The following is a 57506-nucleotide window of genomic DNA, read 5'->3' on the forward strand; positions in this document are numbered from 1 at the left end:
GCTGGATCTACTCGGTCTCTAAACAACTGCTGGATCGCGTTATTTGGGCATACGGTGAAAAAGAAGGGCTACGTTTCACCTTATTCCGTCCATTTAACTGGATGGGACCGCGTCTGGATAGCCTGAACGCCGCACGTATCGGCAGCTCACGCGCCATTACCCAACTGATCCTGAATCTGGTGGAAGGCTCTCCCATCAAGCTGATTGAAGGCGGCAAGCAGAAGCGTTGCTTTACCGACATTCGTGACGGTATCGAAGCCCTGTTCCGTATCATTGAAAACGACGGCGGGCGCTGTGATGGCGAGATCATCAATATCGGTAACCCGGATAACGAAGCAAGTATTCAGGAACTGGCTGAAATGCTCCTTTCCTGCTTCGAAAAACATCCGTTGCGCCAACACTTTCCGCCGTTTGCTGGTTTCCGCGACGTTGAGAGTAGCAGCTACTATGGTAAAGGCTACCAGGACGTTGAGCACCGCAAACCCAGTATTCGTAACGCCAAACGTTGCCTGAACTGGGAACCAACAATCGATATGCAAGAAACGGTTGAAGAGACGCTGGACTTCTTCTTACGCAGTGTGGACATCACGGAACACACATCATGACCAAAGTGGGCTTGCGCATAGATGTCGATACATTCAGGGGGACACGCGAAGGCGTGCCCCGCCTGCTGGAGACATTGAATCGGCATAACGTTCGGGCTAGTTTCTTTTTTAGCGTCGGGCCCGACAACATGGGACGCCATCTCTGGCGTCTGGTGAAGCCGCAATTTTTGTGGAAGATGCTGCGCTCAAACGCAGCCTCACTCTACGGGTGGGACATTTTACTGGCCGGCACCGCCTGGCCTGGAAAAGAAATTGGCCTAGCTAATGCGGCCATCATTTCGCAAGCTGCCCGGTATCACGAAACAGGCTTACACGCCTGGGATCATCATGCCTGGCAATCACGAAGTGGCAACTGGAACGATAAACAGCTGATTGATGATATTTCGCGGGGTATTAATGCACTCGAAACAATCATCGGCCAACCCGTTACCTGCTCTGCCGTCGCTGGCTGGCGTGCCGACTCGCGGGTCGTAGAGGCGAAAGAAACATTCCATCTGCGCTATAACAGCGATTGCAGGGGGACATCGTTATTCCGTCCTGTACTTGAAACGGGAGAAATAGGGACACCACAAATTCCGGTCACGCTACCGACATGGGATGAAGTAGTTGGTCAGGAGGTGCAGGCAGCGGACTTCAACGACTATATTCTCTCCCGCATTCAGAGGGACAAAGGCACCCCGGTCTACACGATTCACGCAGAGGTGGAAGGCATTGCTTTTCAGCAGCAATTTGACGATCTGCTCATTCGTGCCGCCGACGCCGGGATTACGTTTTGTCCACTGGGCGAACTGTTACCAGACGATATCAGTACACTGCCAACGGGCCAGATCGTTCGTGGCAAAATACCCGGCAGAGAGGGATGGCTCGGCTGCCAGCAACCCGCGAGTGTGACATCATGAAATCCGCACGTTACGCCCTGGCATTTGTCGCATTTATTGCACTGTATTTTATTTTACCCATCAATAGCCGCCTGCTCTGGCAGCCCGACGAAACGCGCTATGCTGAAATCAGCCGGGAAATGCTGACGTCTGGCGACTGGATCGTCCCACATTTTTTAGGACTACGCTATTTTGAAAAACCTATCGCGGGATACTGGTTAAACAGTATCGGGCAATGGTTATTTGGCGCAAACAACTTTGGCGTCAGAGCGGGGGCTATTTTTGCAACCCTACTGACTGCACTCCTGGTCGCCTGGCTGGCAATGCGGCTATGGCGTGATAAACGTACGGCCCTACTCTCTGCCGTCATCTTTCTAACGTTTTTCTCTGTTTACAGTATCGGAACCTATGCGGTACTTGATCCCATTATCGCGCTGTGGCTGATGGCGGGTATGTGCTGTTTTTGGGAGGGAATGCAAGCCACCACCAGAACACGTAAAATTGTCGCCTTTTTGCTGTTAGGATTTACTTGCGGCATGGGCGTGATGACCAAAGGCTTTCTCGCGCTCGCTGTCCCCGTCCTCAGCGTGTTGCCATGGGTTTTCGTGCAAAAGCGCTGGAAAGAGATCTTTATTTACGGTCTGTTGTCGATTATCAGCTGTATTGCCATTGTCCTGCCGTGGGGGCTGGTGATTGCGCAACGCGAACCCGACTTCTGGCACTACTTTTTCTGGATTGAGCATATTCAGCGTTTTGCGCAGGATGATGCCCAGCATAAAGCGCCATTCTGGTACTACATACCGGTTTTCGTGGCAAGTGCCTTACCCTGGCTCGGGCTACTACCGGGCGCATTGCGTACCGGCTGGCGTGAACGGGATGTACCACGTAGCGCCTTATACCTGCTGAGCTGGATTATTATGCCGATCCTGTTTTTCAGTATCGCCAAAGGGAAGTTGCCAACCTATATTCTTTCCTGCTTCGCACCGCTGGCAATCCTTACCGCGCGGTTTGGCTTGCAGGCTGCTGAAAAAGGTTCTGCAGCCCTGCGCGTCAACGGTTGGATCAACATTCTGTTCGGTGTTATTGGTATTGTCGCCACATTTATCGTGTCCACGCTCGGACCGTTGAAGACACCGGTCTGGTCGCATATCGAAACGTATAAAGTGTTTTGCTCATGGGGTATCTTTATCACCTGGACGCTATTTGGCTGGTATACGCTTAACAACAGTGAAAAAAACTGGAAATTAGCAGCGCTCTGCCCGCTGGGACTGGCGCTGTTGTTCGGCTTCTCAGTACCTGACCGGGTAATGGAATCCAAACAGCCACAGTTTTTTGTCGAGATGACCAAAGAGTCGCTGGAGTCGAGCCGTTATATTTTCACCGACAGTGTTGGCGTTGCCGCTGGCCTGGCCTGGAGCCTGAAACGCGATGACATCAACATGTACGGGCAAACAGGTGAGTTAAAATACGGCCTTAATTATCCGGATGCCCAGGGACGCTTCGTCAGCCGGGATGACTTTGCCGGCTGGTTGGCGCAACATCGTCAGGAAGGGATCATTACGCTTGTGCTGTCAATTTCGAAGGATGAGGATATTAATCAGCTTGCCATTCCTCCCGCTGACTATATCGACAATCAGGGGCGCCTGGTCTTGATTCAGTACAGGCCTAAATGATCTGGCTAACCTTAGTCTTTGCCAGCCTGCTCAGCGTCTGTGGGCAATTGTGCCAGAAGCAGGCCACCCGCCCGGTACCCGCCCACGCGCGAACACGCTATATCGCGCAGTGGATTGGTCTGGCGCTGGCCTGTCTGGGACTGGCCATGCTGCTCTGGCTGGCAGTATTGCAGAATATTCCCGTCGGCATCGCCTACCCGATGCTAAGCCTGAACTTTGTATGGGTCACGCTGGCGGCATGGAAAATCTGGCGTGAACCTGTCACAACGCGTCACTGGTTGGGGGTTGGGCTACTCATCACCGGCATCTTTATTCTTGGGAGCGCGGTGTAATGGGCATTTTTTGGGGGCTGTGTAGCGTGATTATTACGTCGGTTGCTCAGCTAAGTCTGGGTTACGCGATGGATAATCTGCCGCCCATGCTGCAACCGCTGGCGTTTATCTCCGCCGTTTTTGCAACCAGCAGCAGCGCATTCGCCTTATATGGCGGGCTGGTAGGTTATTTACTGTCAGTGATGTGCTGGCATAAAGCCCTGCATCAACTCGCGCTGAGCAAAGCCTATGCCTTGCTCAGCCTCAGCTATGTACTGGTGTGGATCGCATCAATGATTTTACCGGGCTGGCAAGGAACCTTTTCAGTAAAAGCCCTGGTGGGTGTGCTGTGTATTATGGCGGGATTAATGACCATATTCTTACCTGCCCGCCAACACACGCCCTGAGATCATTTATCGTCAGACAGTTGTCGCAGACGCTCCCATTCTTCGGCGAGATACTGTCTGGCATCAATGATTTTAATCACTCGCGATGCGTCACGGTTAATACAATACTGGGCATCTTTTAACGGTGACAGGAGATCGCCTGCTTTTACACGCTCGCTGGCTTGCGCTTCAGCCAGCATTTTCAACGAACCACCGCTATCACAAAGTACAATATAGAGCCTCCCTGCTTTTTGGTTACAGCAAGACTTCTTCACATGCCATTCCATAGCGCACCTTTTGCTAATGATTTTCACACCAGGTTACACTTTAGCAGATAAACCAAAGGACAATGGCCAGGGAATGGCAATTATGCGAGATAAATTTAATGTTTTCTTAAGCTTTACCGCGGGTACGGACCCACTCCAGCAGCGCCCGGCGAGAAACCTTAATACCACCGCTTTTTAATTCTGCGGGTAAGGTTAGCCAACGAACGGGTTGCTGGAAACGTGCCAGCTTATCTTTCACCCATTCTGCCAGATCAATTCTTCCGGCTTCAGTATCGTACTCCACAACCGCAACGGGGCGGTGGCCAAACTCTTCATCTTCTATTGGAACAATAAAAGCTTGCAGAACATGGGGATGCGATACAATAACGCGCTCCACCTCTTCCGGTTGGATCCCTTCTCCACCGCTAAAGAACAGATTGTCCATACGCCCGACTATGGTTAGCTTGCCATCCTTTAACACGCCGCGATCGCGGGTGGCAAACCAGCCTTGCGCATTAACCAGTGGATAAAGCTGTCCGTTGCGCCAGTACCCTTGCGCCATGCTGGCGGCACGAAGCCAGACTTCATCATCAACAATCCTGACTTCTCTGCCTTGTAGTGCAGAGCCGACATCCGCCTTACCATCGGCCTCTTTCGCACACACCGTGGAGGCAAATTCCGTTAACCCGTAACCGCACCAGCAGCGAATACCCTGCTCACGCGCTTGTTCAGTCAATTCAACAGGAATCGCGGCACCGCCCAGCAACACGGCCTTTAGCGATACCGGTGTGTGATTGACCAACAGTCGCCAAAGCTGCGTGGGAACCAGCGAAGCATGGGTACAACCCGCCAGCATCTGCTCTAACGGCTGCTTATCGCGCACGGTCATACGCGCGCCGGCGAACAACCAGCGCCACATAATCCCCTGACCGGAAACGTGAAATAACGGTAGCGAGAGCAGCCAGTCATCTTCAGCGCCAAACGGCATTAATGACAGCACGCCCTGTGCGCTCGCCAGATGCGCCTGACAGGTATGCACCGCCGCCTTTGGCAATCCGGTAGAACCTGAGGTTAACGTCATTGTGCTCAAGCGCTGAGGCAACCAGACGGCAGCATGCTCGCCAGACTGTTCCAGCATCCGCAGCGGTGCCAACCCCGGGAGCGGACTTTCGCCTTCCAGATCCAGCGCAAAACGCAGCGTTAACTCCGGGACCAGCGCATCAAGCAGCGACTGAGGCAACTGTGGGTTCACAGGTAAAACCCGCGCCCCACACTGCAACAGTGCAAGCCATGCCAGCAGCGGACGGGGATGATTCCAGGCGCGGAGCAATATGCCATCGCCCTCTCCCACCCCTTGAGCCGCAAAGCCGCTTGCCAGACGATCGACTCGCGTACAGAGATCGCCCCAGCGTAACACCTCATCGTTGAGGCGTAAGGCTGGCGCGTCAGTACGAGCCTGTCGCCAGTGACGCCACGGCCAGTCAGTAAAATCAGGCGTATCGGACAACCGTCCCAGGCCCGATGCGCTTGCGCCATCGGGCATTTCCCGCTGGGTCATAGCAATCGTTCCAGCGCATCAATCTCAATGCACGGCAACGTACTGCCAGGCCACGCGCGTACCTGCTGGCACTGCATCAGGCTGAGCGTATCCAGACCAGGGATAGTCTGTGGCGTCAACCAGGCAGCAATGCGCGCCAGCTGGGTTAAGCCCAGGCTCGATTCGATAGAAGAGCTGATCACGGCGGTGAGACCTATCGCGTGTGCGGCGGCAACCTGCTCACGCACCTTGTCGAGGCTACCCGTCAGCGTAGGCTTGATGACGACTGCCTTCACACCCTCTTCGGCTTCGAAGGTGAAATCCGCTTCACGCAGACTTTCATCCCAGGCAATGGCAATCCCTGTTTCACGCGAGAACGCGCGGGAATCATCACGGGTTTTGCACGGTTCTTCGAGGAAGGCAATGCGCCCGCGATACTCCGGATTAACGTATTTCGCGAACTGCTGAGCTTTCAACGGCGTCCAGGCCCGGTTGGCGTCAAGTCGCAAATGCAGCTCCGGGATCGCCTCAAGTAACAGATTGGCTACCATGCCGTCGCGAACCGCTTCATACAGACCGACCTTAATCTTCGCCACTTTTTCGCCCGGCATGTCCGCCAGTTGCAGCACCAGATCGTCAGGATCGCCCGTACACAGCGGCGCAGCACGGTAGTCCGCCGCCTCTGGCAGAGTGCCTGCCAGTTCGGCCAGCGCGCAGCTTGCGCCAAAGGCGACCGAAGGCATTTGCGGTAAGGAAGCATCGCCCTGTAGCCAACCCTTCACCCAGGCCAGCAGCTCAGTTTGCGCCTCTTCCCAGCTTTCCTGACTGAAGCCCGGCAGGGGGGAGATCTCTCCCCACCCTTCGCGCTCGCCGTCACGAAGACAAACGTACAGCCCGTCACGCGTTTTTAACCGCCTGTCGCGCAGAATCACCCCCGCGTCCATGGGGATCTGCCAACGGTATACCTGCGCGCTACGCATTACGGATTCCGTTTGAATTTGCTGAAGTCAGGCTGGCGTTTCTGGTTAAAGGCGTTACGGCCTTCCTGACCTTCTTCCGTCATGTAGAACAGCATCGTGGCGTTACCCGCCAGCTCCTGCAGACCCGCCTGACCATCGCAGTCGGCGTTCAGCGCAGCTTTCAGGCAGCGCAGCGCCATTGGGCTGTTTTGCAGCATTTCACGACACCAGCGCACGGTCTCTTTTTCCAGATCGACCAGCGGAACGACAGTGTTTACCAGGCCCATATCCAGCGCTTGTTTTGCATCGTACTGACGGCACAGGAACCAGATTTCACGTGCTTTTTTCTGACCGACGATGCGCGCCATGTAGGACGCGCCCCACCCGCCGTCGAAGGAACCGACTTTCGGCCCGGTCTGACCAAAGATGGCGTTTTCAGCCGCAATGGTCAGGTCACACATCATGTGCAGCACATGACCACCGCCGATGGAATACCCTGCCACCATCGCCACGACCGGTTTCGGACAGGTACGAATCTGGCGTTGGAAGTCCAGTACGTTCAGATGATGCACACCGGAGTCATCCTGGTATCCGCCGTAGTCGCCACGTACTTTCTGATCGCCGCCTGCACAGAACGCTTTATCGCCCGCACCGGTCAGAATAATCACGCCGATGTTGTCATCATAGCGGGCATCCGCCAGCGCCTGGATCATCTCTTTCACGGTGACCGGACGGAAGGCATTGCGTACCTGCGGACGATTAATGGTGATTTTTGCGATACCGTCGGTGGATTTCTCGTAGAGAATATCGGTGTAGCCTTCAGAGCAATCGTTCCATTCTACCGGTGCGTAAAGCATTGTTTCATCAGGATAGATCATAAAATGTCCTATAGTCAGCGACGCAGAATCTGAGCCAGACAGTCCACTACACCCGCGGGGTTGTCCCGATGCGCGTTATGTCCGGCATTACGAATCACATGGTTTGGTACTGATATTTCCGCCGCCAGAGCGCGGAATTTATCGTCACGTTCACCACATAAATAATAAAACGGAAATGTGCGCGTTTTCAGTTGCACACGTAAATCAGGTTGTATGGCCAGCGAAGTGGCCTCCAGCATTGCTGCCAGCATTTGCCCGTTATTCTGGCTACGCATATCGACCAGCGCCTCTCTTTGCGCGACATTCAGTGAGGAAAAGACCGGCTGTTGATACCAGTCATTAAACACCTCGCGCAGCGGCTCAGTACGAAAACGCGCGGCCCAGCGGCCATCCGAGAGACGACGCTGGGTGCGTTCATTTTCACTTTGCAGCCCTGGATGCCCACCTTCAACCACCAGACCACACAGTCCGGGCAACGCCTGACAGGCCGCCATCATCGCGACTCTGCCGCCAAGGGAATATCCCACCAGCCAGTAGTTAAGTATGTTGTAACTAAGCAGCGTATTACGCAACAAATCGCTGACGTCATCGAATCCGCTCACGCTGATGTCAGCAGAACCGCCGTGGCCAGGCAGGTCGATATACAACCGCGAAAACTCCGGGAATGCTTCACCGACCGCCTGCCATTCCCGGCAATCACCGGAAAATCCGTGCAGGAAAACCAGCCAGGGGAAATCCACCTGACCCGTGTTCGCCTGCGCGTGCAGGATCATAGATGACTTACCTGCGCCAGCAATTGCTGCAGGGTTTGCGCCCCGTCAGTTTCATTCACTACCAGCTCAATCACCGTTGCCACCGGAGTACGCCAGGCATTCGTCAGCGCGCTCTCCAGTTGCGCCCAGTTCTCCGGGCGGTGATATTTGAGGTCAAACATGGCGGCAGCATGCTCAAAATGGACGTTCTGCGGCATCAGGTAGAACCGTTCACGTTCGCTTGCTGGCGTCGGCAGCAGGGAAAAAATTTGTCCGCCGTTATTATTAACCACGATCAGGACAAACGGTGCGGAAACCTGACGCAATAACGCCAGCGCATTCAGGTCATACAATGCAGATAAATCGCCGACGATAGCCAGCGTCGATTTTGCGCTGGCGCGCTGTACGCCAGCTGCGGTTGACAGCAGGCCGTCAATGCCGCTCGCGCCACGATTGCTATAGACCGGGTAACCAGCCGGAAGCTGCGACAACGCATCAATCAGGCGCACCACCAGGCTGTTGCCCACAAACAGCTGTCCCTGCTCTGGCAGATACTCGTGAATACGGTGTGCCAGCTGTGCTTCGCCAAACGTGTCACGGCGGGCTTCTACCGCCTGCCATGCCTGTTTCGCCAGCCGCGGGATCTCCACACACCAGGGCTGGCGTTTCTCCGCCGGATGCAGCTCCAGCCAGTCGCCAACCTTCGCGACCAGCCTGCGTCCACGATGGTGAGCCGGATCGAGGCGGCCTTCGATATTATCAACGATCCAGTATTCCTGCGGATCGCAGTTGGCCTGCCATTGCAGGAGTCGTTTTCCGGTCAGGCTGCTGCCAAGCTGCACCACAATCTGCGCCTGCTGTAACTCCGCCACCGCTTTCGAATTCCCGAGCCACAAATCGGCACACGGCAACGGTTGTCCGGTTTGCGACAGAACATCGCCAATCAACGGCCAACCTAACGTCTGCGCCCAGAGCGCAACTTTCTTGCCCTCTTCGGCGCTCATGCGCCCGGCAAGTACCACGCCACGTTTTTGCCGCCAGAAAAACCAGTCACGCTGTTTGTCGCTTTCCAGCCGACGCGCTTCACGCAGCCAGGGCTTGTCATCCTGCCACCAGTCACCAAGACGCTGCTGCCAGGCAACCCCTGTTTCATCCATGTCACCATACAGCGGTTCCGCAAATGGGCAATTGATATGCACCGCCCCGCTATGTAGCGCGGCTAAGGCGTTATCGATGGTAGACACCAGCCAGCTTGCGGGAATGTCCTGCGTCGGACGCGGTAAAGAGAGCGTTTGCGACGGATGCGAGGCAAACATACCGGCCTGACGAATCGCCTGGTTAGCGCCACAATCGATAAGCTCAGGCGGTCGGTCAGCCGTGAGTAAAATCAGTTTTTCACCGGTCAGGCCCGCTTCAATCAACGCGGGATACAAATTCGCCACCGCTGTACCGGACGTCACAATCACGGCAACAGGTTGCCTGCTGACTTTTGCCAGACCTAAGGCCAGATGCCCAAGCCCACGCTCATCAAAATGAGTATGGTGGATAAAAGCGGGGTTTTCCGCTGCCGCTAAAGTCAACGGCGTCGAACGAGAGCCAGGGGCAATACAGACATGCCTGACGCCGTGGCGAGTGAGAGCTTCCAGAATGACCGCCGCCCAGCGTCGGTTAAATGCGCTTACTGACATGAGATTGTCCGGTATCAATATTGCGACACAGTATAAAGAATCGAATAAATGGATTTTTGATATGAGTCGGGAATATACACGAAATCATTATCCTTCCATCTGTAATAAAGTACGTAACCCTGCCGCTTTATTATCTATTTCTTGCCATTCTTGCTCAGGATCGGAACCGCGCACGATCCCCGCACCGGCATACAGACGTACGACATTTGCGCTAATTTTCGCTGAACGTAATGACACGCAAAACTCGCTCTGACACAGTGAAAGATAACCCGCAGAACCGGCATACCACTCGCGTTCAAAGGGTTCATTATGTTGGATAAATTCGCGCGCCAGCTCGCGTGGAATACCCGCTACGGCCGCAGTAGGCTGTAGCTGTACCAGACAGAGCGTATCATCCGCCTGATTGAGCGCAGTCCAGATACAGCGGCGCAGATGCTGTACTTTGCGCAGCCTGAGTACCTGCGGCGGCAGGACATCGAGGGTTTGCGTACAGTTCTGCAGCCGTTGGCAAATATCTTCCACTACCAACATGTTCTCACGCTGATTTTTATCGTCCTTCATCAGCCATTCACCCAACTGCCAGGCGCGATGATCGTCAGGGTGATTGGCAACGGTTCCGGCCAGCGCCTCAGTGCGCAGTGCCATGTCACGCCGCCGATACAGACGTTCAGGGGAAGAGCCAAGAAAAGCAGATTCGGCGGAAAACGCCATATAGAAGTGGTAACAGTTGAGATTTAAACGACGGCTGGAGGCCATAACCGCCGCGGCATTAACTGGCTGAGAAAACTCTAAATCGGTCGCACGCGCCAGCACCACTTTGTCGAGTTCTTCCCCGGCAATAGTTTGGGTGGCAAGCTCAATAAGGCGCGTCCAGCCTGCTTTATCTGGCCAGTGTTGTTCACCGGTTAAATTCAGGCGCAGTGCGGGAAGCGGTTTTACCTGCGCAAGCGCTGAAATAAACGCAGCGGCCTGCGCGGCATCTTCACGCAACGACACGTCGCTATACAGGTGTAGTCGTAAGGTCGCAACCCCGGCACAGCGTCGCCATTCCAGTCGTGGCAGCAATAAATTACCGCGCTGCGGCTCAAACGCATTCAGGCCCCAGACGCGCAGTTCGGGGTAATTATCATGTTGGCGTAAAAACCGTTGGGCAGATTCCAGTGAGGAAAATGCGGCGACGGCTCCCAGTACGGCTGCCTCTTCGTCACCGTTACGTTGCTGCCAGTAAAACTGAGGCCAGACGGGCTGGCTGGCCAGCCATCCTAAAGCGTCAAACGCATCATTCAGAGGGAAAGGTATATCGTAAATACGAATTCCAGGTGCGGCTGGTATCTCTTGCGACAAATGACGCATCAGACTTTCCAGCGCAGTAGTGATTGAATGCACGCGGACCTCTCCCTGTTAAAAACCTCACATTATACGGGGTACTGAGCAGAAAAAGCAGTACCCCCGTATAGGGAGTGCGATGACAGCGCTGTATTTATCGCCGTGCCAGCAATAATCCCATCACTAAACCGACTGTCGCCCCCACGCCGATCCCACGCCAGGGTTTTTCGTGTACATAGTCATCTGCCCGGCAAACAGCCTGCTTTGCACGATAATAGTAACTGTCAGAGGCGTGACTAACGCGATTTCTCACCTCTTCTAACGCCTGCTCAGCCCGCGCTTTCAACTCAAGGTATTTTTGGTCGGCAGGATCGCCGGAAGAACGTAGCACTTCTTCCAGCGTTTCGCTCAACAATTCCAAATCGTCATCAATACGTGACTCGTAAGAATGAAAAGACATTGTATTCTCCCTTTCTATTGACGTACCCGCTAACTATAGACGACAGGGGCTGTTTACGCTTGATGCCCCTCACGCGCCATGCCGATGTGTGGAATCCCGTCTTCGTCATAGACTTCCGTGACTGGAACAAACCCAAATCTCGCATAAAACGATTGCAGATGTGCCTGAGCCCCCAGGTATAACGCCTTATGCGGCCAATGCTGCGCACAGGATGCCAGTGTTTGCGTCATTAACTGCTGCCCCAGTTTTTCACCGCGCAGCGCTTCGCTGACAATCACCCGGCCAATTACTACCGGCTCCAGATCATCGTCACTTTTCAGAATCCTCGCATACGCCACCAGTTCATCGTTATGCCATCCCAGAATGTGACGGTTTTCGCCGACTAAGTCGTCGCCATCCACGTCCTGATACGGACATTGTTGCTCAACAACGAATACCGAACAGCGAAGCTGAAGAATGGCATACAGCTCCTGAACACTCAGCTTTGCATGATGGAGATCTTGCCAGTGGATCATTGTCTGCCCCTTTGTTGTGATAACCTGAACACCCTGCCTCATTGATGGCGAAAAGTGTAACGTAAAGATGGAATTACTATTTTTAGGTACGTCAGCGGGAGTTCCCACACGCTCTCGCAATGTAACGGCAATATTACTGAATCTGCAACACCCTACTCAGGCAGGTTTGTGGCTTTTTGATTGCGGCGAAGGGACGCAGCATCAAATGCTTAGCACGCCATTTAATCCGGGAAAACTCGATCGTATTTTTATCAGCCATTTACACGGCGACCACCTGTTTGGTTTACCGGGGCTACTGTGCAGTCGTTCAATGGCCGGGAACGTCCAGCCGCTAACGCTCTACGGACCCAAGGGGTTGCGAGAGTTTACCGAAACCGCTTTACGTCTGAGCGGCTCCTGGACCGATTACCCGCTGGATATTGTAGAAATTACCGCCGGTGAGGTTGTGGATGACGGCCTGCGCAAAGTGACTGCGTTTCGACTGGAACATCCACTGGAGTGCTACGGTTTTCGTGTTGAAGAACACGACAAACCCGGCGCGCTTAATGCCAGCGCCCTGAAGGCGGCAGGCGTTAAAGCGGGCCCGTGGTTTCAGGATTTGAAAGCCGGGAAAACCATCGTACTGGAAGACGGTCGCGCGATTAACGGTGCCGATTTTCTCTCCCCGGCAACCCGAGGGAAATCCGTGGCTATTTTCGGTGATACCGGGCCCTGTGCGAGCGCTATCAAACTGGCAAAAGGGGTGGACGTGATGGTACATGAAACCACGCTGGACGCCTCAATGGAGGAAAAAGCCAACAGCCGCGGGCATAGCTCCACCCGGCAGGCCGCACAGCTGGCACGGGACGCCGGTGTGGGCAGACTCATCATGACCCACGTCAGCTCACGCTACGATGCAAAAGGCTGCCAGCGGTTACTTGAAGAGTGCAGAGCGATTTTTCCAGACACGGAACTGGCTCACGATTTCGCCATTTTCACCGTTTAATGCTCCATTTTTCCGCCTCAGTGCCGATAACAGTGGAAAGGCTGGCTTTCACACTGAGGACAGGATGAACAATTTCCAGAAAGATATTGATGACAGGACAAACCTAACCCTGTCTAACCGTTTTGAACTGCTGCTGTTTCGCCTTGGCAAATCCGTTGAGGAGCAGAAATCAGAGCTGTTTGGCATCAACGTATTCAAACTGCGTGAAATCGTACCGATGCCGACCTTTACACGCCCTGCCGGCATGAAGGCTCCGTTGTTAGGCATGGTGAATATCCGGGACCAGGTGATCCCGGTGATCGACCTGCCTGCTGTCGCCGGGTGTAAACCTGAAACCGGGCTTAATATCCTGTTGATCACAGAGTACGCCCGCAGCGTACAGGCCTTTGCGGTGGAGTCAGTAGAGAACATTATGCGTCTCGACTGGCAACAGGTGCACACTGCTGAGAAAGCCGTTAATGGTCGCTACATCACCAGTATTGCTTGTCTGGACGACGACAAAGAAACCAACAATTTGGCGCTGGTGCTTGATGTCGAACAGATCCTGTATGACATTGTGCCGTCCAACCACGATTTACGTGCAACCGACCTGAAAACCAGCAAATTCACTATCACGCCGGGTGCGGTGGCCATTGTTGCGGAAGACTCCAAAGTTGCCAGGGCGATGCTGGAGAAAGGACTGAACGCGATGGAAATTCCGCATCTGATGCATGTCACCGGCAAAGATGCGTGGGAAAAAATTCAGCAGCTATCTGAAGAAGCGCAAGCGGAAGGTAAGCCAATCAGCGAGAAGATTGCCCTGGTGCTTACCGATCTGGAAATGCCGGAGATGGATGGTTTTACGCTGACCCGTAAGATAAAAACCGACGAACGTCTGAAGAAGATCCCGGTCGTCATCCACTCTTCACTTTCCGGTAGCGCCAACGAAGATCACGTCCGCCGGGTTAAGGCCGATGGTTACGTGGCAAAATTCGAGGTCAACGAATTATCTTCTGTGATTCAGGAAGTGATGGAGCGCGCAGCAAAAGATGTTAGTGGTCCTTTGGTGAGCCGTCAGCTTTCCGCCTGATAGCCTTGCCCCCATAAAAAACCCGCCGAGGCGGGTTTTTTTATTCCAACGTGTCGCTTACATCAGCGGCGCCGCCAGTTGCACGATACTGATCAGCGGTTGCGGGTAGATACCCAGCACCAGCACCAGCAGTGCAGAGATCAGCACTACGATACCGCCCGCGCTGTACTGCCAGTTAGACGGCGCATCACGGTTCAGTTGCTGCGGTGCGCTCAGATACAGGCTCACAGCAACGCGCAGGTAGTAGTACAAACCAATCGCCGAACCGACCACCACGGCAGCAACCAGCCACCACAGGTTAGCCTGCACACCGACAGCCAGTACGTAGAATTTACCGATAAAGCCCAGCGTCATCGGGATACCCGCCAGAGACAGCATCATCACCGTCATCACTGCCGCGAGGATCGGACGATGCCAGAACAGGCCGCGATAGGAGAACAGAGAATCCGCATCCGGACCACGGTACGGGCTGGACATCAGACTGACCACACCGAACGCGCCAAGGCTGCTGAACAGATAACCAGCCAGATAAACGCCAACGGCTTCCATCGACATCTCGCCGCTCTGCAGGGCAATCAGCGCCACCAGCAGATAACCGAGGTGAGAGATGGAAGAGTAGCCGAGCAGACGTTTGATGTTGGTCTGGCTCAGCGCCATCAGGTTACCGAAGATGATAGAAGCAAAGGCAATCACACCCAGCACGATACGTACCGCTTCGCTGTCGCCAACCGGCGCGTACAGGAACAGACGCATCACCACGCCGAAGATAGCGATTTTGCTCGCCGTCGCCAGGAAGGTGGAAACCGGAGCCGGAGCACCCTGGTAGACGTCTGGCGTCCACAGGTGGAACGGAACCAGCGAGAGTTTGAAGCCGAGGCCAACAATCATCAGACCGAAGCCCGCCAGCAGCAGCGGTTCGCTCAGCATGCCGTCGCCGAGGCTCTTACCGAGCGCGACAAACGACAGATTCCCAGACTGCGCGTACACCAGCGCCATACCGAACAGCAGGAAGGAAGACGCTGCGGCAGACAGAATGGTGTATTTGATACTGGCTTCCAGCGAACGTTTCTGACGGAACGCATAGCCGACCAGGCCAAACAGCGGCAGAGAGATAAGCTCAATACCAAGGAACAGCGCCGCCAGATGGTTAGCGTTAGCCAGCAGAATACCGCCGAGCGCGGCAATCAGCACCAGCAGGTAGAACTCTTCCCGGTTGTCGTCGTAGCCTTCCAGCCACGGGTAAGCGAAGGTACAGGTGGCAAGACTCGCCAGCAGCACCAGCCCGGTGTAGAGCATGGCGAAACCGTCAACCCGCATCAGCGGGGTGACGTCCATGGCGCCCGCCTGGCCAACAAACCAGAGCGAAACCAGCGCGGCGTTAAGCCCAATGACTGACAACGTGGCATTGAGGAAGTGATTGCGTCGCCACGCAATGGAGAGCATCACAACCACCACCGTCAAGCCGACGATCAGCAGCGGTAGCAGCGCAATCAGGTGTTGTGGAGTTATTGTCATGGCGATTTACGGCCTTGTAGTAGTAACGGAATTAACAAACCACTGCTGGATGTTGCTCATCGCAGAATGCGAGGTATCCAGAATCGGCTGCGGATAGAAGCCAAGCAGTACCAGAAGCACGACCAGCAACAGGATGATAAACAGCTCACGCAGCGACATCCCTGGCAGTTCAACACTGGCAATCTGGCTTTTCGCCTTACCGAAGTAAGCGCGATGCAGCATCGCCAGCGAGTAAACAGAGGCAAACACCAGACCAAAGGTTGAGATCACGGTAATGACCGGAACCACCTGATAGCTGCCGAACAGAATCATGAATTCGCCAACGAAGTTACCGGTACCCGGCATACCCAGCGTACACACTGCAAAGAACATTGACAGCGCAGGCAACCATTTCATTTTGCCCCACAGGCCGCCCATCATACGCATATCACGCGTGTGCAGACGTTCGTACAGCTGACCACACAGGATGAACAGACCGGCAGCGGACAGACCGTGCGCAATCATCTGGATAACCGCACCCTGGTACGCCAGCTGGCTGCCGGTGTAGATAGCAATCAGCACGAAGCCCATGTGCGATACGGAAGTGTAGGCAATCAGACGTTTGATATCGTACTGATTAAAGGCCATCCACGCGCCGTAGAAGATGCCGATTACGCCAAGCCACATGGCGATAGGCGCAAACTCCGCCGACGCGTTCGGGAACAGCGGCAGGGAGAAACGCAGCAGACCGTAGGCCGCCGTTTTCAGCAGAATCCCCGCCAGGTCAACGGAACCTGCGGTCGGTGCCTGGGAGTGCGCATCCGGCAACCAGCCGTGCAGCGGAACCACCGGCATTTTCACCGCAAACGCGATGAAGAAGCCCAGCATCAGCAGATATTCCACGCCGTGGGACATCGGGGTATTCAGCAGTTCTTCATAGTTGAAGGTCCACACGCCGGTCGCTTTGTAGTGCACAAACACCAGCGCCAGGATGGCAATCAACATCACCAGACCGCTTGCCTGGGTATAGATGAAGAACTTGGTGGCCGCCGTGATACGCGTTTTACCGTCAGAGGCTTTATGCCCCCACAACGCGATCAGGAAGTACATCGGCACCAACATCATTTCCCAGAAGAAGAAGAACAGGAACATGTCGATGGCAAGGAATACGCCGATTACGCCGCCTAAGATCCACATCAGGTTCAGGTGGAAGAAGCCCTGGTATTTTTCGATTTCATTCCAGGAGCACAGTACCGCCAGAACACCGAGCAGACCGGTTAGCACCACCATCAGCAGCGACAAACCGTCGATGGCTAAATGAATAGAGATGCCAAAACGTGGGATCCACGGCAGGACAAACTCAGACTGCCACTGCGGAATGCCAGCGGATTGCGTCAGTGAATAGCCGCCCTGCAACCACAGTTGCAAGCCAAGCGCCAGCGTCAGTCCCATGGTAATCAGCGCTATCCAGCGCGGCACCTTCACGCCAAAGCGTTCGGTCTGCCAGCACAGGAAGCCACCGATAAAGGGGATTAATATCAACCAGGGTAATAACATAGCTAAGTATGTCCCTTATATTTACTCCTGCTCAGGCTATCTCACTCATCAGCCCAAATCCCGGCAGTGCTCGCAATCCTCACGTACTTCAGTACGCTCCGGTTGCTCTGCGCTGGCGGTATTCGGTCTGACTTCGCCGATGACGCCTGTACTTCAGGAACAGATTTTCAACGAATTCTAAAAATTATTTTTGGGTTTGTAGGCCGGATAAGCGCAGCGCCATCCGGCAGTCGTTCATCCAGCCAACAAACTCAACGCAGTACCATCAACAGTGCCAGCACAACAACGGCGCCGATGCTCATTGATGCCACATACCAGCGCAGATAGCCGTTCTCGCTTAACAGCAGGCCTTTACCTGCAAAGCGAGACAGGATCGCCGGAATGTTCATCATTGCGTTCAGCGGATCGCGTTTCAGCAGCCATGCAACACCGAGGAACGGCTTGACGAACACTTTGTCGTACAGCCAGTCGAAGCCCCAGGCGTTATACCACCAGGTACCCAGCAAACGGCCTGGCGCACTGTTGGCAATCGATGTCACAAGCTGGCGTTTACCCAGCCACAGCCATGCTGCGATCAGGATGCCCGCAATCGCGACGATACCGGAAGTAATTTCCAGCGTCATGACGCGACCATGCTCAAGCTCGGTCGTCGCAGGCAGTACGCCATGCAGTGGCGGCACAATCAGCGCGCCAACAAAGGTGGACAGGATCATCAGCACAATCAGCGGCAGATGATGGGTAATCCCCTTCCCGGCGTGAGCGTGAATTTGTTCTTTACCGTGGAACACGATGAAAATCATACGGAAGGTGTACAGAGAGGTCATGAACGCACCGACCAGACCTGCAACCATCAGATTGATATGACCGTTCGCCATCGCACCGGCCAGAATCTCATCCTTACTGAAGAAGCCAGCGGTAATCAGCGGCAGAGCCGACAGCGCCGCGCCACCAATCAGGAAGCAGAGATACACCAGCGGAATAGACTTACGCAGGCCGCCCATCTTGAAGATGTTCTGTTCGTGGTGGCAGGCCAGGATAACCGAGCCGGATGCCAGGAACAGCAGCGCTTTAAAGAAGGCGTGCGTCATCAGGTGGAAAATCGCCGCATCCCACGCCTGAACGCCAAGCGCCAGGAACATGTAGCCAATCTGGCTCATCGTGGAGTAAGCGAGAACGCGTTTGATGTCGGTCTGTACCAGCGCAGCAAAACCCGCCAGCACCAGCGTGATAGCACCGATAATCCCCACCAGATGCAGGATTTCCGGGGTCATCAGGAACAGGCCGTGCGTACGTGCAATCAGGTAGACACCGGCGGTAACCATCGTTGCGGCGTGGATCAGCGCAGAGACAGGCGTCGGGCCTGCCATCGCATCAGCAAGCCATGTTTGCAACGGCAGCTGTGCAGATTTACCGACCGCACCGCCCAGCAGCATCAGGGTTGCCCACATCAGCATGTTGTTGCCGTCTGCAAAGTGCGCAGGCGCCAGTTCCACCATTTCGCGGAAGTTCAGCGTGCCCAGCTCGTTGTAGAGAATGAACAGTGCGAACGCCAGGAATACGTCACCAACACGGGTTACCACGAAGGCTTTCATTGCCGCAGCGCCATTCTTCGGATCGGTATAGTAGAAACCAATCAGCAGATAGGAGCACAGGCCCACGCCTTCCCAGCCGAGGTACATCAGCAGCAGGTTATCCGCCAGCACCAGAACCACCATGCTGGCGATAAACAGGTTGGTGTAGGCGAAGAAACGAGAATAGCCCTCTTCTCCGCGCATATACCAGGAGGCGAACATGTGGATCAGGAAACCGACGCCGGTCACCACGGAGAGCATGGTCAGCGACAGGCCGTCCAGCACCAGGTTAAAACCGATGTTGAAGTCGCCGACGGACATCCACGTCCACAGCGGCTGGCTGTAAGCCTGCTGGCCATTGGCAAAGAAATCAACGCCAACAAACGCAGTCACCAGCGCGGCCAGACCAATCGACCCGACACCCACGGTAGCGGACAGATTTTCTGACCAACGACCACGAGAAAACGCCAGTAATACAAAGCCAATAAATGGCAGAATAATGGTTAAGGCAAGCATGTTCATCCACGCATCTCACTTACTGAATCGATGTTCAGGTTCTGGCGACGGCGATGAAGTTGCAGCAGCAGCGCAAGTCCAATGCTCGCTTCCGCAGCCGCAAGGCTGATGGCGAGAATGTACATCACCTGACCATCGGTCTGGCCCCAGTAGCTTCCGGCGACCACAAAGGCCAGCGCAGAGGCGTTAATCATGATTTCCAGCCCGATCAGCATAAACAGCAGATTGCGGCGGATAACCAGACCGGTCAAACCCAGGACGAATAAAATCGCAGCGAGGATCAGTCCATGTTGTAAGGGGATCATGCGTGCTCCTCCGTTTTTCTTTTCGCGCGGTCATCGGTGCGATTGCTCAGCACCTCACCTGAACGCTCTTCGCGCCCCACGTGGAAGGCCACAACCAGACCCGCCAGCAGCAGCATCGAAGCCAGTTCGACCGCCAGTACATACGGTCCGAACAGGGAAATACCGACTGCTTTCGCGCTGATTGGTGTCCCGTCGATGCCCTGATCGTTAACGCCCAGAATGGCGTAAACAATAACCACCAGCATGATGGCCGACAGAATCGCCGGTCCAATCCACACCTGAGGTTTCAGCCACTGGCGTTCCTGTTCAATTTCAGAGCCACCGAGGTTGAGCATCATTACCACGAATACGAACAGCACCATGATGGCGCCCGCGTAGACGATAATTTCCAGCGCACCCGCGAAGTAAGCGCCTAACGAGAAGAACACCCCGGAAATCGCCAGCAGCGAAATAATCAGATACAGCAGTGCGTGTACCGGATTGGTGTGGGTGATCACCCGCAAGGTTGCGAGAATGGCTATCAGGCCACAGATATAAAAAGCGAACTCCATTGCCCCTCTCCTTACGGTAACAGGCTCTTGACGTCGATAGGCTTAGCTTCGTTCTCTGCTTCGCCCTTATCTTTGCCGTCGATTGCCATACCTGCCATCCGGTAGAAGTTATATTCCGGGTATTTGCCCGGACCGGAGATCAGCAGATCCTCTTTCTCGTAAACCAGGTCCTGGCGCTTGTACTCACCCAGCTCGAAATCTGGAGTCAGCTGAATAGCCGTTGTCGGACAGGCTTCTTCACACAGGCCGCAGAAAATGCAGCGTGAGAAGTTAATGCGGAAAAACTCCGGATACCAGCGGCCATCTTTGGTCTCTGCTTTTTGCAAAGAGATACAGCCTACCGGACACGCTACCGCACACAGGTTACAGGCAACGCAGCGCTCTTCACCGTCAGGATCACGTGTCAGAACGATACGACCACGAAAACGGGGCGGTAGATAGACCGGCTCTTCCGGGTACATCTGCGTTTCGCGTTTCGCGAACGCATGCAGGCCGATCATCCAGATACTGCGTACCTGGGTGCCGAAACCTACGAACAATTCTTTTAAGGTCATGGTCTTTGTGTCCCTTATTGCGCCTGCCAGAGAATGACAGCCGCCGTTACCAGCAAGTTGACGAGCGTCAGCGGCAGACAGACTTTCCAGCCGAAGGACATTACCTGGTCATAACGAGGACGCGGTAACGACGCACGAATCAAAATGAACATCATCATGAAGAACGCGGTTTTCAGCGCGAACCAGACGAATGGTGGTAAGAACGGGCCATGCCAGCCACCGAAGAACAGGGTAACCATCAGCGCAGAAATGGTGACGATACCGATGTACTCACCCACGAAGAACAGACCGAATTTCATACCGGAATATTCAATGTGGTAACCGTCGGCCAGTTCCTGCTCGGCTTCTGGCTGGTCAAACGGGTGACGGTGACACACCGCCACGCCCGCGATGGCAAAGGTGACAAAACCAAAGAACTGCGGAATAACGTTCCAGATATCAGCCTGGTTGTTGACGATGTCGGTCATGTTAAATGAACCGGCCTGCGCCACCACGCCCATCAGGGAAAGTCCGAGGAACACTTCGTAGCTCAGCGTCTGCGCAGACGCACGCATCGCACCGAGCAGGGAGTATTTGTTGTTACTGGACCAGCCGGCGAACAGCACCGCGTATACCGCGAGGCCCGCCATCATCAGGAAGAACAGGATCCCGATGTTCAGGTCGGCCACTACCCAGTTCGGACTCACCGGCACGATGGCGAAAGCCAGCAGCAGCGAGGTGAAGGCGATCATCGGTGCCAGGGTAAAGATGACGCGATCCGAGAATTTCGGGATCCAGTCTTCTTTAAAGAACATCTTGATCATGTCCGCAACCAGCTGGAGCGAACCGCCCCAGCCAACACGGTTCGGTCCGTAACGGTTCTGGAACAGACCCAGCAGACGACGTTCGCCAAAGCTCATGAATGCCCCGCAGGTGACCACCACCAGCAGGATCACCACCGCTTTGAGAATGCTCAGCAGGATCTCAATCAGATCGGGTGTAATCCAACTCATTGTTGTGCCTCCTGCAGATCCTCAAGACGCGCACCTGCCAGAACCGGCGCGATGCCAGGCATGCCCATCGGCAAACCAACCTGCCCTGCCGTTAATCCTTCAGCGATTTCAACCGGCAGCGTAACCGTGTTGCCATCGTAGCTGAAAGAAACGCGCGTACCGGCATTAACACCCAACTTCGCGGCATCAGCCGGGTTGAGTTTGATGTACGGCTGCGGCATACGGGTCTGGAAGACCGGCGCACGCTGGGACATTTCGTCACTGCCAAACAGATGGTAGTACGGCGCGATACGCCACTGACCATCCTGAGCCTGGAAGCTCGCCGGAACGGTAGTGAAGTAATCCATACCATCCGCAGAAGCTTCGATCAGACGCACGCCCGGATCGCCATGACGCAGTTTACCGCCCACTTCATCCTGGAACTTGTTCCACGCCTGTGGGGAGTTCCAGCCCGGAGCCCAGGCAAACGGAATTTGTGAACGCGGCGCAGACGGCTGGTTGTTGCCTTCCATCGAGAAAGCGAACATGGTGTCTTTGTCCTGCGGTTGGCGCGGTTCGTGTACGCTGATGTTGGCGCGCATTGCGGTACGACCGCTGTAGCGGTGCGGTTCACGCGCCAGCTTCTGTCCACGGATACGGAAGCTTGCGTCCGGCGCGGCATCTTTAATGCCTGCCAGCTGCGGCAACTTCTCAACGACCGCGTCGATAACGTGGTCGAGCTGCGTCCAGTCCACTTCACGGCTCTGCACGGTGCTGTGCAGCGAGTGCAGCCAGCGCCAGCTTTCCAGCATTACGGTGTTGCTGTCGTAGTAGGATGGGTCATAGACCTGGAAGAAACGCTGGGCGCGGCCTTCGTTGTTAATCACCGTACCATCGCTTTCAGCGAAGCTTGCAGCGGAAAGCACCAGATGGGCGTTTTCCATAATTGCCGTACGCTGATGGTCAACGACCAGTACCAGCGGCGCTTTCGCCAGAGCGGCATCAACGCGAGCAGCTGAAGCATGGCGATGCAGGTCATTTTCCAGCACCACAACGGCGTCAGCGCGGCCTGTTTCCAGCTCGGTCAGCGCATCGTCAAGGGAACCACCGCCCATCATGCCGAGGCCCATGCTGTTAACCGAGCGAGCAATCATGGTGATGCCGACGTCTGCGCCACGGCCTTTCAGCGCCTTCGCCACGTTGGCTGCGGCCTGAATCACCTCTAAGCTACCGGCGTTGGTGCCGGAAATAATCAGTGGTTTCTTCGCCCCGGCCAGTGCCTGAACGATAACGTCAATTTTGTTCTGCAGGTCACGGTCGATACCGTCAACCGCCGGCGCGTTGTTATCCAGCGCATGAGCGATAGCGAAACCTAAACGCGCCTGATCTTCAACCGGTGCACGATAGGTCCAAGCGGCGATATCATCCAGACGGGTGTTATCGACGTTGGTAACGAACAGCGGATGCTTAGCACGCTGGCCGATGTTAAGGATTGCTGCAATCTGCCAGTCAGCCACTTTCTGTGCCGCCGCCATTTCACGCGCTTTACCTTTCACCGCCTGACGCACTGCCAGCGCAACGCGTGCGCCGGTCTGGGTGATATCTTCGCCCAGCACCAGAACCGCATCATAAGATTCGATTTCGCGCAGTGCCGGAGTATGAATCCCGCCGTCACGCAGCACGCTCAGTGCCAGTTGCAGACGTTCCTGCTCGCCCTGGGCTATGCCGGTATAGAAGTTATCCGCACCGACCAGTTCACGCAGCGCGAAGTTACTTTCAACGCTGGCGCGCGGGGAGCCGATACCAATCACTTTCTTCGACTGACGCAGAATATCTGCCGCGCCCTGCATCGCCTGCTCAGCGTTCAGGGTGATCAGATCATCGCCACGACGCTGTACCGGCTGACGCGGACGGTCTTTCAGGTTCACGTAACCATAGCCAAAACGACCACGGTCGCAGAGGAAGTAGTGGTTAACGGTACCGTTGTAGCGGTTTTCGATACGACGCAGTTCGCCGTAACGCTCACCCGGGCTGGTGTTACAGCCAATGGAACACTGCTGGCAGATGCTCGGCGCAAACTGCATGTCCCATTTACGGTTATAACGCTCGGAGTGCGTTTTATCGGTGAAGACGCCGGTCGGGCAAATTTCTACCAGGTTGCCAGAGAATTCGCTTTCGAGCGTACCGTCTTCCGGACGACCGAAGTAGACATTGTCATGTGCGCCATAAACGCCCAGATCCGTGCCATCGGCGTAATCTTTGTAGTAACGCACGCAGCGATAGCAGGCGATGCAGCGGTTCATTTCGTGAGAGATGAACGGCCCCAAATCCTGGTTGCGGTGTGTACGCTTCGTGAAGCGGTAGCGACGGAAGCTATGACCAGTCATGACGGTCATATCCTGAAGGTGGCAGTTACCGCCCTCTTCGCAGACCGGGCAGTCGTGCGGGTGGTTGGTCATCAACCACTCGACGACGCTTTCGCGGAACTGCTTCGCTTCTTCGTCATCAATAGAAATAAAGGTACCTTCGGTGGCCGGTGTCATACAAGACATCACCAGGCGACCACGCGTGTCTTCCGCGTTCTGATATTGCTTCACCGCACACTGGCGGCAAGCACCGACGCTGCCCAGCGCCGGGTGCCAGCAAAAGTATGGAATATCAAGGCCGAGAGACAGACAAGCTTCCAGCAGGTTGTCCGCTCCATTGACCTCATATTCTTTGCCGTCTACATGAATCGTAGCCATAGTCAGCATGCTTCCAGTTGGCTCGGTCAGTGACCGAGCATTAATCGAATTTCTTTTCCGCTTTATCCTTCAAGCTGCCTCGGCGTTGGCTTCCCTCGTTCACCCCAGTCACTTACTTTAGTAAGCTCAGGGGTTCTCTCGGTTGCCGCCTTGACGCATCTTGAATGCTTTCGCGTAAAACGTTTACCAGCGCTCTTTCAGCAGGTTCGGCTGAATACCACCAATAGCGTGGGTATTGCTGAAGGTCTGCTTAATGCCAACTTCGAATTCTTCGCGGAAATATTTAATGGCGCTCTGTAGCGGTTCCACCGCACCCGGTGCGTGTGCACAGAAGGTTTTACCCGGGCCGAGGAAACGACACAGTTGCTCAAGTGTCTCGATATCCCCAGGCTGGCCTTCGCCACGCTCCAGCGCACGCAGAATTTTCACACTCCACGGCAGACCATCACGGCACGGCGTACACCAGCCACAGGACTCGCGGGCAAAGAACTCTTCGAGGTTACGCACCAGCCCAACCATGCCAATCTCGTGGTCAACCGCCATCGCCAGCGCGGTACCCAGACGGCTACCGGCTTTACCAATGCTTTCGAATTCCATCGGCAGGTCGAGATGTGCTTCAGTCAGGAAGTCAGTCCCCGCGCCGCCCGGCTGCCAGGCTTTGAACTTCAGGCCATCGCGCATGCCGCCCGCGTAATCTTCGAGGATTTCACGCGCAGTAGTGCCGAACGGCAGCTCCCACAGTCCCGGATTCTTCACGCGACCAGAGAAGCCCATCAGTTTGGTGCCCGCGTCTTTGCTCTTCGAAATGTTCTGGTACCACTCCACGCCGTTTGCGAGGATAGCCGGTACGTTACACAGGGTTTCGACGTTGTTAACGCAGGTCGGTTTACCCCATGCACCAGAGCTTGCCGGGAACGGCGGCTTGGAGCGTGGGTTAGCACGGCGACCTTCGAGGGAGTTGATCAGCGCGGTTTCTTCACCACAGATGTAACGCCCCGCCCCGGTGTGCACAAACAGTTCGAAATCGAAACCGGTGCCCATGATGTTTTTGCCAAGCAGACCGGCTTCGGTCGCTTCGGCAATCGCGCGGCGCAGATGCACAGCCGCTTCGATATATTCACCGCGCAGGAAGATGTAACCACGGTACGCTTTCAGCGCAAACGCGGAGATCAGCATGCCTTCCACCAGCAGGTGCGGCAGCTGTTCCATCAACAAGCGGTCTTTATAGGTGCCGGGTTCCATTTCATCGGCGTTACACAGCAGGTAACGGATGTTCATGGATTCGTCTTTCGGCATCAGGCTCCACTTCAGACCGGTGGAAAAGCCTGCGCCACCGCGCCCTTTCAGGCCAGCGTCTTTTACCTGGTTGACGATTTCATCCGGTGACAGCCCGGTCAGGGCCTTACGCGCACCTTCATAACCGTTCTTGCTACGATATTCGTCCAGCCATACAGGCTGTTTGTCATCACGCAGACGCCAGGTCAGCGGATGCGTTTCGGGAGTACGGATAATGTCTTTCATTTATACCGCTCCAACAGTTCGGGAATGCCTTCCGGGGTCAGGTGAGCATGAGTATCTTCATCGATCATCATATTCGGCCCCTTGTCGCAGTTCCCCAGGCAACAGGTCGGCAGCAGCGTAAAGCGACCATCAAAGGTCGTCTGCCCCGGCTTGATGTTGAGTTTTTTCTCAAGCGCAGCCTGGATCCCCTGGTAGCCATTGATATGGCACACGACGCTGTCGCAATAGCGGATCACGTGGCGACCGACCGGCTGACGGAAGATCTGGCTGTAGAATGTCGCAACACCTTCGACGTCGCTTGCCGGGATACCCAGCACGTCAGCGATCGCGTAGATCGCCCCATCCGGCACCCAGCCACGCTGCTTCTGAACGATTTTCAGCGCTTCAATGGACGCCGCACGCGGGTCTTCGTAGTGGTGCTTCTCGTGCTCAATCGCTTCACGCTCAGCCGCACTCAGCTCAAAAGCCTCGGTTTGTGGTTGTTGGTTCTCGTGCATAATTAGCGGTCCACATCTGACATAACAAAATCGATACTACCCAGATGGACGATCAGGTCGGACACCAGGCTGCCACGTACCGCTACCGGGATCTGCTGCAGGTGCGCATAGCTCGGGGTACGGATACGGGTACGATAACTCATGGTGCTGCCATCGCTGGTCAGGTAGTAACTGTTAATACCCTTGGTCGCTTCCACCATCTGGAAGGACTCGTTTGCCGGCATAACCGGTCCCCACGAAACCTGCAGGAAGTGGGTGATCAGGGTTTCGATATGTTGCAGCGTGCGCTCTTTCGGCGGCGGCGTCGTCAGCGGGTGATCCGCTTTGAACGGGCCTTCCGGCATGTTATTGAGGCACTGCTCAAGGATGCGCAGACTCTGGCGCAGCTCTTCAACTTTCAGCATCACGCGGGTATAGCAGTCGGATACACCACCGCCAACCGGGACTTCAAAGTCAAAGTTTTCGTAGCCAGAGTACGGACGCGCTTTACGCACGTCGAAATCAATACCGGTCGCACGCAGCGCAGCACCGGTACAGCCCCAGTCCAGCGCTTCTTTCTTGCCGTAAGCGGCAACGCCCTGCGAACGGCCTTTCAGGATGGTGTTACGCAGTGCGGCTTTCTCGTAAGAATCCAGACGTTTTGGCATCCAGTCGAGGAAATCACGCAGCAGTTTGTCCCAACCGCGCGGCAGATCGTGTGCCACACCGCCGATACGGAACCAGGCCGGGTGCATACGGAAACCGGTGATCGCTTCCACAACGTCATAGATTTTCTGACGGTCGGTAAAGGCGAAGAATACCGGAGTCATTGCGCCGACGTCCTGAATGAACGTGGAGATGTACAGCAGGTGGCTGTTGATACGGAACAGTTCAGACAGCATGACGCGAATCACGTTGACGCGATCCGGTACGGTAATACCCGCCAGCTTTTCGACTGCCAGCACGTACGGCATTTCGTTCACGCAGCCACCGAGGTACTCGATACGGTCAGTGTACGGAATATAGCTGTGCCAGGACTGACGTTCGCCCATCTTTTCAGCGCCACGGTGGTGGTAGCCGATGTCAGGTACGCAGTCGACGATTTCTTCGCCATCAAGCTGCAGGACAATACGGAACGCACCATGGGAAGACGGGTGGTTAGGACCGAGGTTGAGGAACATAAAGTCCTCGTTTTCGGTGCTACGCTTCATGCCCCAGTCTTCAGGTTTGAAGGTCAGCGCTTCCATTTCCAGATCCTGTTTGGCTTTAGTCAGCTCAAACGGGTCAAATTCGGTCGCACGCGCCGGGTAGTCTTTACGCAGCGGATGGCCTTCCCAGGTATGCGGCATCAGCAGACGCGTCAGATGCGGGTGACCTTCGATGTCGATGCCAAACATTTCCCAGGTTTCACGCTCATACCAGTTGGCGTTCGGGAACAGTTTGGTGAAAGTCGGTACGCGCAGATCGTTTTCAGACAAAGCCACCTTGAGCATGATATCGCGATTGCGTTCAATGGAGATCAGGTGATAGAAAACGGAAAAATCCGCGGCGGGTAACCCTTCGCGGTGCGTACGCAGACGTTCGTCCATGCCGTGTAAGTCAAACAGCATGACGTAAGGTTTCGGCAGTCTCTTTAAGAAATCGCCAACTTCGAGTAACTGTTCACGCTTGACCCAGACAACGGGTACCCCGGTGCGAGTCGCCTGAACGGTAAAGGCATCCGGCCCAAAACGGTTGCGCAGTTCGCCAATGACCGGGTCATCAAGGTGATCCCGTGTTTGCCATACGGCGTCTTGCGCGGTTAAGTCGGTCATATTGTTCACCATTGCAAATGGTCCGTGGTGGTCGGCAGTGCTTCGCGCTATTTATGTAGTGGTAAGCGAAGGAAGTGCTGCTGCCGACAGGCGCAAATTAAATCTCGTCTGGTGTACGAAGATTCGTTACAGCAATACGTTCGCCGCGTTTACGCTCGCGTTCTGACTGCATATTGGCGCGATAAACGCCCTGATCGCCAACCACCCAGGAGAGCGGACGACGTTCTTTGCCAATGGAATCTTGCAGCAGCATCAGTGCCTGCATGTACGCTTCCGGACGCGGCGGGCATCCCGGGATGTACACATCGACCGGAATAAATTTATCAACGCCCTGCACTACCGAGTAGATATCGTACATACCGCCGGAGTTGGCGCAGGCGCCCATGGAAATAACCCATTTCGGTTCCAGCATCTGATCGTAGAGGCGCTGAATAACCGGGGCCATTTTGGTAAAGCAGGTTCCGGCTACGACCATCAGGTCAGCCTGACGCGGCGATGCACGCAATACTTCTGCACCAAAACGGGCCACGTCATGCACGGCGGTAAACGAGGTCACCATCTCTACGTAGCAGCAGGAAAGGCCAAAGTTATATGGCCAAATTGAGTTTTTACGGCCCCAGTTAACCATGTCATGCAGCTTGCCCATGAACACGTTTTTGTTAACTTCCTGCTCCAGGGGGTCGGTTACGATCTCCTGTTTTTGCAGGGGGTAACGGTCGTTCTCACCGTTAGGATCTATGCGGGTGAGCGTATAATCCATCTTAATGCCTCGCGGTTAGCGTTGACGATTAGCGATACTGTTCGTTTCCGGGTTCATACGCTCGCGGCGTGAACGCGCGGGCGTCCAGTCCAGCGCGCCAATACGCACCAGATAAACCAGACCTGCCAGTAACACAAAAATAAAAATTGCAGCTTCCACAAAGCCAATCCAACCGCTTTCACGGATAGAGGTTGACCATGCGAACAGATACAGCGCTTCAACGTCGAAGATAACGAAGAACATGGCTACCAGATAAAACTTGGCAGACAGGCGCAAGCGGGCGGTGCCGACCGAGTCGATACCTGATTCAAACGGCACGTTTTTAGATCTCGCGCGTGCGCGACCACCTAAAAACCAGCCGCCGACGAGCATCAGGCAGCACAGGCCAATGGCGACAATAAGAAAGATAGCGAATGCCCAGTGATGAGCGATGACTTCAGTGGATGTTGACATACTCATTGCTTACTCATCAAAAGTAGCGCCAAATTCTCTGCTCTTTTCGGCAGATGAACGCCACATCGATTCATGGGGAGGAATAAAAAAAACCTTACAATCACTGTGAAAAATCATTTTAGACAGCTAATTGATGGGGTTTTTTACTCCTTTCTATAACCTTTTGTCAACTTTAACAAAAGTTTCCTCACATTATTTTACACAACTCCAACACCATTAACATAAAGTGCTATTTAGACCCATTTCGATCGCGTCATCGGTCATTTTTAATGTTGTTGAATCGTGTCCGTAGTGAAGTAAAAAAATGATACCCGTCTATTTTGACAGGAATTCACACAGATGCCTCCCCCTAAATGGGAGTATTTTCTTGATCTGTGACACGCTTTTGTTAATTCACCATAAAAAACAGCAACAATTTCTCTAGTTTTTTAACATGAAAATGAATAGCGCCTCGAGTGATTGTTTTTTGCACTATTTGTAGGTGATTTTTTTACCTACTGATTTTGTTAAGTTTTGGTATACAAAATGCCATCTCCGACCATTATTTGCATAAAAAAAGAGCCACTGGATGTTTTTTCATCACCAGCGACTCTTTTTTGCACTTACATTTTATAACGATTATTTATGGTACATCACTCAAAGTCGCCTTCGACAATCAGCGAATCGTCTCCCCCTTCAGGGGTAAACTGGTTGTATTGCCAGGGATTTTGATAGGTCTGCATCGACTTAAAAATCACCTGAGCCAGCTCATTTTGTGATGCAGGGTCGCAGCACAGCAAGTACTCCGTTTCCGGCAACGGTGGCAATCCGTCCGCCGCGCCCAGTACGCGTAAATCCGGGCTCATCATTTCTACAGGACGGGCAGTCACGCCCAACCCCGCCTTCACTGCCGCACGAACAGCCGCTAATGTTGAAGCAACATAGGCCAGACGCCACGGGATCTGTGCAGCGTTCAGCGTTGCCAGTACCATATCGCGGAACGGACTCGGATCATCCAGCAGCACCAGCGGCACTGGCTCACCTTTTTGTAAAATATATTCGGCCGCACAATACCAGTGCGTAGGTGAGGTACGCAGATTCAGACACTCAAAATCGCCTGGCCGGTTGGTTGTCACCACCAGATCAACGTCTTGTGACTTCAGCATATCCACCATGTAAGCGTTGCGTTTCACTCTGACATCCAGCGCAAGCTTCGGATAAACCGAACTTATCCGGTTCAGCAGAAAAGGAAGGATAGTATCCGCTGACTCATCAGAAGCGCCAATAGTTAACACTCCCTGAAGATTGTTAAACATCAATGATGAGCATGCCTCATCATTAAAACGCAATATTTTTCTGGCGTAACCCAGCAACTGAATCCCATGCTCGGTCAGTAGTTTGTTACGTCCATGGCGCGCGAACAACTCTTTCCCCACAAGTTGTTCGAGGCGTTGCATTTGCTGACTCACCGCAGACTGAGTGCGACATACCGCAGCTGCCGCAGCCGCGAAGGTATTCAGATCGGCAACGGCAACGAAGGTTCTCAGCAGATCGAGATCGAGGTTAATTATCGGACGATTTGCATTTATCATAATTTTTCACTTACTCGCGGGTCATACCGGGTTAATGCTGTGCATTCAGAAACAAACAACTCCATTTGTAATGGGCCTCCCTCGCAGTTTCACCAGGTGTAACCAGGTGAAAATAAGGATGTATTTGCTTTAACAAACGAAACAATTCCCTTTCAGCGCTATATAATACCCGTGACACTCATCGGAATATAGCAACGAGAAAGAGTCATTTTTTTAGCTGTTGGATGATTCTGACTAATGGAAAACATGTAAATTTTGTAAATTTGAAAAATAGTTAACGAACACTAATTTACACATTAAAAACTAACTTTTCAGTATGTTAGAAACTCTTAACTAACATTAGAATTATCGCAAAACACAAGTTGCGTACCATTTCATGGGACTTATCTTAACCTAAAACCACTATATTTATAAGTGTTATCGCGAATTAATCGAAGCAAAAAGTTGATAACTCAGACTGGCAGTTTTCGTATTATTAACGCGTTCAATAAATACTGTTTAAATATTAAATAATAATTAATTAAGAATGCCACCATTCATTAATTATACTTAACAATAGATTCACACCGCGTCGTTGTCAGATCAGGCCGATAACAGTTTGTCAGGCTCAAACCTCAGTATTTTCGAATTGCGCAATACAGCAGATACTCCCGACCGCGCCCCGTTTTGCACATCTCACTATTTTTACCAAAACAAATCACCATACCCTAGCCGCCACATCGAAACATATAACCACAAAATCAAAAATATCAAGATTATAATTCTATATTAATTTCATTATTTAGTTATTAACAGTTAATTATAACATCGCAACTTTCGAAATCTTCTACTAAAGACCCTTCAAAACTCACCGTCGGGGGAGTACATTGTTCTGTGCTGACTTCCACGGCAGGGAGTGGCATTCACAGCTAAAAAGGTCAAGATTCATGTCCCCCATTGAAAAATCCAGCAAATTAGAAAATGTCTGTTATGACATTCGTGGCCCGGTTCTGAAGGAAGCAAAGCGCCTGGAAGAAGAAGGCAATAAAGTTCTGAAACTCAACATCGGCAACCCTGCGCCATTCGGGTTTGAAGCACCAGATGAAATTCTGGTCGATGTGATCCGCAATTTGCCTACCGCACAAGGGTATTGCGATTCAAAAGGTCTTTATTCAGCCCGCAAAGCGATCATGCAGCATTACCAGGCCCGCGGGATGCGCGATGTTACCGTGGAGGACATTTATATCGGTAACGGCGTTTCTGAATTAATCGTTCAGGCGATGCAGGCGTTGCTGAACAGTGGGGACGAAATGCTGGTTCCTGCACCTGATTACCCGCTGTGGACAGCGGCAGTATCGCTCTCTGGCGGTAATGCCGTGCACTACCTGTGTGATGAATCGTCAGACTGGTTCCCGGACCTTGATGATATTCGGGCAAAAATCACCCCGCGCACACGTGGGATCGTCATCATTAACCCAAACAACCCTACCGGCGCCGTTTACTCTAAAGAGCTGCTGATGGAGATTGTTGAGATTGCTCGCCAGAACAACCTCATTATCTTTGCTGACGAGATTTATGACAAAATTCTCTATGATGATGCCGAGCATCACTCAATTGCGGCAATGGCCCCGGATCTGCTGACTATTACCTTCAATGGCCTGTCAAAAACTTATCGTGTTGCGGGGTTCCGCCAGGGTTGGATGGTACTGAACGGACCGAAGAAACATGCCAAAGGGTATATTGAAGGTCTTGAAATGTTGGCCTCCATGCGTTTATGCGCCAACGTTCCAGCGCAACACGCCATTCAAACCGCGCTGGGTGGATACCAGAGCATCAGCGAATTTATCATGCCAGGCGGACGTTTGTATGAACAGCGCAACCGGGCCTGGGAATTACTTAATGATATTCCGGGCGTCTCCTGCGTGAAGCCACGCGGCGCGCTGTATATGTTCCCGAAAATTGATGCCAAACGCTTCAATATTCACGACGACCAGAAGATGGTTCTCGACTTTCTGCTGCAAGAAAAAGTCCTGCTGGTTCAGGGAACGGCTTTCAACTGGCCGTGGCCGGATCATTTCCGTATCGTCACACTGCCGCGTATTGACGATATCGAAATGTCGCTAAGTAAATTCGAGCGCTTCCTGTCAGGCTATCACCAGTTGTAATTAAACAAAGGCTGTCGGACCAGTATGACGAGTATTTGCATCTGACAGCCTTCTCTGCGCACAATGACTCTTAGGTTGCCATCATATAAGGGTCGTTATGAAGCAGAGCCACTTTTTTGCCCACCTCTCCCGTCTGAAACTCATTAACCGCTGGCCGCTGATGCGCAACGTGCGCACCGAAAACGTGTCCGAACACAGTCTGCAGGTTGCTATGGTTGCTCATGCGCTGGCCGCGATCAAAAACCGTAAATTTGGTGGTCAGGTAAATGCTGAGCGTATTGCCCTGCTGGCGATGTATCACGATGCGTCAGAGGTGTTAACCGGCGATCTCCCTACCCCAGTGAAATATTTCAACTCGCAGATTGCTCAGGAATATAAAGCGATAGAGAAAATTGCCCAGCAAAAACTGGTCGATATGGTTCCCGATGAGTTGCGCGATATTTTTGCACCGCTCATTGATGAACATGCCTTAAGTGAAGAAGAAAGATCGATTGTTAAACAGGCCGATGCCCTGTGCGCGTATCTGAAGTGCCTGGAAGAACTCTCAGCCGGTAACAACGAGTTTCTGCTGGCGAAAACACGTCTGGAAAAAACGCTGGAGTCACGACGCAGCGAAGAGATGGACTACTTTATGGACATGTTTGTCCCAAGCTTTCACCTTTCATTAGATGAAATCAGCCAGGATTCACCACTTTAAACGATTTTGCCGGATGGCGGCTAACGCCTTATCCGGCCTACAGGTAGCGTGATATCCGTAGGCCTGATAAGCGCATCGCCATCAGGCGTTTACTGCGGCGGTCAAAACGGGAACAGCATCGGGATCATCACCACGCACACTGCCATGACAATCACCGTAAACGGTACGCCAATCTTCACGAAGTCGCTAAAGCTGTAGTTACCCGGCCCCAACACCAGCGTGTTAACAGGTGAAGACACTGGCGTCATAAAGGCGGCGGAAGCCGCCATCGCAATCACCATCGCAAAAGGATACGGCGAAACGCCCATCGACTTTGCCGCCGCCAGCGCAATCGGCGCCATCAGCACCGCTGTTGCGGTATTCGAGATAAATAAACCAATGGTCGCGCACAGCACGAACAGGCAGCCCAGCATCATATACGGGCCGTACCCACCACCAACGTCCATTAGCCCTTTCACCACCAGATCGACACCGCCGGTCTTTTGTAAAGCCAGCGCAAAAGGCATCATCCCGACGATCAAGATAATGCTTGGCCAGTGGATCGCCTTATAGGCGCTCTCTGCATCAATACACCGGAATTTCCCCATCAGCAGGCAGGCGATAATTGCGGCCACCGTATTGGGTATTTCATCCGTCAGCATTAACGCAACCATCAGAACCAGGCAGAAAATCGCGTGCGGTGCCTGGCTGTGTGCCGGAGACGCTTCACTGACTTCGACCGGCATGTTCAACACCACAAAGTCGCGGCCTTTTTTACCCAACGATGTGATAAGTTTCCAGTTACCCACGACCAGAATGATATCGCCCATCAGCAACGGTTCATCCACTACCGCGCCGTCCATCGCCGTACCATCACGCTTCACCCCGACGACATTCAGGCCGTAACGCGTACGAAACGCGATTTCCCTTACCGTTTTACCGATTAATTCTGATTCCGGGATCAACGAAATCTCAGCCATCCCCACATCAAGCGCCTGTTCGGAAAAATACTCGCCGCGCAGCACCATCGGCTCCAGCAATTGTTCACTGCAGAATTCGCGCAGATCGACATCAGCGGCGGACATATCAATGAGCAAAACGTCACGGGCACGGAACTCAGAGACCCCATTAACGTCCACAATCACGCGCCGAAAGCGACGCCAGCGCTCAACACCAATCACGTTCGCCCCGTAGCGCTCACGCAGCTTCAGGTCGTCAAGACGCTGGCCAATCATCGGCGAGCCGGGACGAATAGCCAGGCGGCGGGCGCGCCCCGTCAGACGATACTCTTTGATAAGATCGCGAAAGGTCCGGCGTTTCCAGCCATCCCCCTGTTGCCCGGAGTCCTCACCTTTGAGCATAAAACGCATCAGCAGCATGTAAATGATGCCGAGCACCAGAACAACCAGCCCAAGCGGGGTCACGCTGAAAAAGCTGAAACCGTTGAGTCCCTCGCGCAGTAACTCACTGTTGACGACCAGGTTGGGCGGCGTCGCCACCAGCGTCATCATGCCGCTGATAAGCCCCGCGAAGCTAAGCGGCATCATCAGACGCGAGGGCGAGGTTTGCATGCGCATAGATACGCTTAAAACAACAGGAATAAAAATCGCGACTACGCCAGTGGAACTCATAAAGGCACCGAGCCCGGCGACGGTGATCATCAGCAAAACCAGCATTTTGACTTCACTACTGCCGGCCACCTTCACCAGCCATGCCCCCATCACCGTTGCCACCCCGGTACGCACCAGGCCGTCACCAATGATAAATAAAGCCGCAATCAAAATAACGTTAGGATCGCTGAAACCCGAAAAAGCCTCTGAGATGCTCAGTGTTCCACTCAGAACAAAGGCAATGATGACCAACAGAGCAACTGCATCCATACGCACTCTGCCAGTGGCAAACAAAACGACGGCAATCGCCAACAATGAGAGAACCCATATCAATTCACCGTTCACAACATATCCTTGTTAAATGAGAGGGATGAGTCGATTCTGCCATAAAAAAGCCCCAACAATCTGGGGCTAAATCATGATCAGGTATTTCTTACTACGACCACATTTCCGTTGGGTTGCTTGGTCACGGAAATCTGTTCCAGACTGGTCAACGAAAAGTCGACCTCATCCAGACGCGGCGTGTCCGCAGGCGCATTGACCGCGATCACATGACACCCAGCCGCCAGTCCTGAAAGCACACCAGCGGGCGCATCTTCAACCACGGTACACTCTTGCGGTGCGAGACCCAGCAGTTGAGCGCCTAACAGATAAGCGTCTGGTTCTGGTTTCCCTCTTTTTACACGTTCGGCGGTGACAAACACTTCAGGCGCGGGAAGCCCCGCGACACGATGGCGCGCTCGTGCGACTGGCATAGAGCCTGAGGTCACAATCGCCCATGGAATACCCGCTTTATTGAGATGGTTGAGTAAATCAACAGCCCCCGGCAGCGCGGTGATCCCAGCGGTTTCCGTCGCTTCGATCTGCTCCAGACGGGTGAACTCCGCAGCGATCTCAGCCTCAGATTTGCCCACCATAAAGTGTCGTAGAGAGGTAATGGCCTGCTTGCCATGAATAAATCCGAGCACCTCGTCGTGATCGAGGCCAAAACGATCGGCCCAGTTGCACCACGCGCGTTCTACTGCGGGTAAGGAATCAACCAGCGTTCCATCCAGATCAAACAGAAAACCTTTGCACTGCACGCTCGCCCCCTCAGGCATTAATGATTTGGTTAATTTCATTCGCGCTCAGGTGATACTGGCGCGGGCAAGAGTGCCAGACGTTCAACATACGCTGATATTTTTCCCACATCGGGGTCTGGGCGTTGAAGCCATGCGTACCCGCATCAAAGTGGGTATAGCGACCTTCCACATTGACCATAAAGCGAACGTATCCGAGGAAACGGGCTTCCGTTGCGGCGTCAAAACCGAGGAAGGTCACGCGGCGCTCATCAATGGCCTGTGCATCCTTAAGATTAGTCCAGGACACATGTAATGCGTGATACATCTCCATAATATCGATAATCGTACGGCAGGTTTCTTCCGTCAGCTCACCAAACTCACGATCCAGCTCGCGCATCTGCAAACCGTAACCGCGTTCAATAATCGTCTGCAAACGACGATAACGCTCGGCGTTAGTGGGATCGAGCATAGTCATCATTTTGTACTGATTCGACAAAATCAGACGTTGAGCGTTGGTCATTTCCATTTGGGACTCCTGTATCACTACTACTGCGATGAAAAAAAAGAAGGCATCTTGTGCCTTCTTTTATATGCGTAATCAGGGGTCAATTACAAATCATCGAGGAAAGTTTTATCCAGTTGTTTGAAGGCACGCTTAAGCGTGTCAGCCAGCGCCTGGTAATCAGGCTTCCCTTCAACCGGCGATAACGCCTGTCCGGCTTCTTGTAATTTCCCCCGAACTTCGTAGAACCAGTTGAGAATCGAAGGCGGCAGCGGTGTCACGGAACGCTTACCCAACCACCACATGCCCTGCATTGGCAGGCTCAGCGCAAATAGCGCCGTTGCCACAGCCGGTCCCAACTGACCACCCAACGCAATTTGCCAGCATAACGTGAAGACGGCGATAGGCGGCATAAAACGGATTGCGTAACGTGTCATACGGATCACGCGGTTCTCTACAAACACAGGCGCGAGGCGCTTTTCCATTGGCCACGTCTTCGCGTAGTGCTGCCCCCGGCGGAACAAGCTAAAAAAATTGACGGAACGATTATCCGGTGTCGACATGGCGGTTACCTCAACTTCACATATAAAAATTAAAAAATTTGTGCAAAACAACAACTACAAAGGACATCGTTCAAAACATTTTGTCTTTGATACCCACATTCAGGTATCCTGTGCCGGCCTGTAAGGCCTTTAGTCCAAAATCATTGAGTCGTCAAATTGACACATAGTATGCCATTGGCTGAAAAATACGCAAAATGACATAGACTCAAAGGTATTTATTCCATCGTGCCCAAAAAGACCCTGGCGCATGATGTTAATCATAAACGTCGGTGTCATCATGCGCTACGCTCTATGACTCCCTGACGTTTTTTTAGCCACGTATCATAAATAGGTACTTCCATGTCGAGTAAGTTAGTACTGGTTCTGAACTGCGGTAGCTCCTCACTGAAATTTGCCATCATCGATGCAGTAAACGGTGAAGAATACCTTTCTGGTTTAGCCGAATGTTTCCATCTCCCAGAAGCACGTATCAAATGGAAAATGGATGGCGGTAAACAAGAAGCGGCTTTAGGTGCAGGCGCCGCTCACAGTGAAGCGCTGAATTTTATCGTTAATACTATTCTGGCACAAAAACCAGAACTGTCTGCTCAGCTGACTGCGATTGGTCACCGTGTTGTTCACGGCGGCGAAAAATACACCGGCTCTGTAGTTATCGACGATTCCGTTATTCAGGGTATCAAAGATGCAGCCTCTTTTGCACCGTTGCACAACCCTGCACACCTGATCGGTATCGCTGAAGCGCTGAAATCCTTCCCGAATCTGAAAGACAAAAACGTGGCCGTATTCGACACCGCGTTCCATCAGACTATGCCGGAAGAATCTTACCTCTATGCCCTGCCGTACAGCCTGTACAAAGAGCATGGCGTTCGTCGTTACGGCGCGCACGGTACCAGCCACTTCTTCGTGACTCAGGAAGCGGCAAAAATGCTGAACAAACCGGTTGATGAACTGAACATCATCACTTGCCACCTGGGCAACGGCGGTTCTGTTTCTGCAATCCGTAACGGTAAATGTGTTGATACCTCCATGGGTCTGACCCCGCTGGAAGGTCTGGTGATGGGTACGCGTTCCGGTGACATCGACCCGGCGATCATCTTCCACCTGCACGACACCCTGGGCATGAGCGTTGACCAGATCAACAAAATGCTGACCAAAGAGTCTGGCCTGCTGGGTCTGACCGAAGTCACCAGCGACTGCCGTTATGTTGAAGACAACTACACCACCAAAGAAGACGCTAAACGTGCAATGGACGTTTACTGCCACCGTCTGGCGAAATACATCGGTTCCTACACCGCGCTGATGGATGGTCGTCTGGATGCGGTTGTCTTCACCGGTGGCATTGGTGAAAACGCCGCGATGGTTCGTGAACTGTCTCTGGGCAAACTGGGCGTTCTGGGCTTCGAAGTTGACCACGAACGTAACCTGGCCGCACGTTTCGGCAAATCTGGTTTCATCAACAAAGAAGGTACCCGTCCTGCGGTGGTTATCCCAACCAACGAAGAACTGGTTATCGCGCAAGACGCGAGCCGTCTGACTGCCTGATTTCACACCGCCAGCCTAGCTGGCGGTGCTGTTTTGTAACCCGTCTAAATTGGCGGTAACGAAAGAGGATAAACCGTGTCCCGTATTATTATGCTGATCCCTACCGGAACCAGCGTCGGCCTGACCAGCGTCAGCCTTGGCGTGATCCGTGCTATGGAACGCAAAGGCGTTCGTCTGAGCGTCTTTAAGCCTATCGCTCAGCCTCGTGCCGGTGGCGATGCGCCTGACCAGACTACCAGCATCGTGCGTGCTAACTCTTCTCTGCCAGCCGCTGAGCCGCTGAAGATGAGCCACGTTGAATCTCTGCTGTCCAGCAATCAGAAAGATGTGCTGATGGAAGAGATTATCGCGAACTATCACGCGAATACTAAAGACGCTGAAGTTGTACTGGTTGAAGGCCTGGTCCCAACCCGTAAACATCAGTTCGCACAGTCTCTGAACTACGAAATCGCGAAAACGCTGAACGCGGAAATCGTCTTCGTCATGTCTCAGGGTACCGATACCCCGGAACAGCTGAACGAGCGTATTGAACTGACTCGCAGCAGCTTCGGCGGCGCGAAAAACACCAACATCACCGGCGTAATCGTTAACAAACTGAACGCACCGGTTGATGAGCAGGGCCGTACTCGCCCGGATCTGTCTGAGATTTTCGACGACTCTTCCAAAGCGAAAGTGATCAAAGTTGATCCGGCTAAACTGCAGGAGTCCAGCCCGCTGCCGGTTCTGGGCGCGGTGCCGTGGAGCTTCGATCTGATCGCCACCCGTGCAATCGATATGGCGCGTCACCTGAACGCCACCATCGTGAACGAAGGCGATATCAATACCCGTCGCGTGAAGTCTGTGACTTTCTGCGCACGCAGCATTCCGCACATGCTGGAACACTTCCGCGCAGGTTCTCTGCTGGTGACTTCCGCTGACCGTCCGGACGTGCTGGTTGCTGCATGCCTGGCAGCGATGAACGGCGTGGAAATCGGCGCCCTGCTGCTGACTGGCGGCTATGAAATGGACGCGCGCATCACTAAGCTGTGTGAACGTGCATTCGAAACTGGCCTGCCGGTATTCATGGTCAACACCAATACCTGGCAGACCTCTCTGAGCCTGCAGAGCTTCAACCTGGAAGTTCCGGTTGACGATCACGAGCGTATTGAGAAAGTTCAGGAATACGTTGCTAACTACATCAACGCCGACTGGGTTGAATCTCTGACCGCAACGTCTGAGCGCAGCCGTCGTCTGTCTCCACCAGCGTTCCGCTACCAGTTGACCGAACTGGCGCGTAAAGCGGGCAAACGCGTTGTTCTGCCAGAAGGCGACGAACCGCGTACCGTTAAAGCGGCGGCTATCTGTGCTGAACGCGGTATCGCAACCTGCGTACTGTTGGGTAACCCGGATGAGATCACCCGCGTTGCGGCGTCTCAGGGCGTTGAGCTGGGCGCTGGCGTTGAAATCGTTGACCCGGATGTGGTTCGCGAAAGCTACGTTGCACGCCTGGTCGAACTGCGTAAAAACAAAGGTATGACCGAAACCGTTGCCCGCGAACAGCTGGAAGACAACGTGGTTCTCGGTACCCTGATGCTGGAACAGGACGACGTTGACGGACTGGTTTCTGGTGCCGTTCACACTACCGCGAATACCATTCGTCCACCGCTGCAGCTAATCAAAACTGCACCGGGCAGTTCTCTGGTATCCTCCGTGTTCTTCATGCTGCTGCCGGATCAGGTTTACGTCTACGGCGACTGCGCGATCAACCCGGATCCAACTGCAGAGCAGCTGGCAGAAATCGCGATTCAGTCCGCTGATTCCGCAACTGCTTTCGGTATCGAACCGCGCGTTGCGATGCTCTCCTACTCCACCGGTACCTCTGGTGCAGGTAGCGACGTAGAGAAAGTACGTGAAGCGACTCGTCTGGCACAGGAAAAACGTCCTGACCTGATGATCGACGGCCCGCTGCAGTATGACGCCGCCGTTATGGCTGATGTAGCAAAATCCAAAGCGCCGAACTCTCCGGTTGCCGGTCGCGCTACCGTGTTCATCTTCCCGGATCTGAACACCGGTAACACCACCTACAAAGCGGTACAGCGTTCTGCCGACCTGATCTCCATCGGGCCGATGCTGCAGGGTATGCGCAAGCCGGTGAACGACCTGTCTCGTGGCGCGCTGGTAGACGATATCGTCTACACCATCGCTCTGACCGCGATCCAGTCTTCCCAGCAGCAGCAGTAATTTGCTGCGTGTGCCGGATGCTTTATCCGGCAACACATCCTGCTTATCAAACCGGAAATAGCTAATATTTCCGGTTTTTTTATATCTGTTTTTCCCGTTTGCATAATCTGAAACATTTACCAGGATGCGCTGCATCAATGAATAACTATTCTCCTGTTTGCATACTTACCCTCTTTTGCATTGCAACAGGGATAGTCTTTCATGTCAGCAGTAACAGAAACACGGCCAGCCAAAAAGTGGGCGATGCCCGACACGCTGGTGATAATTTTTTTCGTCGCCATTTTAACCAGTCTGGCGACCTGGGTTGTTCCCGTCGGGATGTTCGACAGTCAGGAAGTGCAGTATCAGGTTGATGGGCAAACCAAGACCCGCAAGGTTGTTGATCCCCACTCATTCCGTATTCTGACCAATGAAGCCGGTGAAGAGCAGTATCACCCGGTTAAGTTCTTTACCACCGGTGACGAAAGTCCTGGTCTGATGAACTTCCCGTTTGAAGGGTTAACCTCCGGCTCTAAATTCGGTACTGCCGTTGGCATCATTATGTTTATGCTGGTGATTGGCGGCGCGTTTGGCATCGTGATGCGCACCGGAACCATTGATAACGGCATCCTGGCGCTCATCCGCCATACCCGGGGTAACGAGGTCTTGTTTATCCCGGTGCTGTTTATTCTCTTCTCATTGGGTGGCGCGGTATTTGGCATGGGGGAAGAGGCTGTCGCCTTTGCCATTATCATCGCGCCGCTGATGGTACGCTTAGGTTACGACAGTATCACCACTGTGCTGGTGACCTACATTGCCACCCAAATTGGCTTTGCCAGTTCGTGGATGAACCCATTCTGTGTGGTTGTCGCACAGGGTATTGCCGGTGTCCCTGTGCTCTCGGGTTCGGGTCTGCGCATCGTGGTGTGGGTTGTGGCGACGATGATCGGCCTGACATTCACGCTGGCCTACGCGGCGCGCATCAAAAAGAATCCGCTGCTGTCACGCGTGCATGAATCAGACCGCTTCTTCCGCGAACAGCAGGATGAGGTCATTGAGCGCCGCTTCACGCTCGGCGACTGGCTGGTACTGATGGTGCTGACGGGCGTGATCGTGTGGGTCATTTGGGGCGTTATCGTCCACGCGTGGTTTATCCCGGAGATTGCCAGCCAGTTCTTCACTATGGGCCTGGTGATTGGCATTATCGGCGTCGTCTTTCGGCTCAACGGCATGACGGTTAACATCATGGCGTCCTCATTTACTGAGGGTGCGCGTATGATGATTGCCCCTGCCCTGCTAGTGGGTTTTGCCAAGGGGATATTGCTGCTGGTAGGCAATGGTGAAGCGGGCGATGCCAGCGTACTGAATACCCTGCTGCACAGCATCGCCAACGGCATTAGCGGTCTGGATAACGCCATTGCGGCGTGGTTTATGCTGCTGTTCCAGGCGGTATTTAATTTCTTCGTTACCTCCGGCTCCGGTCAGGCTGCGTTGACCATGCCGCTGCTGGCACCGTTGGGCGATCTGGTTGGCGTCAACCGTCAGGTCACCGTTCTGGCATTCCAGTTTGGTGACGGATTCAGTCATATTATCTATCCTACGTCGGCATCACTGATGGCAACGTTAGGCGTTTGTCGGGTGGATTTTCGTAACTGGCTGAAGGTAGGCGCCACGCTGTTGGGACTGCTGTTTATTATGTCCAGCGTGGTGGTGATTGGCGCGCAGATAATGGGCTACCATTAAACAACAAGGCCGGATAATGCGCATCAGCGGCTTATCCGGCCTACAACGACTCCCGATCCCGTCATCCAGGATCGGCGGTGCTGAATTTACTCAGCTTCTTCGTGTTTTTCGGCTTTCGCACTTTCATTCTTGGCGTTGCGGGTCATCCACAGCGCCAGTGCCTTCAGTGAGTCCGGTGTAAATTCATCACAGCGCGCGGTAATTTCTTCCGGCGTCAGCCAACACACTTCACTAATTTCTTCTTCCTGCAGCGCAAACGGTCCGTGAGAAACGCAGCTAAACAGCCCGCCCCAGACGCGACAGTTCTGGTCTTCAAAATAAAACTGACCGTGCTCGGCAAACGGGACACCTGCAATGCCCAATTCTTCTTCAGCTTCACGACGCGCGGAGTCCAGAAGCTGCTCATCAGCCTGAACAACCCCCCCCGCGGTAGCATCCAGCATACCGGGCATAAAGTCCTTTGTCTCAGTGCGACGCTGAACCAGAATTTTACCCATACCATCGTGTACAACGATATACGTTGCACGGTGGCGCAAGCATTGTGCCCGCATTTGTTCCCGGCTGGATTGTGCGATGACTTCATTGTCTTCATTCACAATATCCACCCATTCAGTACTTGCCAAACGACGCTGTTCCACCATCAGGAAACCTTCTTTTTTCTAGCGCTCTTACGGCGCGTTTACGTTTGTGGGGTAACTTACGGATTAATCTCGACCTGCGCAATAATACTTTGATCATTGAGTGCCATCACGCTGAGAACATTATCATCCAGAATCCCGTAGCTTGCCGTAAATCCCCCTTTCGGGATGCTTACCGAACCGGGGTTAAACTGGTAGATATCCCCACGTCGCTCTGCCACCGGCAGATGCGTATGTCCATAAACCAGCACATCGCCGGCGTTGAGCGGTGGTAAGTTATCCGGACCAAAAAGATGTCCGTGCGTCAGAAAGAGTCGCTGGCTGTCAGTCAGAATTTGCTGCCATGGCGCGGTTATTGGAAAATGCAGAAGCATCTGATCCACTTCGCTGTCGCAATTACCACGTACCGCAATTATCCGCGACGCCTGCTCATTCAAACGCTCGGCGACCTGCGCTGGCGCGTAGCCCTCTGGCAGCGCATTACGCGGCCCATGGTTCAATACATCGCCCAGTATCACCAGCCATTGCGCACCGCTTTGGGCAAACCGTTCAAGTACGCATTCCGTAGCCGGCAACGAACCATGAATGTCCGATGCGAACATCAGTTTCATCACTCACCCCTCGTTGAAAAATACCTTTCAATGATACTGGATTACGTCCCTACTTTCAGCAGGAACGCTTCGCTGAAAGCGCGATAAAACGTTGTACCGAAGCGCGTTGCCACTGGAAGGTGGCATACTCTGCGAGCTGTTCTGGTACATCATCGCCATTCAGAACCAGTCGATTAAGCATTAGCGCTAAATCGCTGTCTGCGATACACCATTCACCAAACAAATTCTGCTTACCGTGCGCCAGTAAACTGCCCGCCGTGGCAAACAATTTTTCCGCACTGGCCCTTCCTGCTTCCGTCAACGGACCTTTCTTCACGCCAGCAAAAACCACATCCGTCGAACGCTCTTCCCGGATAGGCATCAGATCGCTACGGAGCCAGGCCTGAACCTGGCGGGCGCGAGCCCGTTTTTGTAGATCGTGCGGATAAATGCGCTCCCATTGTGGTGGAGCGAAACGCTCTTCCAGGAACTCGGCAATCGCCGAGGATTCACTCAGTTCAAAACCGTCAATGTCAAGAACCGGTACGCGCCGCGTCAGCGCATACCCTTGCCATGAAGGTTGCAAGTGTTCGCCACTATTGAGGTTGACAGTTTTCAGCGTAAAAGGCAGCCCTTTCTCTTGCAGAGCGACATAAACAGACAGTACATAAGGGGAGAAAAAGTTGGCATCTGACCACAGCGTAATTGCAGGTTTGCTCATAATGTCCTCTGAAGTGTATTGGCTTTCTTTCAAAATATAGAGTCTTTCTCTCGCTGTCACTTGATGAAAACTCACACACGTCGGCAGCTTCTATACTTGTAGTGACCCGGTTCATGACAAAACGGACGCTGAAAATGATCGACCTTTACTACACTCCATCGCCAAACGGGCACAAAATCACACTGTTTCTCGAAGAGGCGCAGTTAAAATACCGTCTGATTCATGTAGATATCAGCAGAGGCAGCCAGTTCCGCCCTGACTTTTTGCTGATTTCACCGAATAATAAAATTCCGGCCATCATCGACTGCGCCCCGGAGGATGGCGGAAAACCCATTAGCCTGTTTGAGTCTGGCGAGATTTTACTCTACCTGGCGGAAAAGAGCGGTAAGCTACTCAGCGGCGAATTACGCGAGCGCCACACCACGCTGCAGTGGCTCTTCTGGCAGGTTAGCGGACTTGGGCCAATGCTGGGACAAAATCATCACTTCAGCCACTTCGCACCGCAGACTATCCCCTACGCCATTGAACGGTATCAGGTGGAAACCCAGCGACTGTACAACGTCATGAATAAACGCCTGGAAATATCACCCTGGCTGGGTGGCGATCATTACAGCATTGCCGACATTGCCTGCTGGCCGTGGATTAATCTCCACCAGCGCCAGCGTATCGACCTCGACAACTATCCGGCGGTCAATAACTGGTACGAACGTATCCGTACTCGTCCCGCAACAGAACGGGCGATGCAGCAAGCGCAGAGCGAGAAAAGTTAACGCGATTCGGTTCTCGTGTATCATGAAAAGGTTCATACATGGAGGAAACCTGCAATGTCACAACCTGACGCAATTATTCGTATAAAAAACCTTCGTCTGCGCACTTTTATCGGCATTAAAGAAGAAGAGATTCTGAACCGACAGGATATCGTCATCAATATTGCCATCCACTATCCAGCAGACAAAGCCCGGACCAGTGAAGATATCAACGATGCGCTGAATTATCGCACCATCACCAAGAGCATCATTTCGCACGTTGAGAGTAACCGCTTCTCATTGTTGGAAAAATTAACGCAAGATGTGCTCGATATCGCACGCGAACATCACTGGGTCACTTATGCTGAAGTGGAGATCGATAAACTTCACGCATTGCGTTACGCCGACTCCGTTTCCATGACATTGAGCTGGCAGCGCTAAACGTAACCCGGGAGGCGACATGCAGATTCTGATTACCGGCGGTACTGGCCTGATTGGACGTCATTTGATCCCCCGCCTGCTGGAACTGGGGCATCAGATTACCGTAGTGACACGTACTCCTGATAAGGCTCGTCAGATTCTGGACTCCCGGGTCACGCTTTGGAAAGGGCTGGAAGAGCAGCAAAACCTCGATGGCGTTGATGCTGTCATCAATCTTGCCGGAGAGCCTATCGCCGACAAACGCTGGAGCGCTGAGCAAAAAGAGCGTTTGTGCCAGAGCCGCTGGGGGATTACGCAGAAACTGGTCGATTTAATCAAGGTCAGCAACACGCCGCCTGCCGTACTCATCTCTGGTTCCGCTACGGGATACTACGGCGATCTGGGTGAAGTCGTTGTGACGGAAGAAGAACCGCCACATAATGAATTCACCCATAAGTTGTGCGCCCGGTGGGAACAGATCGCCAGCGCTGCGCAAAGCGACAAAACCCGCGTATGTTTGCTACGTACTGGCGTTGTATTGGCCTCTACAGGCGGGATCCTCGTAAAGATGGTTCCACCGTTTCGTCTGGGGCTTGGCGGTCCTATCGGCAATGGGCGTCAATACCTGGCCTGGATCCATATTGACGATATGGTCAACGGGATTATCTGGCTGCTGGATAACGATCTGCGCGGTCCCTTCAATATGGTTTCGCCATACCCGGTTCGCAATGAACAGTTCGCCCATGCGCTGGGTCATGCCCTAAACCGCCCGGCGATCCTGCGCGTTCCGGCAGCCGCTATGCGGCTGCTGATGGGCGAATCCTCGGTGCTGGTCCTCGGGGGGCAGCGCGCGTTGCCCAAGCGACTGGAGGGGGCAGGTTTTGCGTTTCGTTGGTACGATTTGGAAGAAGCGCTGGCCGATGTCATCCGATAATGTCTGATATCCCTTCACTGTTGCCATTGTGGTGGTATGGTTAAAAAACCAAATACCACAATGGCGACGTTATGGCGATAATATCAACACCCCGACTTACTCTCTCTTTATACCAACTCGCTGACTGGCCTTTTTTCCAGCGGCTACGAGAAAATCCGGACGTCATGCGTTTCATGGGTGATATCGCCCCAACCAAAGATACTCGCCTGCTCTTCGCCAGACGCCTTTCCGCTCGACATACCTTTGTTATCCGGGAGCACAACAACACGGCGCAACTGGGCGATATTGGCTTACAGATAAGCCATCTTTATCCTCAGGAAGCTGATATTGGCTATGCCATCACGCCGCGGGCGCAGGGAAAAGGGATTGCCAGCGAAGCCGTACGTGCCGTGTGCGATTATGCCTTTCAACAGGCTGGCGTAACGGCGATAAATGCCTATGTATTAGCCGGAAATACCGGGTCGATACGCATTCTGGAAAAAACAGGATTTATACGCACTCAGGTGCTTGAAAAAGCCTATGAAGTGAACGGCATAGCGTATGACGACTGGGTTTATCGTCTGGAGTACAGCGCGTTAAAGCGGTAGGCCCGGAAAGCGTAACGCCTCCGGGCAACTCACTTATTTCAGCGAGCCCTTGAGAAATTGCTGCAAACGCGGGCTTTGCGGATTACCGAATACCTGCTCCGGGTCGCCCTCTTCCTCAATTTTCCCCTGATGCAGGAAAATCACGTGCGTGGAGACATGTCGAGCGAATCCCATTTCGTGGGTCACGACCACCATGGTTTTACCCTCTTCGGCCAGCTGTTGCATAATACGCAAAACCTCACCCACAAGTTCTGGGTCAAGCGCTGATGTGGGTTCATCAAACAGCAACACTTCCGGTTCCATCGCCAACGCACGCGCAATAGAGACGCGCTGCTGCTGACCACCGGACAGATGTACCGGATATTTGCCCTGCGCGCGCTCATCAATACCGACTTTGGCCAGATACTTCACCGCACGTTCGCGGGCTTCCTGCTTGCTCAGCCCCAGCACCTGAATCGGCGCTTCCATCACGTTTTCCAGCACCGTCATGTGGCTCCACAGATTGAAGTGCTGAAAGACCATCGTCAGTCGCGTGCGTAGCAGACGCAGCTGATTTTTATCTGCAACCTTCAACTGACCGTCTTTATCGCGCACCAGGCCAATATTCTGACCGCTAACCACAATCGTTCCGGCACTCGGCTTTTCCAGAAAGTTAATGCAGCGCAGGAAGGTACTTTTACCCGAACCTGACGAACCAATAATACTGATAACATCACCCGCATTGGCCTGCAGCGATACCCCTTTCAGCACTTCATGTTCGCCGTAGTGCTTATGTAAATCGATAACGTTTAATTTATTTTCAGACATCGTGTTACTCGAATCATTTAGAGGATACATGCTGCAACCAGCGTTTTTCCGCTTTACGGAACAGACTGATCAGGGCATACGAAATAATCAAATACAGTACGGCGGCAATACCGAAGGCGGTAAACGGCTGATACGTTGCCGAGTTGATATCGCGGGCGATCTTCAACAAATCAGGCACCGTGGCGGTAAATGCCAGCGCCGTGGAGTGCAGCATTAAAATAACTTCATTGCTGTATGCCGGCAGCGCAATACGCAGCGCGGAAGGTAAAATAATGCAGCGATACAGTTTGAATGACGAGAAACCGTATGCGCGCGCGGCTTCAATCTCACCATGGGGTACGGAACGAATAGCCCCGGCGAAAATCTCCGTCGTGTAGGCACAGGTATTCAGCGTCAATGCCAGCACGGTACAATTCAGCCCACTGCGGAAAAATGCGTTAAGGAAGTCCGTTCCTTTGACGATCTCCAGCGTATACATCCCGGAATAGAACACCAGAAGTTGAACGTACAGCGGCGTGCCACGAAAAATATAGGTGAACAGCCAGATGGGAAACTGGATAAATTTATTACTGGAAACGCGACCAATCGCCAAAAACAGCGCCAGTATCCCGCCCATCACCACCGACGAAATCAGCAGCCAGAGAGTGATAGCAACGCCAGTGTAGCGATATCCGTCAGTCCACAGCAGGGACTTCCAGTATTCCTGAATAATCTCAATCACAGGTCAGCCCTCTTCACACCCACGGAGTAGCGGCGCTCAAGGTACAGCAGCACACCATTAGACACGGTGGTAAACACCAGATAGATGACCCCGCACACCACGGCAAAATAGAACGGCTCCCAGGTACTCTTCCCGGCAAGCTGAGTGGCTTTCACTACGTCTTCAAGTCCAAGCAGTGACACCAGCGCCGTGGCCTTAAGAATGACCTGCCAGTTGTTGCCTATTCCCGGTAAGGCATAGCGCATCATCGCCGGGAACATAATGCGGCGAAATATTTGTGAGCTGGTAAAACCGAATGCCGTCGCGGCCTCAATATGACCTTTTGGCACAGCCATGAACGCACCACGGAACGTTTCGGTAAAATAGGCGCCGTAGATAAACCCAAGCGTAATTATACCCGCGACCATCGGATCGATATCAATCTGGCCGATACCGATGGCATCGGTAATGGTATTCAGCGCAATTTGTAACCCGTAGAAGATGAGCAGCATTAAGACGAGATCGGGAACCCCGCGGATAAGCGTTGTGTACCCTTCGAAAATAAGCCCCATTGCCCGGCTTTGCGACAGCTTAGCTGCCGCGCCGACAAGACCTATCAGAACCGCCAGTACCACCGAGCTGAGTGCCAGCTCAAGCGTAACAATTGCGCCCTGTAAAATAACACCTGAAAAGCCATACAACATGCTGCCTGTCCTGTCGTGTGTGGTGGAGTAGTAAGCCTCTTTTGATTTCAGACTAACCGTTAAATGCCGGATGGCGGCTTTGCCTTATCCGGCCTACAAAATCACCGTAGGCCTGATAAGCGCAGCGCCATCAGGCATAAATTCAACGCGTCAAAAATCTACGGGCTTTATCAGCACCTGCGGTGATTAACCGCCGTAAACATCAAAATCGAAATACTTTTTCGCCAGCTTCTCGTAAGTCCCGTCAGCGCGCATTTCAGCAAAGGCTTTGTTCAGCGCTTCGCGCAGCTCGTTATCGTCTTTGCGCAGCCCCATACCGGTACCCACGCCGAATAACTTCTCGTCTTTCACAGACGGGCCGCCGAATTTGTAATCTTTACCGACCGGCTGTTTCAGGAAGCCTTCGCTGGCCGCGACTTCATCCTGGAATGCGGCGTCAATACGCCCGGCAGTCAGGTCAGAATAGATATTGTCTTGTCCCTGATAGGAGACAATTTCAATGCCTTTTGGCGCCCAGTGCTCGTTACCGAACGTTTCCTGAGTCGTGCCCTGCAGCACGCCGACACGTTTACCTTTCAGCGACTCAATAGTCGGCTGAATAGCAGAATCTTTAGCGACAACCAGACGCGAGTCGGCTGCATAAAGCTTGTCGGTAAAGGCAATTTCCTGCTGACGTTTTTCAGTAATGGAAAGCGAGGACATGATCGCATCGATTTTTTTCGCTTTTAGCGAAGGGATCAGCGCGTCCAGCGGGTTTTCCACGAAGGTACATTGCGTATTGATACGTTTGCACAGCTCTTTAGCCAGATCGATATCAAAACCGACTAATTCACCCTGCGCATTTTTCGATTCGAACGGCGCATAAGTAGGATCGGTACCGATACGAATTTTTTGCGGAATGGCGGCAAATGCTGCGGTAGCACTGGAGAAAGCCAGAACCAGAGAAAGAGACAACACCAGTTTTTTCATAACTATCCTCAACAGACTGTCTTTTATAGGGGATCTTTACAGGACCAGGTGCAGTTATCGTGCCATTAATCAGGCCGACAAGGCAAAGCATTCTACCCTGTCGGCGGTATTTATTTGCATGAAAAGCGCTTAAGTATGCACTCATGCTTATTAAGCCAACGACAAAAGCACCAAAAAAGTGCACTGAATGTATTATGCACCGTAATGGTTACCCGCAATGGTGCAGTCAATTCCCCGCTGCGGCGTATTAATCGCCGTAGACATTGAAGTTAAAATACTTACTCGCCATTTTGTCGTAAGTGCCGTCTTTGCGCAGTTCACCCAGCGCTTTATCAAAAGCGGCTTTCAGCTCGGTGTCATCTTTGCGCAAACCAATCCCGGTTCCGTCGCCAAAGTATTTTTTATCTTTTACCGAAGGACCTGCAAAGTCGTAGTCTTTACCGGCAGGCTGCTTCAGGAAGCCTTCGCTGGCCGCGACTTCATCCTGCAACGCCGCGTCGAGACGACCCGCCGTCAGGTCAGAATAAATGAGATCCTGGTTCGCATAGGCCACCACATCCACGCCTTTGCTACGCCAGTTGTCATTGGCATAGGCTTCCTGAGTAGAGCCTTGCAGCACGCCAACGTGTTTACCCTTGAGGGAATCCAGAGTCGGTTTAATTGGGGAACCTTTCGCGGCGATCAGACGTGAGTCTGCTGCGTAAAGTTTGTCTGAGAACGCAATCTCTTGCTGACGCTTCTCGGTGATAGAAAGCGAGGAGATAATGGCGTCAATTTTTTTCGCTTTCAGCGACGGGATCAGAGCATCAAAATCGCTGGCAACCCAGGTACATTTGATCTGCATGCGCTTACACATCTCGTTTCCCAGATCGATATCAAAGCCGACAAAGTCGCCTTTGGCATCTTTAGAGGAAAAAGGTGCGTATGTTGTATCTGTACCAATACGAACCGTCTGCGGAAGTGCTGCGTAGCTGGCCGCGGTGGCGGAAAGTCCTACCAGCAAAGACAAAGCAAGAACCGTCTTCTTCATACATAACCCTCAAGTGGCGTAATTTTATTATGTTTTACGTTGTGTTGTGTGTTTGCAGACTTTTTCATGCAGGTCTTATGCCATTTTCGCGTCGATGAGGATATTCGACGTTAAATATGTTAATAAAACGTTGCAATAATGTCCTGATTTTGAAGATAGCAGGTCTGACGGTTGAACCGCAGCGTTTCGTTGAGTTTTAACGAATTAAATGTTGAGGATATGATCGCGGTTACAAAATTGCCCTGAAACAGGGCAACGGACACTTCTTTGCACGCTAATGGAACGGCTCACGCCCCTTGCCAGCGGGTGAACAGATCCTGTGGAAGGGAAATATCGAACTGGTCAAGTACGCGGTTAACCGTTTGATTAATCACATCATCGAGCGTTTGCGGGCGATGATAGAACGCCGGAACAGGCGGCATAATTACTGCGCCAATTTCTGCCGCCTGGGTCATGAGGCGCAGATGCCCCAAATGCAGCGGCGTTTCGCGCACGCACAGCACCAGCGGGCGGCGTTCTTTCAACACCACATCTGCCGCACGGGTAAGCAGCCCATCGGTATAGCTGTGGACGATGCCGGAAAGCGTTTTAATGGAACACGGCAGGATAACCATTCCGGCGGTCTGAAAAGAGCCGGAAGAGATACTGGCGGCGATATCGCGCGTATCGTGAGTCACATTCGCCAGCGCCTGTACGTCACGCACGGTGAGGTCCGTTTCCAGCGCCAGCGTCTGCCGGGCAGCGGCACTCATCACCAGATGGGTTTCCACATCGGTAACGTCACGCAAAACCTGCAGCAGGCGCACGCCGTAAATTGCCCCGCTTGCGCCAGAAATACCAATGATGAGTCGTTTCATGTGTAATCGCCCTTACTTGCTCAGGGCCGACTTTGCAGGAAATTACGGTGAGTTGCAAGCAAGGGTGCAGGTTGCGCCCTTGCTTGCGAGCAAACATTAACCTTCGTTGTGCATCTCAAGGTTTTCCGCTTCGTTCTGACGCAAAATCGCTTTGGCGTCGTCATTACGCAGGGAGTCGAGGAAATCGAGATATTGCTGGTCGACGTCTTTGGTGACGTACACGCCGTTAAACACGGAACATTCAAACTGCTGAATATCCGGGTTCTCAGCACGGACGGCTTCAATCAGATCGTTCAGATCCTGGAAGATAAGACCATCTGCGCCAATTATCTGGCGAATCTCGTCCACTTCGCGACCATGAGCAATCAGCTCCGTCGCCGTAGGCATATCGATACCATAAACGTTCGGGAAGCGAATTTCCGGGGCAGCAGAGGCCAGATACACCTTCTTCGCTCCTGCCTCACGCGCCATCTCGATAATCTGTTCTGAGGTCGTACCGCGCACGATGGAGTCATCCACCAGCAACACGTTTTTATCACGGAATTCCGCACGGTTGGCGTTCAGTTTACGGCGCACGGATTTACGGCGCAGCTGCTGGCCTGGCATGATAAAGGTACGGCCCACGTAGCGGTTTTTCACAAAACCCTGACGGTACGGCTTACCGAGAATACGGGCAATTTCCAGCGCGATATCACAGGAGGTTTCCGGAATCGGGATCACCACGTCAATGTCCAGATCTTCCCATTCACGAGCAATTTTTTCGCCAAGCTTGGTACCCATGTTTACGCGGGCGCTGTAGACGGAAATCTTGTCGATAAAGGAGTCAGGACGTGCGAAGTAGACGTATTCAAACAGGCACGGATTGCTGACCGGGTTATCGGCACACTGGCGGGTAAACAACTGACCTTTTTCTGTGATATAAACCGCTTCGCCAGGGGCAACGTCGCGCAGGAATTCAAAGCCCAGCGTATCCAGCGCTACGCTCTCGGAGGCCACCATGTATTCGGTACGACCATCGCCGATATCACGTTTACCCAGCACCAGCGGGCGGATGCCGTTCGGATCGCGGAAAGCAACCATACCGTGGCCGATAATCATCGCCACGCAGGCATAGGCGCCGCGGATCTGGCGGTTGGTTGCGGCAATAGCAGCAAAAATATTGTCGGCTTCCAGCGGATAGTGGCGGAAATTATCCAGCTCGCTGGCGAAAATATTCAGCAGAATTTCAGAATCTGAAGTGGTATTGATGTGGCGGCGCTTTTCTTCAAACAGCTTTTTACGCAGCTCATGTGCGTTGGTCAGATTGCCATTGTGGGCAAGCGTGATGCCATACGGTGAGTTGACGTAGAAAGGTTGGGCCTCAGAGGCGCTGGAGCTGCCAGCCGTTGGGTAACGCACATGACCAATGCCCATGTTGCCCTGCAAACGCTGCATGTGGCGCGCTTCAAAAATGTCGCTCACCATTCCGTTCGCTTTACGCAAGCGGAAGCAGTTGTTGGCATCAATGGTGATGATGCCAGCGGCATCCTGGCCACGATGCTGGAGCACCGTTAACGCGTCATAAATCGACTGGTTTACCGGCATAACACCGGCGATACCGACAATACCGCACATACGTCTTTTCCTCGTTCAGCAACAACCCAAAGTTTATACTTTGGGCAAGAAACTTGACGAGCTTTGCAGATAGTCAAAGAACCATCTGATGATGAAACTGAACTGCGGGATCAGCTGCGACTTACTCCAGTCTTCACTTTTCGACAGACCGGTAAATGTATCGAGAAAGAACAAGATGGCGGCGACGATCAGCGCCCCTCTCAGAGCTCCGAAGCAAATCCCCAACACCCTGTCGGTACCCGACAGGCCTGTTTTCTCTACCAGCTGGCCTATCACAAAGTTAACGATAGCGCCGACGATAAGTGTCGCGATGAACAGTATCGCGATAGCAATCCCATTTCGAACCAGTTCGTCTTCAAAGCCCGTAAACCAGACAGACAGGTAAGTGTAGTAATGGCTGGCGACAAAGAAAGCACAACCCCAAGTCACCAACGATAATGCTTCACGAACAAAGCCACGGATCAGGCTAACCAGACAGGAAAAACCAATCACCGCGATAATGGCGTAATCAATCCAGACCATATGTGTCCCACGATTTTACGCCCTGTCGTCCTGTTCGGGGCGCATTCTAACAGAAAAAGAAAACGTTTGCGTAGGGATTTCCTTTCCACGCGTAAATAAAAATGGCGCTGAAAAAATCTTCAACGCCATACCGTTTTATGCCTCTTCGGGCACTGCCGGATAGCGGTAAAAACACCGTATCCGGCCTGAATCAGAGCTGCGCCGTAAACAGCGCAATCCCTTAATTAGGGGTGTACCCCATCACGACGCCACTCAGACCAGAGATCTTCTGCAGCTCGCCCAGCGAGTTTTTCAGCTTATCTTTGGAGGCGTCCGGCCCCACGAGAATGCGGGTTATTTTACCCTGCACCGGCGTTGACGGAGAAGTATATACCCGGAAGCCCGCGCCACGAAGTTTACCCACGATCTCATTGACCTTATCCGCATTTTTCAGCGCACCGAGCTGTACAACGTACGCTTTGCCGGTCGGCGCTGGCGGTTCCTCAGCAGCCGGTTTAGGCGCTGGGGCTGGCGCAGGAGCAGGCGTCGGAGCGACGGCAACAGGCTGCGGCTTCGGTTTGGGTTTCGGCTGCTCTACGGGCGCTGGGACAGGATCTAACTCCGCGCTGTTTGCCGTCGTCAAACGTGAAGGATCCAACGATGGCGCGGCAGCATCTCCCGCACGCACCTCTTCTGCCGCCCCTTCCGGCGGCTGGGTCGGCAGCGCCTGCGTTGCCGCTGGCATCATATCTGGTTCATCGCGATCGCCGGGTTTCGGCACCAGAGGGATCGCCGCAAACTCATCCTGATAATGTTTTTTCTGCCCGTCAAGCAGCCCAGGGAGCACAATCACCCCCAGCGCGACCAGCACAATTGTGCCGACTAATCGATTCTGAAACTTACTCGCCACCGCTTCTCCCCACGTCTATTACTTCCATGACATGTGCGACAGTGTGAAACGATCCACACACCAACACGGTATCTTCTGGCTTCGCCTCAGCCAGTGCCGCAGACCATGCCTGCGCCACGCTATCGTAGGCGTCGCCTTTGCCCAGGTGCTCCAGCAGTTGTTCTGCCGTTGCGCCACGCGGCCCTTCCAGGGGCGCACAGTACCAGACGTCAACCACGCTTTTTAACCAGGCTAACGTACCGGCAATATCTTTATCATGTAGCATACCGATAACCGCAAGTACACGCCCGCTTTTCACTAACTTTTTCAGACGTCCGGTCAGATACTCTGCCGCATGCGGGTTATGGGCAACATCGAAAATAACTCGCGGCGACTCGCTCACAATCTGGAAGCGTCCCGGCAAAATCGCGTGTTCGATGCCGTCACGAATGGCCTGCTCGCTAACGTTCAGCCCGCTTGCGCGCAGCGCGGCCAGTGCGGTAGCAGCGTTAGGTTGTGGAACCTGCGGCAACGGCAGATGCGCCAACGTTCCGTGAGCATCCGTAAATGACCAGTCGTCCTCGGTTACCGCATAGCGCCAGTCCACGCCGCAGCGTTGCAAAATTGCCCCGCACTCTTGCGCGACATCCGCGATGGTGTAAGGCATTTCAGGTTCGCCGACGATAGCCGGTTTCTCTGCACGGAAAATGCCCGCTTTCTCACGACCAATGCTTTCACGATCCGGACCCAGCCAGTCGGTATGATCAAGCGCAATACTGGTGATCACCGCCACATCAGCATCAACGATATTGGTGGCGTCAAGGCGCCCGCCCAGCCCCACTTCCAGAATAACGACATCCATCTGCGCCTGTTTAAACAGCCAGAGCGCCGATAACGTACCGTATTCAAAATAGGTCAGAGAAATGTCGCCACGCGCGTCTTCGATCTCAGCAAACGATGCGGTATGCGCTGACTCCGGCAGTTCACGCCCCTGCACGCGCACGCGCTCCGTGTAGCGCACCAAATGCGGCGAACTGTACACCCCGACTTTATAGCCTGCTGCGGTCAGCACCGATTCCAGCGTACGACAGGTCGTGCCTTTTCCGTTGGTTCCTGCCACCGTAAACACAAATGGCGCGGGTTTCAACACACCCAGTTTGCGCGCCACCTGGCTTACACGTTCAAGGCCAAGATCGATGGTTTTACTGTGCAGGTTTTCCAGATAAGAAAGCCACGACGCCAGGGGCGACGCGGCTTGAGGAATACGTTTATTGTCCATGATGCCTGTAATTTTATGACGTAGAGAAAAGCAAAAGGGCAGAGCCAGTGGCCCTACCCTTATCAGCTATCAGGCCTCTGATTCCTGATCGGGTACCGGAGGCACCACCTCGCCTTCACGCGGCTCATCCGGATTCGGCGCAGGAAGATTCATCAGCTTCGCCAGAATGCTTGCCAGTTTCAGGCGCATTTCCGGACGGCGGACAATCATATCGATAGCGCCTTTTTCAATCAGGAACTCGCTGCGCTGGAATCCCGGCGGCAGTTTCTCACGTACGGTTTGCTCGATAACACGCGGACCCGCGAAGCCGATCAGTGCTTTCGGTTCTGCAATG

At 53.4% G+C, this 57506-nt stretch carries 57 protein-coding genes (2 of these 57 running past the window's edge); 16 read left to right on the plus strand and 41 right to left on the minus strand.

Annotated elements, in window-relative coordinates; genetic code table 11:
* The 5 genes in view from arnA to arnF are tightly spaced (each overlapping or abutting the next) and all read left to right on the plus strand, a layout consistent with a single transcriptional unit that may run on beyond the window.
* Positions 1-605: the end of a bifunctional UDP-4-amino-4-deoxy-L-arabinose formyltransferase/UDP-glucuronic acid oxidase ArnA gene (arnA, locus tag OGY19_RS06895; RefSeq protein ID WP_115601736.1), read on the plus strand. It extends 1378 nt beyond the left edge of the window; 605 of the gene's 1983 nt are visible here — the last part of the coding sequence; the start codon falls outside the window, past its left edge; the stop codon is at positions 603-605.
* The gene (arnD, locus tag OGY19_RS06900; protein ID WP_115601735.1) at positions 602-1504 is read left to right on the plus strand and encodes a 4-deoxy-4-formamido-L-arabinose-phosphoundecaprenol deformylase; all 903 of its coding nucleotides are present in this window, start codon (positions 602-604) and stop codon (positions 1502-1504) included. Before arnA ends, arnD begins: the two co-directional genes overlap by 4 nt.
* Positions 1501-3156 (plus strand): lipid IV(A) 4-amino-4-deoxy-L-arabinosyltransferase, encoded by a 1656-nt coding sequence (gene arnT / locus OGY19_RS06905; RefSeq protein ID WP_115601734.1) that lies wholly within the window; start codon positions 1501-1503, stop codon positions 3154-3156. The genes arnD and arnT overlap by 4 nt, the downstream gene beginning before the upstream one ends.
* A complete protein-coding gene (gene arnE, locus OGY19_RS06910) occupies positions 3153-3488 on the plus strand; it encodes a 4-amino-4-deoxy-L-arabinose-phosphoundecaprenol flippase subunit ArnE (protein ID WP_048211085.1) in 336 nt (111 codons plus the stop codon). The genes arnT and arnE overlap by 4 nt, the downstream gene beginning before the upstream one ends.
* Complete coding sequence (arnF, locus tag OGY19_RS06915) at positions 3488-3874, plus strand: 4-amino-4-deoxy-L-arabinose-phosphoundecaprenol flippase subunit ArnF (RefSeq protein ID WP_048211084.1); 387 nt, start codon at positions 3488-3490, stop codon at positions 3872-3874. The genes arnE and arnF overlap by 1 nt, the downstream gene beginning before the upstream one ends.
* A 2-nt stretch (positions 3875-3876) precedes the next feature.
* On the opposite strand, the gene pmrD is transcribed toward arnF, so the two are convergent.
* The 9 genes from pmrD to OGY19_RS06960 form a co-directional block, all read right to left on the minus strand.
* Positions 3877-4140: a signal transduction protein PmrD gene (gene pmrD / locus OGY19_RS06920; RefSeq protein ID WP_048211083.1), complete on the minus strand. Its 264-nt coding sequence runs from the start codon at positions 4138-4140 to the stop codon at positions 3877-3879.
* Between the two features lie 106 nt (positions 4141-4246).
* Entirely contained in the window at positions 4247-5662 is a 1416-nt protein-coding gene (menE, locus tag OGY19_RS06925) for an o-succinylbenzoate--CoA ligase (RefSeq protein ID WP_115602395.1), read from the minus strand.
* Between the two features lie 11 nt (positions 5663-5673).
* A complete protein-coding gene (gene menC, locus OGY19_RS06930) occupies positions 5674-6636 on the minus strand; it encodes an o-succinylbenzoate synthase (RefSeq protein ID WP_124021803.1) in 963 nt (320 codons plus the stop codon).
* Positions 6636-7493: a 1,4-dihydroxy-2-naphthoyl-CoA synthase gene (gene menB, locus OGY19_RS06935; protein ID WP_048211080.1), complete on the minus strand. Its 858-nt coding sequence runs from the start codon at positions 7491-7493 to the stop codon at positions 6636-6638. Before menB ends, menC begins: the two co-directional genes overlap by 1 nt.
* A gap of 14 nt (positions 7494-7507) precedes the next feature.
* The gene (gene menH, locus OGY19_RS06940) at positions 7508-8266 is read right to left on the minus strand and encodes a 2-succinyl-6-hydroxy-2,4-cyclohexadiene-1-carboxylate synthase (protein ID WP_115601732.1); all 759 of its coding nucleotides are present in this window, start codon (positions 8264-8266) and stop codon (positions 7508-7510) included.
* Entirely contained in the window at positions 8263-9933 is a 1671-nt protein-coding gene (gene menD, locus OGY19_RS06945) for a 2-succinyl-5-enolpyruvyl-6-hydroxy-3-cyclohexene-1-carboxylic-acid synthase (protein ID WP_115601731.1), read from the minus strand. The genes menH and menD overlap by 4 nt, the downstream gene beginning before the upstream one ends.
* An 87-nt stretch (positions 9934-10020) precedes the next feature.
* Positions 10021-11319, minus strand: coding sequence for an isochorismate synthase MenF (menF, locus tag OGY19_RS06950; protein WP_286596276.1), 1299 nt, complete (start codon positions 11317-11319; stop codon positions 10021-10023).
* Positions 11320-11413: 94 nt separating this feature from the next.
* Positions 11414-11719, minus strand: coding sequence for a stress response protein ElaB (gene elaB / locus OGY19_RS06955; RefSeq protein WP_005129450.1), 306 nt, complete (start codon positions 11717-11719; stop codon positions 11414-11416).
* Between the two features lie 53 nt (positions 11720-11772).
* Entirely contained in the window at positions 11773-12234 is a 462-nt protein-coding gene (locus OGY19_RS06960) for a GNAT family N-acetyltransferase (RefSeq protein WP_048211075.1), read from the minus strand.
* 67 nt (positions 12235-12301) lie between these two features.
* Between OGY19_RS06960 and rbn the strand changes: the two genes are divergently transcribed.
* Together rbn and OGY19_RS06970 are read left to right on the plus strand one after the other, a co-directional pair.
* Complete coding sequence (gene rbn / locus OGY19_RS06965) at positions 12302-13219, plus strand: ribonuclease BN (protein ID WP_115601729.1); 918 nt, start codon at positions 12302-12304, stop codon at positions 13217-13219.
* Positions 13220-13283: 64 nt separating this feature from the next.
* A complete protein-coding gene (locus OGY19_RS06970; protein WP_048211073.1) occupies positions 13284-14288 on the plus strand; it encodes a chemotaxis protein in 1005 nt (334 codons plus the stop codon).
* 57 nt (positions 14289-14345) lie between these two features.
* Here OGY19_RS06970 and nuoN read toward each other — a convergent pair whose 3' ends face one another.
* The 14 genes from nuoN to lrhA form a co-directional block, all read right to left on the minus strand.
* Positions 14346-15803, minus strand: a complete 1458-nt coding sequence (gene nuoN, locus OGY19_RS06975; RefSeq protein ID WP_048211072.1) for an NADH-quinone oxidoreductase subunit NuoN — start codon at positions 15801-15803, stop codon at positions 14346-14348.
* Between the two features lie 6 nt (positions 15804-15809).
* Positions 15810-17339 carry an NADH-quinone oxidoreductase subunit M gene (gene nuoM, locus OGY19_RS06980; RefSeq protein WP_003027692.1) on the minus strand — a complete coding sequence of 510 codons (1530 nt, stop codon included), beginning with the start codon at positions 17337-17339 and terminating at the stop codon, positions 15810-15812.
* A gap of 251 nt (positions 17340-17590) precedes the next feature.
* Positions 17591-19432 carry an NADH-quinone oxidoreductase subunit L gene (nuoL, locus tag OGY19_RS06985; RefSeq protein ID WP_048211071.1) on the minus strand — a complete coding sequence of 614 codons (1842 nt, stop codon included), beginning with the start codon at positions 19430-19432 and terminating at the stop codon, positions 17591-17593.
* Entirely contained in the window at positions 19429-19731 is a 303-nt protein-coding gene (gene nuoK, locus OGY19_RS06990; protein ID WP_000612644.1) for an NADH-quinone oxidoreductase subunit NuoK, read from the minus strand. Before nuoK ends, nuoL begins: the two co-directional genes overlap by 4 nt.
* Positions 19728-20282, minus strand: a complete 555-nt coding sequence (gene nuoJ, locus OGY19_RS06995) for an NADH-quinone oxidoreductase subunit J (protein WP_003028059.1) — start codon at positions 20280-20282, stop codon at positions 19728-19730. Before nuoJ ends, nuoK begins: the two co-directional genes overlap by 4 nt.
* Before the next feature lie 11 nt (positions 20283-20293).
* Positions 20294-20836 carry an NADH-quinone oxidoreductase subunit NuoI gene (gene nuoI / locus OGY19_RS07000; protein ID WP_003028062.1) on the minus strand — a complete coding sequence of 181 codons (543 nt, stop codon included), beginning with the start codon at positions 20834-20836 and terminating at the stop codon, positions 20294-20296.
* Positions 20837-20850: 14 nt separating this feature from the next.
* A complete protein-coding gene (nuoH, locus tag OGY19_RS07005) occupies positions 20851-21828 on the minus strand; it encodes an NADH-quinone oxidoreductase subunit NuoH (RefSeq protein ID WP_003028063.1) in 978 nt (325 codons plus the stop codon).
* Positions 21825-24551 (minus strand): NADH-quinone oxidoreductase subunit NuoG, encoded by a 2727-nt coding sequence (gene nuoG, locus OGY19_RS07010; RefSeq protein ID WP_115602394.1) that lies wholly within the window; start codon positions 24549-24551, stop codon positions 21825-21827. Before nuoG ends, nuoH begins: the two co-directional genes overlap by 4 nt.
* A gap of 183 nt (positions 24552-24734) precedes the next feature.
* On the minus strand, positions 24735-26072 hold the full coding sequence (gene nuoF, locus OGY19_RS07015; RefSeq protein ID WP_286596277.1) for an NADH-quinone oxidoreductase subunit NuoF: 1338 nt from the start codon (positions 26070-26072) through the stop codon (positions 24735-24737).
* Positions 26069-26569 carry an NADH-quinone oxidoreductase subunit NuoE gene (nuoE, locus tag OGY19_RS07020; protein ID WP_003028069.1) on the minus strand — a complete coding sequence of 167 codons (501 nt, stop codon included), beginning with the start codon at positions 26567-26569 and terminating at the stop codon, positions 26069-26071. Before nuoE ends, nuoF begins: the two co-directional genes overlap by 4 nt.
* Positions 26570-26571: 2 nt before the next feature.
* Positions 26572-28374 (minus strand): NADH-quinone oxidoreductase subunit C/D, encoded by a 1803-nt coding sequence (gene nuoC, locus OGY19_RS07025; RefSeq protein WP_075551358.1) that lies wholly within the window; start codon positions 28372-28374, stop codon positions 26572-26574.
* Between the two features lie 85 nt (positions 28375-28459).
* Positions 28460-29122: an NADH-quinone oxidoreductase subunit NuoB gene (gene nuoB / locus OGY19_RS07030; RefSeq protein WP_003028075.1), complete on the minus strand. Its 663-nt coding sequence runs from the start codon at positions 29120-29122 to the stop codon at positions 28460-28462.
* Between the two features lie 15 nt (positions 29123-29137).
* On the minus strand, positions 29138-29581 hold the full coding sequence (nuoA, locus tag OGY19_RS07035) for an NADH-quinone oxidoreductase subunit NuoA (protein WP_040230134.1): 444 nt from the start codon (positions 29579-29581) through the stop codon (positions 29138-29140).
* A 626-nt stretch (positions 29582-30207) separates the two neighbouring features.
* Positions 30208-31146, minus strand: coding sequence for a transcriptional regulator LrhA (gene lrhA, locus OGY19_RS07040; RefSeq protein WP_005129482.1), 939 nt, complete (start codon positions 31144-31146; stop codon positions 30208-30210).
* Between the two features lie 926 nt (positions 31147-32072).
* Here lrhA and alaA point away from each other — a divergent pair.
* Together alaA and yfbR are read left to right on the plus strand one after the other, a co-directional pair.
* Positions 32073-33290: an alanine transaminase AlaA gene (gene alaA, locus OGY19_RS07045; protein ID WP_005129483.1), complete on the plus strand. Its 1218-nt coding sequence runs from the start codon at positions 32073-32075 to the stop codon at positions 33288-33290.
* Positions 33291-33387: 97 nt separating this feature from the next.
* On the plus strand, positions 33388-33987 hold the full coding sequence (gene yfbR, locus OGY19_RS07050) for a 5'-deoxynucleotidase (RefSeq protein ID WP_061068221.1): 600 nt from the start codon (positions 33388-33390) through the stop codon (positions 33985-33987).
* 101 nt (positions 33988-34088) lie between these two features.
* On the opposite strand, the gene OGY19_RS07055 is transcribed toward yfbR, so the two are convergent.
* The 4 genes from OGY19_RS07055 to yfbV all read right to left on the minus strand — a co-directional run bounded on the left by OGY19_RS07055 (position 34089) and on the right by yfbV (position 37702).
* Entirely contained in the window at positions 34089-35921 is a 1833-nt protein-coding gene (locus OGY19_RS07055) for an SLC13 family permease (RefSeq protein ID WP_048211069.1), read from the minus strand.
* 77 nt (positions 35922-35998) lie between these two features.
* Positions 35999-36676, minus strand: a complete 678-nt coding sequence (locus OGY19_RS07060; RefSeq protein WP_115601726.1) for a sugar phosphatase — start codon at positions 36674-36676, stop codon at positions 35999-36001.
* A complete protein-coding gene (locus OGY19_RS07065) occupies positions 36669-37163 on the minus strand; it encodes a YfbU family protein (RefSeq protein WP_003028086.1) in 495 nt (164 codons plus the stop codon). Before OGY19_RS07065 ends, OGY19_RS07060 begins: the two co-directional genes overlap by 8 nt.
* 83 nt (positions 37164-37246) lie before the next feature.
* Entirely contained in the window at positions 37247-37702 is a 456-nt protein-coding gene (yfbV, locus tag OGY19_RS07070; RefSeq protein WP_003028087.1) for a terminus macrodomain insulation protein YfbV, read from the minus strand.
* Positions 37703-38041: 339 nt separating this feature from the next.
* On the opposite strand from yfbV, the gene ackA reads away from it, so the two are divergent.
* The 3 genes from ackA (at position 38042) to yfcC (ending at position 43186) form a co-directional block, all read left to right on the plus strand.
* The gene (gene ackA, locus OGY19_RS07075; RefSeq protein WP_048211067.1) at positions 38042-39244 is read left to right on the plus strand and encodes an acetate kinase; all 1203 of its coding nucleotides are present in this window, start codon (positions 38042-38044) and stop codon (positions 39242-39244) included.
* 75 nt (positions 39245-39319) lie between these two features.
* Positions 39320-41464: a phosphate acetyltransferase gene (gene pta / locus OGY19_RS07080; protein ID WP_048211066.1), complete on the plus strand. Its 2145-nt coding sequence runs from the start codon at positions 39320-39322 to the stop codon at positions 41462-41464.
* Between the two features lie 201 nt (positions 41465-41665).
* The gene (gene yfcC, locus OGY19_RS07085; protein WP_048211065.1) at positions 41666-43186 is read left to right on the plus strand and encodes a putative basic amino acid antiporter YfcC; all 1521 of its coding nucleotides are present in this window, start codon (positions 41666-41668) and stop codon (positions 43184-43186) included.
* A gap of 86 nt (positions 43187-43272) precedes the next feature.
* Here the strand turns inward: yfcC and yfcD are convergent, their stop codons facing one another.
* The 3 genes from yfcD to yfcF are packed head-to-tail and all read right to left on the minus strand — an operon-like array spanning position 43273 to position 45135.
* Positions 43273-43827 (minus strand): NUDIX hydrolase YfcD, encoded by a 555-nt coding sequence (yfcD, locus tag OGY19_RS07090; RefSeq protein ID WP_048211064.1) that lies wholly within the window; start codon positions 43825-43827, stop codon positions 43273-43275.
* A gap of 56 nt (positions 43828-43883) precedes the next feature.
* Positions 43884-44435: a phosphodiesterase gene (gene yfcE, locus OGY19_RS07095; RefSeq protein WP_048211063.1), complete on the minus strand. Its 552-nt coding sequence runs from the start codon at positions 44433-44435 to the stop codon at positions 43884-43886.
* 55 nt (positions 44436-44490) lie between these two features.
* The gene (yfcF, locus tag OGY19_RS07100) at positions 44491-45135 is read right to left on the minus strand and encodes a glutathione transferase (RefSeq protein ID WP_048211062.1); all 645 of its coding nucleotides are present in this window, start codon (positions 45133-45135) and stop codon (positions 44491-44493) included.
* A gap of 134 nt (positions 45136-45269) precedes the next feature.
* On the opposite strand from yfcF, the gene yfcG reads away from it, so the two are divergent.
* The 4 genes from yfcG (at position 45270) to OGY19_RS07120 (ending at position 47822) form a co-directional block, all read left to right on the plus strand.
* Positions 45270-45905: a GSH-dependent disulfide bond oxidoreductase gene (gene yfcG, locus OGY19_RS07105; RefSeq protein ID WP_048211061.1), complete on the plus strand. Its 636-nt coding sequence runs from the start codon at positions 45270-45272 to the stop codon at positions 45903-45905.
* Between the two features lie 54 nt (positions 45906-45959).
* A complete protein-coding gene (gene folX / locus OGY19_RS07110) occupies positions 45960-46322 on the plus strand; it encodes a dihydroneopterin triphosphate 2'-epimerase (protein ID WP_005129505.1) in 363 nt (120 codons plus the stop codon).
* 19 nt (positions 46323-46341) lie between these two features.
* Positions 46342-47235 carry a TIGR01777 family oxidoreductase gene (locus OGY19_RS07115; RefSeq protein ID WP_048211060.1) on the plus strand — a complete coding sequence of 298 codons (894 nt, stop codon included), beginning with the start codon at positions 46342-46344 and terminating at the stop codon, positions 47233-47235.
* 71 nt (positions 47236-47306) lie between these two features.
* Positions 47307-47822, plus strand: coding sequence for a GNAT family N-acetyltransferase (locus OGY19_RS07120; protein ID WP_071887365.1), 516 nt, complete (start codon positions 47307-47309; stop codon positions 47820-47822).
* A gap of 33 nt (positions 47823-47855) precedes the next feature.
* On the opposite strand, the gene hisP is transcribed toward OGY19_RS07120, so the two are convergent.
* From hisP to accD, 11 genes are all read right to left on the minus strand, one after another.
* Positions 47856-48629: a histidine ABC transporter ATP-binding protein HisP gene (gene hisP / locus OGY19_RS07125; protein WP_061068225.1), complete on the minus strand. Its 774-nt coding sequence runs from the start codon at positions 48627-48629 to the stop codon at positions 47856-47858.
* Between the two features lie 13 nt (positions 48630-48642).
* Positions 48643-49350 carry a histidine ABC transporter permease HisM gene (gene hisM / locus OGY19_RS07130; protein ID WP_286596278.1) on the minus strand — a complete coding sequence of 236 codons (708 nt, stop codon included), beginning with the start codon at positions 49348-49350 and terminating at the stop codon, positions 48643-48645.
* Positions 49347-50033 carry a histidine ABC transporter permease HisQ gene (locus tag OGY19_RS07135; protein ID WP_003028118.1) on the minus strand — a complete coding sequence of 229 codons (687 nt, stop codon included), beginning with the start codon at positions 50031-50033 and terminating at the stop codon, positions 49347-49349. The genes hisM and OGY19_RS07135 overlap by 4 nt, the downstream gene beginning before the upstream one ends.
* A gap of 186 nt (positions 50034-50219) precedes the next feature.
* The gene (gene hisJ, locus OGY19_RS07140) at positions 50220-51002 is read right to left on the minus strand and encodes a histidine ABC transporter substrate-binding protein HisJ (RefSeq protein ID WP_003028120.1); all 783 of its coding nucleotides are present in this window, start codon (positions 51000-51002) and stop codon (positions 50220-50222) included.
* A 247-nt stretch (positions 51003-51249) separates the two neighbouring features.
* On the minus strand, positions 51250-52032 hold the full coding sequence (argT, locus tag OGY19_RS07145) for a lysine/arginine/ornithine ABC transporter substrate-binding protein ArgT (protein WP_003028123.1): 783 nt from the start codon (positions 52030-52032) through the stop codon (positions 51250-51252).
* Positions 52033-52319: 287 nt separating this feature from the next.
* Complete coding sequence (locus OGY19_RS07150; RefSeq protein WP_115601723.1) at positions 52320-52889, minus strand: UbiX family flavin prenyltransferase; 570 nt, start codon at positions 52887-52889, stop codon at positions 52320-52322.
* 96 nt (positions 52890-52985) lie between these two features.
* The gene (gene purF / locus OGY19_RS07155) at positions 52986-54503 is read right to left on the minus strand and encodes an amidophosphoribosyltransferase (RefSeq protein WP_005129677.1); all 1518 of its coding nucleotides are present in this window, start codon (positions 54501-54503) and stop codon (positions 52986-52988) included.
* 33 nt (positions 54504-54536) lie between these two features.
* The gene (gene cvpA / locus OGY19_RS07160; RefSeq protein ID WP_005129678.1) at positions 54537-55025 is read right to left on the minus strand and encodes a colicin V production protein; all 489 of its coding nucleotides are present in this window, start codon (positions 55023-55025) and stop codon (positions 54537-54539) included.
* Between the two features lie 220 nt (positions 55026-55245).
* Positions 55246-55914 (minus strand): cell division protein DedD, encoded by a 669-nt coding sequence (gene dedD, locus OGY19_RS07165; RefSeq protein ID WP_061068227.1) that lies wholly within the window; start codon positions 55912-55914, stop codon positions 55246-55248.
* Entirely contained in the window at positions 55904-57172 is a 1269-nt protein-coding gene (folC, locus tag OGY19_RS07170; RefSeq protein WP_048211055.1) for a bifunctional tetrahydrofolate synthase/dihydrofolate synthase, read from the minus strand. Before folC ends, dedD begins: the two co-directional genes overlap by 11 nt.
* Before the next feature lie 69 nt (positions 57173-57241).
* Positions 57242-57506, minus strand: partial view of an acetyl-CoA carboxylase, carboxyltransferase subunit beta gene (gene accD / locus OGY19_RS07175; RefSeq protein ID WP_115601722.1) — the 3' end only. 650 nt of this gene lie beyond the right edge of the window; 265 of the gene's 915 nt are visible here — the last part of the coding sequence; its start codon lies off the right edge, out of view; the stop codon is at positions 57242-57244.

The sequence above is a fragment of the Citrobacter sp. Cy070 genome, assembly GCF_030332245.1.
Lineage (GTDB): Bacteria > Pseudomonadota > Gammaproteobacteria > Enterobacterales > Enterobacteriaceae > Citrobacter > Citrobacter youngae.

What these genes read in the sequence shown, in the direction of transcription:
- arnD (WP_115601735.1), top strand. Translation starts at nt 602, where the DNA reads ATGACCAAAGTGGGCTTGCGCATAGATGTCGATACATTCAGGGGGACA.
- arnT (WP_115601734.1), top strand. Translation starts at nt 1,501, where the DNA reads ATGAAATCCGCACGTTACGCCCTGGCATTTGTCGCATTTATTGCACTG.
- arnE (WP_048211085.1), top strand. Translation starts at nt 3,153, where the DNA reads ATGATCTGGCTAACCTTAGTCTTTGCCAGCCTGCTCAGCGTCTGTGGG.
- arnF (WP_048211084.1), top strand. Translation starts at nt 3,488, where the DNA reads ATGGGCATTTTTTGGGGGCTGTGTAGCGTGATTATTACGTCGGTTGCT.
- pmrD (WP_048211083.1), bottom strand. Translation starts at nt 4,140, where the DNA reads ATGGAATGGCATGTGAAGAAGTCTTGCTGTAACCAAAAAGCAGGGAGG.
- menE (WP_115602395.1), bottom strand. Translation starts at nt 5,662, where the DNA reads ATGCCCGATGGCGCAAGCGCATCGGGCCTGGGACGGTTGTCCGATACG.
- menC (WP_124021803.1), bottom strand. Translation starts at nt 6,636, where the DNA reads ATGCGTAGCGCGCAGGTATACCGTTGGCAGATCCCCATGGACGCGGGG.
- menB (WP_048211080.1), bottom strand. Translation starts at nt 7,493, where the DNA reads ATGATCTATCCTGATGAAACAATGCTTTACGCACCGGTAGAATGGAAC.
- menH (WP_115601732.1), bottom strand. Translation starts at nt 8,266, where the DNA reads ATGATCCTGCACGCGCAGGCGAACACGGGTCAGGTGGATTTCCCCTGG.
- menD (WP_115601731.1), bottom strand. Translation starts at nt 9,933, where the DNA reads ATGTCAGTAAGCGCATTTAACCGACGCTGGGCGGCGGTCATTCTGGAA.
- elaB (WP_005129450.1), bottom strand. Translation starts at nt 11,719, where the DNA reads ATGTCTTTTCATTCTTACGAGTCACGTATTGATGACGATTTGGAATTG.
- OGY19_RS06960 (WP_048211075.1), bottom strand. Translation starts at nt 12,234, where the DNA reads ATGATCCACTGGCAAGATCTCCATCATGCAAAGCTGAGTGTTCAGGAG.
- rbn (WP_115601729.1), top strand. Translation starts at nt 12,302, where the DNA reads ATGGAATTACTATTTTTAGGTACGTCAGCGGGAGTTCCCACACGCTCT.
- OGY19_RS06970 (WP_048211073.1), top strand. Translation starts at nt 13,284, where the DNA reads ATGAACAATTTCCAGAAAGATATTGATGACAGGACAAACCTAACCCTG.
- nuoN (WP_048211072.1), bottom strand. Translation starts at nt 15,803, where the DNA reads ATGACAATAACTCCACAACACCTGATTGCGCTGCTACCGCTGCTGATC.
- nuoM (WP_003027692.1), bottom strand. Translation starts at nt 17,339, where the DNA reads ATGTTATTACCCTGGTTGATATTAATCCCCTTTATCGGTGGCTTCCTG.
- nuoL (WP_048211071.1), bottom strand. Translation starts at nt 19,432, where the DNA reads ATGAACATGCTTGCCTTAACCATTATTCTGCCATTTATTGGCTTTGTA.
- nuoK (WP_000612644.1), bottom strand. Translation starts at nt 19,731, where the DNA reads ATGATCCCCTTACAACATGGACTGATCCTCGCTGCGATTTTATTCGTC.
- nuoJ (WP_003028059.1), bottom strand. Translation starts at nt 20,282, where the DNA reads ATGGAGTTCGCTTTTTATATCTGTGGCCTGATAGCCATTCTCGCAACC.
- nuoI (WP_003028062.1), bottom strand. Translation starts at nt 20,836, where the DNA reads ATGACCTTAAAAGAATTGTTCGTAGGTTTCGGCACCCAGGTACGCAGT.
- nuoH (WP_003028063.1), bottom strand. Translation starts at nt 21,828, where the DNA reads ATGAGTTGGATTACACCCGATCTGATTGAGATCCTGCTGAGCATTCTC.
- nuoG (WP_115602394.1), bottom strand. Translation starts at nt 24,551, where the DNA reads ATGGCTACGATTCATGTAGACGGCAAAGAATATGAGGTCAATGGAGCG.
- nuoF (WP_286596277.1), bottom strand. Translation starts at nt 26,072, where the DNA reads ATGAAAGACATTATCCGTACTCCCGAAACGCATCCGCTGACCTGGCGT.
- nuoE (WP_003028069.1), bottom strand. Translation starts at nt 26,569, where the DNA reads ATGCACGAGAACCAACAACCACAAACCGAGGCTTTTGAGCTGAGTGCG.
- nuoC (WP_075551358.1), bottom strand. Translation starts at nt 28,374, where the DNA reads ATGGTGAACAATATGACCGACTTAACCGCGCAAGACGCCGTATGGCAA.
- nuoB (WP_003028075.1), bottom strand. Translation starts at nt 29,122, where the DNA reads ATGGATTATACGCTCACCCGCATAGATCCTAACGGTGAGAACGACCGT.
- nuoA (WP_040230134.1), bottom strand. Translation starts at nt 29,581, where the DNA reads ATGAGTATGTCAACATCCACTGAAGTCATCGCTCATCACTGGGCATTC.
- lrhA (WP_005129482.1), bottom strand. Translation starts at nt 31,146, where the DNA reads ATGATAAATGCAAATCGTCCGATAATTAACCTCGATCTCGATCTGCTG.
- alaA (WP_005129483.1), top strand. Translation starts at nt 32,073, where the DNA reads ATGTCCCCCATTGAAAAATCCAGCAAATTAGAAAATGTCTGTTATGAC.
- yfbR (WP_061068221.1), top strand. Translation starts at nt 33,388, where the DNA reads ATGAAGCAGAGCCACTTTTTTGCCCACCTCTCCCGTCTGAAACTCATT.
- OGY19_RS07060 (WP_115601726.1), bottom strand. Translation starts at nt 36,676, where the DNA reads ATGCCTGAGGGGGCGAGCGTGCAGTGCAAAGGTTTTCTGTTTGATCTG.
- OGY19_RS07065 (WP_003028086.1), bottom strand. Translation starts at nt 37,163, where the DNA reads ATGGAAATGACCAACGCTCAACGTCTGATTTTGTCGAATCAGTACAAA.
- yfbV (WP_003028087.1), bottom strand. Translation starts at nt 37,702, where the DNA reads ATGTCGACACCGGATAATCGTTCCGTCAATTTTTTTAGCTTGTTCCGC.
- ackA (WP_048211067.1), top strand. Translation starts at nt 38,042, where the DNA reads ATGTCGAGTAAGTTAGTACTGGTTCTGAACTGCGGTAGCTCCTCACTG.
- yfcC (WP_048211065.1), top strand. Translation starts at nt 41,666, where the DNA reads ATGTCAGCAGTAACAGAAACACGGCCAGCCAAAAAGTGGGCGATGCCC.
- yfcD (WP_048211064.1), bottom strand. Translation starts at nt 43,827, where the DNA reads ATGGTGGAACAGCGTCGTTTGGCAAGTACTGAATGGGTGGATATTGTG.
- yfcE (WP_048211063.1), bottom strand. Translation starts at nt 44,435, where the DNA reads ATGAAACTGATGTTCGCATCGGACATTCATGGTTCGTTGCCGGCTACG.
- yfcF (WP_048211062.1), bottom strand. Translation starts at nt 45,135, where the DNA reads ATGAGCAAACCTGCAATTACGCTGTGGTCAGATGCCAACTTTTTCTCC.
- yfcG (WP_048211061.1), top strand. Translation starts at nt 45,270, where the DNA reads ATGATCGACCTTTACTACACTCCATCGCCAAACGGGCACAAAATCACA.
- folX (WP_005129505.1), top strand. Translation starts at nt 45,960, where the DNA reads ATGTCACAACCTGACGCAATTATTCGTATAAAAAACCTTCGTCTGCGC.
- OGY19_RS07115 (WP_048211060.1), top strand. Translation starts at nt 46,342, where the DNA reads ATGCAGATTCTGATTACCGGCGGTACTGGCCTGATTGGACGTCATTTG.
- OGY19_RS07120 (WP_071887365.1), top strand. Translation starts at nt 47,307, where the DNA reads ATGGCGATAATATCAACACCCCGACTTACTCTCTCTTTATACCAACTC.
- hisP (WP_061068225.1), bottom strand. Translation starts at nt 48,629, where the DNA reads ATGTCTGAAAATAAATTAAACGTTATCGATTTACATAAGCACTACGGC.
- OGY19_RS07135 (WP_003028118.1), bottom strand. Translation starts at nt 50,033, where the DNA reads ATGTTGTATGGCTTTTCAGGTGTTATTTTACAGGGCGCAATTGTTACG.
- hisJ (WP_003028120.1), bottom strand. Translation starts at nt 51,002, where the DNA reads ATGAAAAAACTGGTGTTGTCTCTTTCTCTGGTTCTGGCTTTCTCCAGT.
- argT (WP_003028123.1), bottom strand. Translation starts at nt 52,032, where the DNA reads ATGAAGAAGACGGTTCTTGCTTTGTCTTTGCTGGTAGGACTTTCCGCC.
- OGY19_RS07150 (WP_115601723.1), bottom strand. Translation starts at nt 52,889, where the DNA reads ATGAAACGACTCATCATTGGTATTTCTGGCGCAAGCGGGGCAATTTAC.
- purF (WP_005129677.1), bottom strand. Translation starts at nt 54,503, where the DNA reads ATGTGCGGTATTGTCGGTATCGCCGGTGTTATGCCGGTAAACCAGTCG.
- cvpA (WP_005129678.1), bottom strand. Translation starts at nt 55,025, where the DNA reads ATGGTCTGGATTGATTACGCCATTATCGCGGTGATTGGTTTTTCCTGT.
- folC (WP_048211055.1), bottom strand. Translation starts at nt 57,172, where the DNA reads ATGGACAATAAACGTATTCCTCAAGCCGCGTCGCCCCTGGCGTCGTGG.